We start from the raw sequence: 57,671 nt of genomic DNA on the forward strand, positions 1-57,671 counted from the left end.
CAATTTCGCGCAGAATGGCTAGTTGATTTGGATTGAGTGGATCGCTGCCATTGCCAAGCACCCCACCCAGCATCGCCAACGCCGCAGGCCGTAGATCGCTTGGTCCAGCACTAGCAGCGAGATAATTGGCAAACTGTTGCATGGCCTCGCGTAAACTATTGCGAGCTTTACCCCAATCGATCACTTCGGGAATGCCAGCGATGCCAAAGGCCAAAATATGCAAACGCCGATAGGCTGGATGCACCTCGGACCCAAGCTCAAGTGGGCTGGGTAGCGGTTGATTGGACGATTCAACCTGCGGCGGTTGGCTGATTGGCTCGATTGGTTGGCCTTGGCAATAGGCAATAATTTTGCTCAGCGCTAGTTTTAATTGATGCTCAAGCTCACGACCATAAATTAACCAGGCATCGAGAGTCATGCGAAATGGATCAAGCACTTCGCGCGGGGTTTCGGCCAAATCGGGCAGCACTTGCCAACGCCCGTTGGGGTATTGCAACTCCAAAGCGCGGCCAACCCCTCGATCAACCGCCAGCAACAAATCGGCTTGGTGGGCAAGATCAGCGCTTAGTGAACGCGCTGTATGAATTGGTGGCGTGGCATTCAAATGCTCCAAGGCCATGCGAGCCTCTGGTTGCCAGGTATCACCATCGTGGCCCAAAACTCCAGCAGATTCAATTTGCCACGTTGGGTACGATTCGAGTAACAAGCGGCGTAATAGCACCGCACCCATCGGAGCACGTCCGGTATCAGCTCCCCCAACGACCACAATCAACGCCATGCCCTGCTCCTGATTGCTAGAAATTTAGATTGTTTGAAGCATAAGCCCAATTCCAAGGATTGTCACCAGACCAGCGCTGGCGATTGGCAGCCAACGCAGCCAACGAGCATCAGGCTGGCTGGTTTTGATCAGTCGTGAGCCAAGTGTTACTAGCACAATCCCAATGCCGATTAAGACCGCCGCCAAGCCTGCACTAAACGCTACAATCATCGCCAAGCCGAGGCCAATTCGGCCAAGCGTTGCCGCAACAATCATAATCACCAAGGCTTCGGGGCAGGGCACAAGCCCACCCGAAATGCCCAAGCCCAGTAATTTGCGGTTGCTCACATGGCTATGGCCTGCCCCACCATCGCCATGGCTATGAAATAAACCACCATGGGCATGGCCTTGGTTGCCAGAACGTAGCGCTTGCAGCCGCTCCCAGAGCATGCGCAACCCCAAACCAGCCACCAAAACTCCCGAAACGAGCGTCAGAATTGGGATAAAGCGCTCAGGTGTAGCCCAAGCACTGAACAGCAACATCAACCCGCCCAAGGCAAAAACGCTGGCAGTATGGGTCAGCGTAACAATTGCCCCCAGCAAGGTCGCTTGTTGAATTGTGCCACGTGAGCCAACCAAATAGGCCGCGACCAAGGTTTTGCCATGGCCAGGTTGCAAGGCATGAACCGCGCCAAAACCAAAGGCCAGCCCCAGGGTCGCCGCGATCAAGCCAAACGAACTATCGCCAGTTTGCAAACGGGCCACGAGGCTTGAGCTAGGTTGTTGCGGGGCACTTGGCTCAGCGGTTGGCAAGGCAATCGCCCCATCGCTGCGAAAATTGCTAGGCCATTTGATTGGAAACTGAGCACTATGCAAATCCATGGTGCTGGCTTCTTGGGCCACAATCCCTGCTCGGCCACGGGTTTTGCTCCAATCGACAACACTAATATCGTGGTAATTATTCGATTTTAGGCTTAGTTGATGTTCGCCTGTGGCGATTGGTCCAAGCGCTGCCTGCACCGTCCAAGTCAAATTCGTCGCATTCGAGCCAATAAAATCGGCCTTGTTGGTCGGAAATTCACTGACTTCATACAAGGTTAATGGGAGTGCCTGTTGATCAAGCCCAACTTCCAAATTGCGATTAAATTCAGCACACCAACGCTCAATTTCAGCTTGATCGAGGGTTTGCGAACGATCAGTATCCAAATGCTCCCACAAACGCGGCGTAATCAGCGGACCAGCAATTAAGTGTACGGTCAGCACAATTTGGGTTGGCTGAATCTGCACCCGCATATCTTGAAAAAGCTGATCGAGGCTGTGAGCTTGAGCCGTTTGTGGTTGGCTGGCAAATAGTAGCAGCAGCCAGCATGCGCATAAACAACGTTTCATAGCCGCATGATAACAAATTAATCCTGAACGCTGGCATAGCGCTTGCCTACAATTGAGCTAGTTGTACAAGCGAAGGAGCACACTATGGCACGCTATCGCGTTATGGGAATTTTGACCGATCGGGCGGCGCTCGACGGATTACTCCAGCAATTGCATCAATCCGATGTCAAGCCTGATGATATTGGGGTTTTGTATGCCTCAGAAACGACAGTCGAAGCTAAGCAAAATCGAACTGAAGTTGCTGCTGGAGCGGCGGCAGGTGTTACGGCTGGTAGTGTCGTCGGCGTTGTGGCAGGCTTAATGTCATTTGCCATTCCTGGCATTGGCCCAGCCTTGGGCGCAGGCATTCTTGGCTCGACAGTAGCTGGCGCAGCGGCAGGCGGTGTTTTGGGTGCTTTTAGCCAAATTGGCCTTGGCAATGATTTAGCTGCCTCGTATGAGCAAGCACTCAAAGCTGGCGAAACCATTTTAGCGATCGATAACGATAATGCCGATCAAGCTGGCGTAGTCGAAAGCCTACTGCGCGAACGCAATATCGAACTCGTCAACACCTTCCAAATCTAAGCACGAAGGATACAAAGTATCAGGGGTCAGTGATCAGGGGCCAGTCACTACAAACCAATATAGACATCAAAAGATAATCAATGACGGATTTTCTCTATGCATTATATTAATCCTGATCCCTAACCCCTGACTACTGGCCCCTAACCCATAACTACATATCCCACGTTTTTGGAATAAACAGATCGTTGAATTTTTTCAGAGCATAGCGGTCGGTCATGCCAGCAATATAATCGATCACGGCGCGTTCGGTTGGCTCGCCGCGCTGCTCACAAATTGCCAAAAGATCGTTAGGTAAGGCTTCGGGATGTTGGCAATAATATTCGTAGAGTGTGTTGATCACATAATCGACTTTGCCATCCTCGGTTTTGGCGGGGCCGCGCAAATAAACATTGGCATACATATATTCGCGCACGCCGTTGGTTGCCTCTAAAATTTGCGGGCTCATGCTGATGCTCAAATCGTTGGGGGTTGGCTGTTCGCCGCGTGCCCACCAATTATGGTCAATCATATCGCAAACCATGGTATTAATGCGCTCGGCGTGGGTTGTGCCAAGCACTGCCACGTAGGCACTTGGCAAATCGCCCAGCTGTAAAATACCAGCCCGCATCGCATCATCAATATCATGATTAATGTAAGCAACGCTATCAGCCAATTTGATAATTTGGCCTTCGAGGGTTGAGGCTGTGCCCCAGGTTGCAGTCGTAATATCTTTGCGCGATTTGGAGTGTGAATAAATACCTTCGCGCACTTGTTGGGTTAAATTCAGCCCCTCGCCATGTTTCTCCAACAGCTCAACCACCCGCACACTTTGCTCGTTATGCCGAAACTTGCGGCCAATCGCTTTAGCTAGCGCGGCTTCACCAGCATGGCCAAATGGCGTGTGGCCCAAATCATGGCCCAAGCCAATCGCCTCGATTAAATCTTCGTTGAGCCGCAAAGCCCGGCCAATGGTACGGGCAATTTGGGTCACCTCAAGCGTGTGGGTCAAACGCGTTCGATAATGATCGCCAATTGGCGCAATAAAGACTTGAGTTTTATGTTTGAGTCGGCGAAAGGCCTTGGAATGTAAAATGCGGTCGCGATCGCGCTGAAATTCGGTGCGCACTGGCGAAGCTGGCTCAGGCCGATCGCGTTTGGCCTGCGCACTCAAAGCGGCCAATGGCGAGAGCGTATCACGTTCAGTTGCTTCGAAAAATTGCCGCACAGATTGATGCTGCATAGCCTGCTCCTTGACGTACAATTAACTGCAAACCGAGAAATAAACCGCCCAAGTAGCCAATTATTTGTTATGATGTATATCCTACAGCATTGTGACAAGCACTGGCACACTAGCTTAGTGGCGAACTATAATCCCTGATGTACAGCAACGAAAACTAAACCGACTGATCATCCGTAGCTTACGGCGATCATACAAATACCCAAACTGAGGCTGGTATGCCCTACATAATTGATGGTCATAATTTAATTGGTCAACTAGCGACAATTCGTCTGAACGACCCCGACGATGAAGCCAAATTGGTTCAACTGCTGCAACGCTTTGCGATTACTCGTAAAGTGAGTGTTTCAGTCGTCTTTGATCGTGGTCAATATACCCAAGGCTCGCTTGGCGGCGGCGGGGTCAGTGTGCGTTTTGCCCGCTCGCCTAGCGATGCCGATGAGATTATTAAATCACAACTTGTGCGCTTATCACGGCCCAGCGAGTGGGTTTTAGTCTCATCGGATCGGGCGATTACCTCGGTGGCTGATGCAGTTGGCGCTCGGGTGATTACGGCGCGTGATTTTGCTGCATTGCTTGAATCGATGGGCGCGGCTGACCCCAATGCCCCGACCCACCAAGAAATGCATGCCCACGTTCGCCAAGATCAACTGCCAGAATGGCTGGATTTTTTTGGCATTGATAAAGAAAGTGCTGAGAGCAAGGTTGACTTGACGCGCAAACCCAAGCCAAATCAACCAACGCAGCAGCGCAGTGCCACCCAAGCCAAACGGCGCTCGCCGCAGGCTGCTAAACCAATTGTTGTGCCACAGCCGCCAGAGCGTTGGCAATTGCCACCACGCCGCAAAGATCAGCCTGATCCGATTCCGCGTGATGCTGATGGCCGACCACGACTCTCGCGCGGTGGTAAAAACCCCCAAGCTAGCACTGGCGAACGGCTGCATAAACCACCGCCGCCAGTTCACCCAGATGAGATTGATGAGTGGCTCGAATTTTTTGGGGCTGATGAGCAATAACGAGGCTGGATCATGACAGAAACTGCAACCGAAGGCCGTAAAATCGATCATGTTAATATTGTGATTAAAGAAGATGTCAACGCCAAAGGCATAACAACTGGCTTTGGGCGTTATCATTTTGAGCATGATGCTCTGCCAGAATTGGATATGCGCAAGATTGATTTGAGCACGACATTTTTGGGCAAGCAACTCAAAGCACCATTTTTAATTAGCTCGATGACTGGTGGCGCTGCGCCAACTGAGAAAATTAATTTACAATTGGCCGAAGCAGCGCAGGCCTTGGGCGTGGCAATGGGTGTTGGTTCGCAACGGGCAGCAATTTTCGACCCAAGTGTTGCTGCTTCGTATCAAGTGCGCCGCGTTGCACCTGATATTGCCTTGTTTGCCAATTTGGGCGCGGTGCAACTCAATTACGGCTATGGCGTTGAACAATGCCAACGCGCAGTTGATATGATTCAAGCTGATGCGCTGATTTTGCATTTTAATGCCTTGCAAGAGGCAGTCCAGCCTGAAGGCGACACCAATTTTGCAGGCTTATTGCAAAAAGTTGAGGCGATTTGTCGTGCCTTGCCCGTGCCAGTTATTGCCAAGGAAGTTGGCAATGGCATTGGAGCTAAAGCCGCCAAGCGTTTAGTTGAAGCTGGCGTGCAGGCGATCGATGTGGCGGGTGCTGGTGGCACAAGTTGGAGCGAAGTCGAACGCTTTCGCCATCGCACTCAGGCAGGTCAACGGATTGCTGCCACCTTCGCAGGCTGGGGCATTCCAACCACCGAGGCAATTAAGCAGGTACGAGCAGCGTTGCCAAGCATTGGGATTATTGGCTCTGGTGGATTGCGCAGCGGGCTAGATTTGGCCAAAGCGATTGCGCTCGGCGCTGATTTAGGCGCATCTGCCGCACCAAATTTATTAGCCCAAAACGATGGCGGCAGCGAAGCCGTCTACGAAGCCATTTTGGCAGTAATTGACGAATTGCGGATCAGCATGTTTTGCACTGGAGCGGCCAATCTGGCAGAATTACGCCAAACACCCTTATACTCGGTTGGCTAAGTTTTTCGAGAAAGTAGTTTCATGAGTAAAACCTTGGATATTATCATTCGGGCTTTGGAGCCAGATGATTACCTTGACCTTGCAACCGTATTTAGCGGGCCAAATGTGCTTGATGGATCGTTGCATGTGCCGTTTCCTTCGCAGGATGTCTGGCGGCGACGGGTGGAAAACCCCGATACCGAAACGCCGCGCTTGGTTGCCACAATCGATGCCATGGTTGTTGGTATCATCAGTTTGGAGATTGGCGAGGGTCGGCGACGGCATGCTGGTGATTTGGAGCTAGCGGTACGCGACGATTATCAAGGTCGTGGGATTGGCGCAGCCTTGATGGCAGCCATGATCGATTTGGCCGAAAATTGGCTTGGCCTCAGTCGGCTTGAAATCGTCGTTTTTACCGATAACACGCCAGCGATTACGCTCTACAAGCGCTTTGATTTCGCGGTCGAAGGCACATTGCGCAACTATGCCTATCGTGGTGGTAAGCTCAGCGATGCCTACACCATGGCCCGTTTAGCGCCAACGTCTGCCTGATGTTCAACTGATGGTTAGCTGAAAAAGCCCCAAATTTTGCAACTTGGCAATCTGAGCATGGTAGAATACCCGAGGCGGCGCGAGCCGCCTTGTTGTATATATCTGGCGACCATCACACCGAAATCAAAGGGGTATGTGTCTACTATGCGTCAAACTCGAAATGTAATCTCACGGCGACAACGCCGAACTACACGATTTATTCCCTCACGGCTTGGCAATAAGCAAGCTCCACGCCCTATGGGTCGCCGCATTGTGCTGGCCTTTGTGGGCTTGTTGGTGGCTGGGCTAGTGCTGATGGGCGTGGCTGGGGTAGCCATGGCCGTTACCTACAACGGTATTGCCGCCAACCTCAAGCCACGGCTTGATCAAATTCATACCTATACGGCCTTTCAGCCATCGAAAATTTATGATCGCAATGGCACGTTGTTGTATGAATTTGTCGGTGAAGGTCGGCGTACCCCGGTTAATCTTGATGAAGTTTCTAAGCATTTGATTAACGCCACGGTTGCTGCCGAAGATGCCTCGTTCTTTGAAAACCCAGGCGTAAACTATTTCAGTATTGCACGGGCAACCTACGCCAATATTACCCAGCAAAGCGTCGGGGCGGGCGGTGCTTCAACCATTACTCAACAGGTTGTGCGCTTGATCGTGCTGACCCCCGAGGAACGCCAAGATCCCAATATCTATAGCCGTAAGGTCAAAGAAATTATCTTGGCCCAAGAGTTGAACACGGTTTATAGCAAAAACGAAATTCTCGAACTGTATCTGAACGAAATTCCTTACGGCAACTTATCGTATGGTATTCAGGCCGCCGCCCAGAATTATTTCGGGGTTGATGCCAAAGATTTGGATATTGCCCAAGCGTCGTTGCTCGGCGGGATTCCCCAATTGCCCACGACCTATAATCCAATGCCGTGGCTCGACGATAATTTGCTGCTCAAAGGAATCAAATTACCCAAAGATGTTTGGATTGATCCGCTTTACGATTTGAGCAATGACATCAAAGGTGAGATTGCCCCACCCAAAGGTCGGCAAATCGAAGTGCTGCGCCAAATGGTCAAGAATAATTATCTGACCGAACGCGAAGCGCGGGCAGCAGTGGCTAAAGATTTACAGTTTGCCAAGCCTGAAGTCAGTTTATTAGCGCCACACTTTGTCTTTTATGTCAAAGATTATTTGCAACAACGCTATGGCGCTGAGGTGGTTTCAAATGGTGGTCTCAGCATCACCACCACCCTCGATTTAGAAACCCAAAATCTAGCCCAAACCATCGCCTATACCCGTATTCAAGAACTTAACGCCGATCGGCGCAATATTCACAATGCGGCGGTGGTGGTGATGCAGCCCAACACTGGCCAAATTTTGGGTATGGTTGGCTCGATTGGCTATGATCTTTCCGAAACCACCACAACCCCAGGCGAAGAGGGCAACGTGCTTGATGGCAAAGTCAATGTCACGACTGCTTTGCGCCAACCAGGCTCGGCTTTGAAACCATTCACCTATCTTTCGGGGATGGAGCAATACGTGGCAACTGATGGCGCAAGCGGGATCACTCCTGCCAGTGTGCTGTGGGATGTGCCAACGATTTTCAACCCACGCGGGGTCAAATACGAGCCGCAAAACTTTGATAATCAATTTCATGGGCCATTACGGGCACGGACTGCGGTCGCCAACTCGCTGAATATTCCAGCAGTCAAGGGCTTGAAGGCCGCTGGCATTCCCGAAACCCTTGATCTATTGCATCGGTTGGGCATTTCGCCGAATGTTTTGGCCAATGACCCAGGCTATTATGGTTTGGCGCTGACCCTTGGTGGTGGCGAAGTTACCCCATTGGATTTGGCGACAGCCTACAATACGGTTGCCAGCGGTGGCCGCTATTTTGCGCCAACCCCAATTCTCAAAATTACTGATGCCCGTGGCAAAACCTTGGAAGAATTCAAGCCCACGCCATTGGCCAACCCCGAAAGCGATACGGTCAGCGATACCAGCAAGTGTGTGATTCCTGAAGGCGAAGATTATCAATTGGGTGCGCGAGTTCCCAATGGGACTCAATGTGTTGATGGTCGTTTGAACTACATCATCACTAACATGATCAGCGATAACGAAGCGCGTCGCCCAATCTTCGGTCTGAATAGCATTTTGAAGCTCTCGCAACCATCGGCGGTCAAAACTGGGACAACCAACGACTTCCGCGATGCCTGGGCTTCTGGCTTTACGCCATTCGTCACCGTTACAGTTTGGACGGGCAATAACAACAACGAGCAAACCGCCCAAGTTGAAAGTACTCAAGGCGGTGGCGTGATTTGGGCACGCACGATGGAAGCCATTTTTGCCAATGAAAAGATCATGAATCGCTTGGCAGGTTTCTATGGTGGCATCGAAAATATGCCCCAAAGCTTCGAGAAATCCTATCCTGGGGTCTATCGCGAGAGCATTTGTGAAATTCCCGGGCCATTCGGTGGCCGCACCGACGAGCTGTTTATTGATGGCTTGGATGCTGGCGGCAAATGCGATCTCTACGAAAAAGTCTCGGTTGTGCGGCTAACCGTCACCGATGCTGAGGGCAAAGAAACCACGACCTACTGCCGTCCAGTCGAAGGTGCTGAGTATCCCGAAGGCGCAATTTCATCAATTTACGTTTGGAAGTTGCCCGAAAGCAACGACGACGAACGGATCGATCTCAGCAAATGGAAGGGCTACACATCGGATCGGGGCAATAGCGGCAACGACGAAGATGAGCCAGTTGCGCTTGATCCAGATAAGTTGCCTGGCTGCGATACGATTGCGCCAACCCCAACTCCAGGCACACCAACGCCTGATCCATTGACCCCAACCGTACCAGTGCTGGGGCCAGGTCAAGTTTTGATGCCTAATTTGGTTGGCTATGGCGAAAATCAAGCTCGCCAACAGTTGATGAGCTTAGGCTTTGCGCCTGATAAGATTGTGGTCGATTATCAAGGCCGTGATCGACTTGGACCTGTGTTTGATCAATATCCAGCCTATGCTGTGGTCAGCAGCCTACCCGGGGTTGGCTCGGTGGTTGATCTGAATACTGTGATTATTTTGGGCATTCGCTCGCCTGATGGTAGCCAGCCAACCACGGCTCCACCAGCGACAGGCCAGCCAACGACGGCTCCGCCACCAGTTAACCCAACTCCGGCCTTGCCATTGCCAACGCCGATTATCATTCAACCGTCGCCAGTTGAGCCATCGCCTGTGCCTGAGCAACCCCAACCAACTCCAGTGGTAACACCCTAAATTTCGTAATCGAGCGCTTGTCGTTACCAACAAGCGCTCGGCGTTTGGCATGTCGTGGCATAATGCCCTATAATGCCCGCGAATGAGCAGGCTCTGGTGGCCTGAGGAGCGATCATGAACATTTTGCTTTCCAATGATGACGGTGTGCATAGCCCAGGCTTATTGGCACTGAAATGCCAACTTGAGCAGCTTGGCCGTGTGACCGTGGTTGCGCCAGAGCGCAATTGGAGCGCAGGTAGTCATAGTCGCACCTTATTTGCCCCACTGCGGGTCAACGAAGTTCAGCTTGCTGATGGTAGCCCAGCGCTTTCCTGCGATGGCTCGCCTGCCGATTGTGTTGGGCTGGCGCTGCTCGGCGTGATGGATCATCGGCCTGATTTGGTGGTTTCGGGGATCAATCTTGGAGCCAATCTCGGCCACGATGTCTTATATTCGGGCACGGTGGCGGCGGCCATGGAAGGCCTTGTGGTTGGCATTCGCTCGATTGCGGTTTCGCTGGTTGATGGCTACAAGCCTGGCAGCGATTTTAGCGTAGCCGCCGATTGGGCTCGTCGCATCGCCGCAACCGCCATGGAACTACAATTGCCCAGCGATATTTTGTTGAATGTAAATGTGCCACAAGGCTCGGCAGAAATTGTCAACGATGCCAAAGTTACCCGTTTAGGGCATCGGATTTATCGTGATGAATTGATTAAACGGCTTGATCCACGGGGCCGCCCTTATTATTGGGTTGGCGGGGCCGCGCCTGATGGCAAGCCCGATGATGGAACCGATTTTGGCGCAGTGGCCAACAACCATGTTTCAATTACGCCGCTGCATTTCGATATGACCAACCTTGATTGGGTGCAACGATTAAGTACTGCGATATGGAATAACGCTTAAATGTCACGTTATAAATTACAAACGTATCAATTTGGAATTGTCAACGGCTTGCGCCAAGATGTTAGCGATCGCATTAATAGTGCGATGCCCAATAATTTATTCGCACCTGAGGCTCGCAAAGGCCATTTGTTTGTATTAACCGATGCAGTTAATGAAGGTGCACGCGGCAAAGAAGCCTGCGATCTGGTAACCCAAACCATTATCAAAACATTTTATGCCGATACCTCATTTAGTATTACCTCAGGTTTGCGCAATGCCTTGAAAACTGCCAATACCGCGCTGTATGAATTTAATTTCAAGGCCGCGCATCACCAAAAAACTGCGGTTGGTTGTACATGTGCGGTGTTGCGCAACAACGATTTGTATATTGCTCAAGTTCAGCCAACTCAAGCCTATATTGCCCATCGTGGCCAATTACGGGCGTTGCCAACCAATCCATCGTGGCAAGGCAACGTCAGTAGCTCAACGATTATGCCGCCCAACGCACTTGGCACCAGCCTTTTCAGCGAACCAGAAATGTTTCGCAACGTGGTTGAAGCTGGTGATATGTTGGTGCTCTGTTCGAGCCGCTTGGCGCGGGTGTTGGGGCGAGCCGATGCCGAGCGCATGTTTTGTCTTTCTGAGGCAGCAGCCTCACTGGAAGAATTGTATGCGATTACGCGGCGCAATAATTTAAATGAAGCCCACGTTGCGCTGATTGATATGCTGCCGTTTGTTGACCCAAACAGTGAATTGCTCTCGGCTGAAGGTTTGGCCGAACGCGGCAAGGCTGCGGCCAGCGTGGTTGGCGAATGGATCAGCGATGTGACGGCCAATGCAGCTTTGATGGTGCGCCGCGATAAAGATGATGAAAACGGCGAGCCAAGCTCAGTTATCGATGAGCTACCGCCAATGCCTGCTGAGCTAGAGGAAGTTGACCCGCGCGATATGGGCTGGCTCAACGAGCGCCCGCGCTATCGCCCCCGCAGTTTGCGCGATGCCGAGCAATGGCTGCCTAGCTCGTATTTGGGCGAAACCAGCATGGTAGCGGCGATTCAGGCTGCTAGCAGCGCTCCTAGCATCGATTTAACCGATATGGAGCCATTGCCAATTGATTTTGCCGCCGTGCCCGTGCCACAACGTGATCCGGTTGTGCCGTTGACTGGCTGGCAAAAATTTACTGCGCCATTTCGCTATTTGCTCGCAGCAATTGTGACTTTTATTGCCAATTTCGGACGCAGTAGCCGCCCGATTGCTCCGCCACTACCGCGCTTTGCTCAAGCCCGTGGCGGCGATTTGTCGTATCGGCGTTCGCGACGGCGCAACATTCCATGGACGCTCATCGCACTTTTGATTGTATTAGTTGGCGGCGGTTGGTTCTATGTGCAAGATCGTCGCTTGCAAAACACCGAAGCCGCTTATCAAGATAGCTTGAATGTGGCCAATGCCAAATTTGAGGCCGCCGTTCGCGCGACCGATGATCGTGCCGCCTTGGAAGAATTAGGTGAACTCGATACCCATCTCGAAACCTTGGGGAGCGACCAGGGCTATATGAGCAACCCAACCCGCAAAGCCGATTATCTGGCCTTGCGCAAAAAATCCGATAATTTGCGGGCGAGCATTGATCGCACCTCGTTCTTGACCGATCTTAAACTGGTGACGACCATGCCAACCAGCGATACAATTGGCAAATTGATTGTCACACCCAATACTGGCAAGAACGACCTGTATTTTATTGGCACTGAAAATGGCACACTCTACAGCTACAGCGAAGGCAGTAGCAGCCCGCCGATCAGTTTATTAAAAGATGGCGATGAAATTGCCGGATTGCCAGCAGCGCCAATTCGCAGCGTCATGTTGCGCGAAGGCGAACTAGCAGCGATCGATGCGCCGCCGAACCTCAATGCGCAATCGAACATTTATTTCTACTTGAGTGATACCAAAACCTGGGTTTCGCGCACAATTCAAGGCAGCGAACTTTGGACACGCCAGCCATTCCCTGATATCGAGACCTACGGCGGTGGCTTGTATGTCTACGATTTGGGGCGAACTGATAGCGCCACCGCTGGCGAAATTTTGCGCTACCGCTCCGGCGAGTTTGCCAACCTACCCGAAAATTGGATTACCACATCAACTGGCGATTTCAACACCAAATCCGTCGTTGACGTTGCGATTGACGGGCGGATTTATATGCTCCAGCCTGATGGCACGGTTGGCATTTTCGAGGGCGGAGCACTGATCGATACCGTCACAGTGCCAGCGCTTGATCCACCATTACGCGCTCGACGATTGTTCGTTGAGCAAGAAGTGAGTGCTGAAACCTTCCGCGATAATCAAGGCAATTTCTTCATCGTCGATGCAGTCAATCAGCGCATCGTCGAGGTCAATCGCCAAGGCGAGATTGTGCAACAACTCAAAATGCCGAGCACGAGCACGATCAAGCTGGAATTGCTCAACGATGTTGCGGTGATTGGCAGCGGCTCCAGCAAAATGCTCTATCTAGCCAACAGCAATCGAATCTATTCGATGGTGTTGCCATCGCCGCCGCCACCACGCGAAAGCCTGGGCGGCACAACCACAACACCAACGGTTCAAATTACGCCAACACCATAAATAAAGGGGTTTCATGAAAATCGGGATTATTGGTTTACCCAACAGCGGCAAAACCACAGTTTTTAATGCATTAACCCGCAATACGGCAGAAACAAATGCCTATTCATCGGGTCAAATCGAGCCGAACATCGCCATGGTCAAAGTGCCCGACGAGCGGCTTGATGCCTTGGCCAAAATGTACAAGCCCAAGAAACTCACGCCAGCCGATGTTCAATATATCGACGTGGCCGGGATGAGTGGCAATGCCCACGAAAGCGGCGGCTTGAACCCACAGTTTCTGAATTACATCAGCCAAGTTGATGCCTTGTTGCATGTGGTGCGAGCATTTGAAGATGATGGCGTGCCACATCCCCAAGATAGCGTCAATGCTGCCCGCGACCTTGCCTCGGTCGATATGGAGTTGATGTTCTCGGATATGGCGATTATCGAGCGTCGTTTGAGCCGTTTGCGCGGCGAAGTGACCAAGATGGTCGGCAAAGACCGCGAAGTGCGCCTGATGGAACTCAACGCGCTTGAGCGCTTGTACACTGGCCTCGAACAAGATGTGCCGATTCGCGCCCAAGAATTGAGCGAAGAAGAAGCCAAAGTACTGCGCGGCTTCCAATTTCTGAGTGGCAAACCCATGTTGGTGGTGGTCAACATCGACGAAAAGCAACTCAAAACGCCGCCAGTCTTGGCTTACGACAAGCCTAAAACCGCAATCGTAACCTTGGCAGGCAAAGTTGAAGCCGAATTGGCTCAGCTCGAAGATGAAGATGCTCAAATGTTTATGGACGATTTAGGCATTACCGAGCCAGCCCGCGATCGGGTGATCAAAGCCTCGTATACCATGATGGGCCTGATCAGCTTCCTGACCGCTGGCGACGACGAAGTGCGGGCTTGGACAATTCGTCAAGGCATCGGGGCGGCTGAAGCGGCTGGCACGATTCACTCCGACTTGCAACGCGGCTTTATTCGCGCCGAAATCGTGGCCTTCGACGATTTGATGAAAGCTGGCGATATGGCTGCCGCCAAAAAAGCGGGCACGGTGCGGCTCGAAGGCAAAACCTACATCGTCAAAGATGGTGATATTGCCCACTTCTTGTTCAACGTGTAATAATCCCATCTAACAAATCAGATTCAAACCACCACTTCTTGAAACTAAGGAGTGGTGGTTGGTTTAAGGAGTAGCAGATGAGTGAGCAACTGTGTCGGGCGCGGATTGCCCAAAATGCCCAAACCCGTGAACCAACCCTCGATCTTTCATATCTCAACCTCACCAGCCTACCAGAAACGATTGGCCAATTAAGCCATCTTGAAGCATTGGATTTGTCGAGGAATTCTTTGCAACAACTGCCACCTGAACTCGCCAAACTAACCAAGTTACGCATATTAGATCTCAACTACAACTATGAAATTGGAGTATTGGAGCCATGGATCGGGCAGTTAGGAAACCTTGAAGCATTGCATATCCGTGAATTATCAGTAAGTGAACTCCCTGAAAGTATGGCGCTGCTTCATCAATTGCATACGCTTGACATCAGTGATACCAATCTGAGCGAACTCCCTCGCTGGTTGGATAGATTGCCAACATTACAAACGCTCAATATTAGTGGTTTAACTATAGCTGAGATACCTGAGTGGTTTGCGAGCCTTCAGCTCAAACGCTTAACCTATGCGCTCCAAAACATCCCCAATGAGCATTTAATTGGCAGGATGACTAAGCTTGAAGAGCTTGAGTTATGGACTAATTACGATGAATCAATAGTTTATCCCGAATGGTTCCGACAGTTAGCTGATTTGCGCAGGTTGAACTTTCATAGCAACATGCCTGTACCAACGTGGCTCATGGAATTACCACAACTCACGTATTTGGAAAGTCACGGCGATTTTTGTGAAATAAGCCAAGTTTGGCACACATGGGAATCGATTGAAAAACTCAAGTGTCGTGATGTTGATGCGACAACTTTGCCACCAAATCTCAAAACCCTTGAGCTAGTCATCACTGAATCCACGGTTCCGGAATCAATTCGCCAATTGCGCCAGCTTGAAGAACTACACTTATTTGGCGAAGGGTTTCGCGAGTTGCCTGGCTGGGTTTTAGAATTGCCCAGCTTGCACACCTTGAATCTTGTCAGCACTGGGATTGATCACATTCTGCCGCCTGCCCAACCTAACTATAGTTTGCGAAAACTGCATATGAATACCTTATATTGCAGCCGTCAGCATAGCTTAGAGGGGCTGCGTAGCCTGTCTAAGTTGGAAGAATTAAAGCTGAGCAATCATAAACTTGGTACGTTACCAGCATGGTTACACGAATTGCAGCAGCTGCGCGAGCTTTCGATTGATGATTGCAATTTGACCGATCTTGACCCAAGTTTGGGCAAATTCCAGCAGCTTGAAGCGCTTTATCTTGATGGTAATGATATTCCTGTTGCAAGCTTGGAACGCATTTTGCCGCACCTCACCCAGCTTCAACATCTATCCTTTGGCATTGCAAACGATGAGCTATTTCCCGCTAGCCTTCGCCAGTTGCATCGACTCCGTAGTTTATATCTAACAATTGGCTCAGACTATATCTTGCCAGAATGGATTAATCAATTAACCCAGTTAGAAATAATCTTTATTGGCTATAACATTCAGCCCGCTCAAATATCATGGATCGAAGGCTGGCTAGCACTACCGAAATTACGTAAAATCGATATTCATATCCAATCAGAATTGTTTGATCCTGAACTACGCCAACGTTTTGAGCAACGTGGCGTGGAAGTCGATCTTAGCTAAATTAACTATATGCCGAGGGTGAATCAACACAGCAACAACAATCCACAGCCCACATATTAGGGGTGCAGGGGATGAAAACCCCTGCGTCTCCCGCCTTGAGGCGGGATGGAAGGGTGGTGATCATGATAAGCCATGAAAGATGACTTAAAAATCCTACTATTCGCGATTTAACAATTTTGACGTATGATAGCCCGTGATCGCTCTGCACAGAAAGGATACGACGATGCAGGTCAATCCAGGGATTTTCAAAGCCTATGATATTCGCGGGATTTACCCCAGCGAACTCAACGAAGATGTAGCATTTTTGATTGGACGCGCTTTCGCCTCATTTTTGCAAGCTGAAACGGTGGTCGTTGGCCGCGATATGCGTACATCAGGCCCATCGATTTTCGATGCAGTGACGCGGGGTTTGATGCACCAAGGCGCTGATGTGATCAACATCGGCATGGTTAGCACCGATCAATATTATTTTGCTTGTACCAAATTGGGCCTACCAGGCATGATGGTGACGGCCTCGCACAACCCCAAACAATACAATGGCTTCAAAATGGTCAAAAAGATGCCGCAGTTGCTCTCAGGCGATGCTGGCATTCAAGATTTGCGCAAATTGGTCGAGAGCGAAGCCTTTGCTGAGCCAACTCGTCAAGGCAGCATGAGCGAGCTTGACCTGAGCGAAGAATTTATCGAATCGGTCTTGCAATTGATCGATGTAGCCAGCCTCAAGCCGCTCAAAGTGATTGCCGACACTGGTAATGGCATGGTCGGACCAATTCTCCAACGGGTCTACGAACGCTTGCCTGTCGAATTGATTGGGCTGTATCTTGATCCCGATGGCACCTTGCCCAACCACGGGCTTGACCCATTGCAACCAGAAAATCGCGCCGAACTCGAAGCTCGCGTGGTCAGCGAAAACGCCGATGTGGGCTTTGCCTTCGATGGCGATGGCGACCGCTTCTTTGCAATCGACAATCGCGGCCAATTTATCTCTGGCGATTTTATGACCGCGCTGATGGGTCAGTACTTCCTCGAAAAACACCCGGGAGCCAAAATTTTGTATGATGTACGGGCTTCGTGGGCCGTTCCCGAACTAATTGGGGCTGCTGGTGGTGTACCGCTGATGGAGCGGGTTGGTCATGCCTTTATCAAGGCTCGCATGTCCAACGAAGGGGCGATTTTCGCGGGCGAAGTAACTGGCCACTACTATTTTGGCGATTTCAATTATGCCGATTCGGGCGTAATTCCATCGTTGATTATTTTGGAAATGCTTTCGAAGAAGGGCAAAACCCTGAGCGAATTGCTAGCCCCGCTCGAAGCAACCTACTTCATCTCAGGCGAAATCAACACCAAAGTTGCCGATGTTAAAGCTGTATTGGCAACCTTGGCCGAGAAATATAGCGATGCAGAGCAACACACTATGGATGGTCTATCGGTCAATTATCCCGATTGGCACTTCAATGTACGTGGCTCTAACACCGAGCCATTGTTGCGGCTCAACCTCGAAGCCCGCAGCAAAGAGTTGATGGAAGCCAAGCGCGATGAAGTTTTGGCCATCATTCAAGGGTAAAGCTTAGGGATCGGTTGTTGGGGGCTGGGGATCGGTAAAAGCATCGCTTTTAACAACCGATCCCCTGATTCACAATAGCTGTCTCCGACCCAATGCTTGATCTTGTCTTAAATACCCATCAACCGCCCCCCGACCTCCAACGACCACCCCCCATTCCATAAATAGATCATTTGTTCGCATTTCATGCTATGATACCAAAGCAGTTTATTGTAGTGATGAAGGAGCATCTGATGAGTAATCGCACGAATGACCTGATTCCCCTAAGCGATATGCATGGCCCCAGCCTGCCCGCTGCCGTTGACCGCACCACATTTCAAGCCGAACTGAACAGCTTGCGAACCCGTGAGAAGGCTCATACCCACGAGGGCGATGCGATTGCCGCTGCGCGTCGGCGCTTGCCCATGGTTGAGGTTGCTGCCACAACTCCGGTGATCGGCCCAAACGGCTTGGTTCCGTTGATCGAGGTTTTTGAGGGCCGCAAGCAACTGTTTGCCGCTTATATGATGTGGCATCATGGCGCGAATGCCGCCCAACAGTGCGAGGGCTGCACCATGAATATTGGCCATGTGCTGGAATTGGGCTATTTGCATTCGCGTGATGTCACCTTTGCCGTCTTGAGCCAAGGCCCATTTGCCGAAAGCAACCGCTACCGCGAATTTATGGGCTGGGAGCTGCCTTGGTATTCCGTGCCCAAATCCTCGCTTGATGCGCTGATTGCTGATCGCCATTTCGGCATCTGGGTTTGTTATGTTCAGGATAATGGTCGGGTGTTTGAAACCTACTGGACAACTGGTCGTGGCTGTGAGCAAATGGGCAGTTCCTATGCCATGCTCGATATGACGATTTATGGGCGGCAAGAGGCTTGGGAAGATTCTCCAGTCGGCTGGCCTCAACGCTTTTTCAACACCCGCTCGGCCCAAATGCGCACTGACGAGCATGGCCAAGCCGTCAATCGCCCCGCTGGACGGCCAATTTCGCACTGGTCACGGCTGGCTGCTGGGCGCTCCGATGATATTATTGATATTTAAGGTTGATCAACTTTTGATTGCTGGGGATCGGTTATTGGGGGCTGGGGATCGGAGTCGGGATTGATATACAACTCCCAACCTCTAGGCTTCGATTCGGCCCGAAGAATATCCCGATCCCCGCCAACCGATCCCCAATCCCCAACAATCAATCATCTTTGACATAAGCAATTCTTGGTGCTAACATAGGCGCTGCGGGGAATTTTGGAAACGCATATCCCGACGTTGGAGGGTGCTCATGCAGCAGCAGCTAGAACAGTTTTTGGCGTATTTAACGGTTGAGCGCGGTTTGACCGGTAACACGATTGCCGCCTATCGAACCGACCTTGACCAATTTGTTAACTTCATTGTTGAACGTAATACAGGCAGCTGGAGCAACGTCTCCCGCGATGACCTGTTGGCGTTCTTGCTCTTTCTCAAAGAAAAGCGCTACGCAACCTCCACGATCGCACGTCGTACTGCTGCAATTAAATCGTTTTTTGAATACCTGCAAGGCCAGCATAGTATCGCCACGAATCCAACCGAAAACTTGGATTCACCCAAGGTTGATCGGTTCTTGCCCAAGGCAATTACGGTCGCCCAAGTTGATGAACTGCTTGAGTTACCTTTGACCACCAGCGGCCCCGAAGGTCTGCGCGATAAAGCCATGCTCGAAGTGTTGTATGCCACTGGCATGCGCGTCAGCGAGTTGGTTGCGCTCGATGTGGGCGATGTTGATCTGGCGATCCACCAGATTCGCTGCTTGGGCAAGGCCAATAAAGAGCGGAATCTGCCGATTGTTGGCAGCGCCAGCACTGCCTTGGAAGAATATCTCGATATTGCCCGTGGCCAAATTAGCCGTAACGGCGGCGATCCAGCTTTGTTTCTCAATCACCGTGGCAAGCGGCTTACCCGCCAAGGCTTTTGGTTGATTTTGAAGGGCTACGCCGAACGCTTGGGGCTGAGCGATCTGACACCGCATACCTTGCGCCACTCGTTTGCAACCCATATGCTCAACCGTGGCCGAGATTTGCGCGAGGTGCAAGAGTTGCTGGGCCATGCAAGTATTTCAACAACGCAAATTTATACCCAAGTAAGCAACGACCGAGCCGTTAAATACGAGCAAGCAGCCCAACGATCAACGATCGCCAATACTGCTGAAGTCGAATTTAGCGCCTAATCAAATCAGTCGTTGGGCTGAACGCAAGCATTGACAAGAATGCTACAGTAGCAGCCAACAACGTGATTCATATTGGCGATGAACCGTAGAAGTAGCTTGGAATGCAACATTCAGCGATGTGGGGATAGTGTAAGCCCGCAAGTTTGAACCAAGCGAATGGCGACGGGGAGCCAATTACAATAGATCTCAAAGGTGCCTTGGTTCAACCAAGGAACTGGGGTGGAACCGCGAAGCGTTTTGTTTTCTTCGTCCCCAGGCAATGCTAGCAATGGCGTTGTCTGGGGATGAACGTTTTTAGCAAGGATGAAGGATAAAGGATGAAGCAGCTTGAAATAGCCCAAGATGGTCGATAAAACGTTGATCTTTGGGAAATTTTCATCCCTCATCCCTCATATCTCATCCTTTACTGGAGGTTTATATGCCAGCAACATCGATGGATGAATTGGTTTCGTTATGCAAGCGGCGTGGGTTTATCTTTCCAGGCTCGGATATTTATGGCGGTTTGCAAGGTACGTATGATTACGGCCCGTTGGGGATTGAACTCAAAAACAATCTCAAAGCCGCATGGTGGCGTGCCATGGTCTATGAACGCGACGATGTGGAAGGCCTCGATGCCTCAATTTTGACCCATCGTTTGGTGCTGCGCCACTCAGGCCACGAAGCAACCTTTACCGATCCAATGGTTGATTGTCGCAATTGTAAAAGTCGCTGGCGAGCCGACCAACTCAAAGACAACAAATGCGAAAAATGTGGCTCAACCGATCTGACCGAGCCACGCCCATTCAATTTGATGTTCAAAACCGCTGTCGGCCCAATTGCCGAAGAAGGCTCGTTTGCCTACTTGCGGCCTGAAACCGCCCAAGGAATTTTTACCAACTTTAAAAATGTAGTTGATGCCACCTCACGCCGTTTGCCGTTTGGGATCGCCCAAATCGGCAAGGCCTTCCGCAACGAAATTACGCCCCGTAACTTTATTTTTCGAGTGCGTGAATTTGAGCAAATGGAGCTTGAATTCTTCGTTCAGCCTGGCACCGACGACGAGTGGCATAGCCAATGGGTTGAAGCTCGCTTACAATGGTGGCGTGATCAAGGCTTGCTCAGCGAAAATCTGCAAGCCTATCATCAAGCTGGCGATGAATTGGCGCATTATGCCAAAGCGACCGTTGATATTCTCTATCAGTTTCCGCATGGCTTGGAAGAGCTCGAGGGGATCGCCAATCGAACCGACTTCGATCTTGGTTCGCATACCCGTGGTCAAGCCGATTTAGGCTTATCGGCCAAGGTCGAGCCAAACGAGGATAGCACCGCCAAGCTGACGATTCCGCATCCAGAGACCCAAAAGCCTTTGGTGCCATTCGTGATCGAGCCATCGGCAGGGGTTGATCGTGGGGTATTGGCGATTTTGACCGAAGCCTTTACCAAAGAAACCTTGGAAAATGGCTCAGAACGGATTGTGCTCAAGCTCAAGCCCCACTTGGCTCCAATCAAAGTAGCGGTGTTGCCTTTGGCTCGCAACAAACCTGAGATCGTCGAAAAAGCCAAAGCGATCAAATCGTTGTTGATGGCAACCGGGATCGGTCGGATTTTCTACGAAGATACAGGCAACATCGGCAAAGGCTACCGCCGCCACGATGAAGTTGGTACGCCCTTCTGCGTCACCGTCGATTTCGATACTTTAGGCCGTGGCGATGATGCCAGCTTGCTGGACACCGTAACCGTGCGCGACCGCGACACCATGAGCCAAGCTCGCATCCATATCAATGAACTGGCTACATATATTCGCGAACGGTTGGTTTAATCGCTAACTGAAGCTGAATATCCCGCCAAGCTCAGTTAATGGGCTTGGCTTTTTTGTGGGATTGTAACTGTTAGCAAGGTGTAAGCTGAGGCTAACCAAGCCTACAAACGAAGGTGGTACAATAGCGCTAGACTATACCTACTATTCCCATCCCTTGAGGAGCCACCCGTGAAACGTTTTTTTCAACAATGGCTTCATTCGCTCAATTATTCCGACCCCGTTCAACAGCAGCAAGCCCAAATTATGCAGGGCATTCTTTTGGGTTCGTTTATGGCCAGCACTGGTGCTTTAATTGTGCCATTCGTTGCTCCAGTTACCTCAATTCAAGCAATCGGTATTGCGCTGGCAATTGGTGCCGCAATTATGATTTTTCTGGTAGCTTTATTACTGTTGCGGCGCAATTATTTTAAATTGGCACTCTTTGGTAGCGTTTTTGGTTTATCGTTCTTTTTACTGATTATGTTGCTTGGCACTGGCTTAGCTGATAGCGGCGCGATTATTTTTGGTTTGGCTGTGCCCATGGCTTTGGCTAGTTTGCTCAGTGGTCGCAAATTAACATTCGTGATGATTGGTGTTGGCCTGTTTGGATTGATTGCAACTGCCCTTGCCGAAGCTTTTGTGCCGCAAATCACGGGCTTTGCCAAGCCGATGGATAAAAACTATGGCGGCATTATTGGCGGCTATACCGCAGTTGCCTTGGTGCTTGGTATGGTCTTATCGCGCTACAGCAGCGCCTTATCAACCGCGCTCAACACCGCACGTATCCGCCAAACCGAGCTTGAGCAGCTCCAAGCTAGCCTTGAACAAACGGTGGCTGAACGCACTGCTACCTTACAAAATACTCTAGCCGAGCTTAAACAACGGGCAGCCGAGCAAGCCCAATTGCTTGAGGCCAACCAGCAACAGGCCGTGGTTATTCGCGAGTTAGGTGTGCCCGTGATTCCGCTTGGTGGTCGGCGTTTGGTTGTGCCACTGGTCGGCCAGCTTGATCAAGCGCGTTTGAATACAATTCGTGAGCGAGTTATCAGCGCCGTGGTGCAGCAACGTGCCCGCCAAGTCCTGCTCGATGTAACCGGCGTGCCCTTAGTTGATGTCCATATGGCTGGCGAATTGGCCGCCGTAATTGCCGCAACCAGCCTCGTTGGGGCTGAAACCGCGCTGGTGGGCATCAACCCCGATGTGGCCCAAGGCTTGGTTGGCTCAGGCATCGATGTTTCGCGCTTGCCAGCCTTTGCATCTTTAGAACAAGCATTGAATTCGTAGCCTGCATCGTTGTAGTTGGGGGAATGGTCGATGGCGCTTAAGCAATCCACACGGGCGTTGGTGATTGGTGGTTGTGGCTTTGTCGGCAAACATTTGGTGCAGCAATTATTGGCATCAGGCCGCCCTGTGCGTGTTTTTGATCTTCAGCCCTATCCTGACCCTCAAGTCGAATCGGTTGTAGGCGATTTACGTCAAGCCGAGCAGGTATTGCAAGCCTGTCCCGATGTTGGCACAGTCTTTTTGTGTGCGGCAGCAGTCGATTGGGGTTGGGGCAATGCCCAACTCCTGCACGATGTCAATGTGTTGGGGCCGCAGCATGTGGTTGCTGCTTGCCAAGCAACAGGCGTTGCCCAACTGATTTATACCAGCAGCGTTGATGTGGTTTTCGAGGGCAAACCAATTCGCGCTGGCGATGAGCAATTGCCCTATCCCAAGCAACACTTAGATATTTATGGCGCGACCAAAACCGCTGGCGAACGTTTGGTTTTGGCCGCCAATGGTCAAGCGGGCTTAGCAACCTGTGCCTTGCGATTGGGTGGCGTGTATGGCCCAGGCGATTCGCATCGCTTGCCATCGTTGGTGAATTTAGGCAAGCGTGGCCCAATTCCAAGGTTGGGCAATGGCTCGGCGCGATTTTCGCATATTTATGTTGAAAACGCCGCGCATGGCCATATTTTAGCCGCTCAACATTTGACTAAAAATGGCGCGATGAGTGGCCAAGCCTATTTCTTAGTTGATCCTAATCCTGATAACTTTTTTCTGTTTCTCAAGCCGATTGTTGAAGCCTTGGGTTTGTGCATGGCCAAGCGCCATGTGCCATTTGGCTTAATGAATTTCCTGGCATGGCCCAGCGAGTTCTGGTATCGCACAACGCGCAGCAAAAAACGCCCAAGCCTCACCCGCTACACAGTTACCTCAACCTGCGTTGATTTTTGGTTTACTGGAGTCAAGGCCGCCAACGATTTTGGCTATCAGCCGTTGGTTGATTTGGCCGAAGCTCGCAAACGCACAATCGCTTGGGCAAAGCAGGAGTTTAATCTAGGGATGTAGCCAAAATCAGCGGCCAGCGCTCAGTGTAATTGCTCTAAAAAATCTTCTGTTGCCTAGCGTTGGGTTTGTTTCAGCAGCTCATCAACATAATTGCAGGCCGCCAACGATGAATCACCAAACATACCAACCGACAATTTTGCATCTTCGGTTTGCAACGTGCCACACCAGTGGGTTAGGGCATACTCGAGTTGCTGTGGGTCGCCCGTTACCAGCACATCACGCGAAAAGTGATACGCAAAGCGATCGATGTCAAATTGAATTGCCTTAAACTGTTTAATTTGAGCAGCATTCAGTTTGCCTTGCTCAATTAATGCAATCCGAATCAACGCCAGATCATTCGACCAACCTACGGTAATATGCAGGGAAAGCAGGCGTGGTGCGTAAAGCCCACGTTGACTTTGAAGGTGACGATGGCTAATTGCTTGGTTATAGATGTCAACCAGGCTATCGAGCATATTGAGTCTTGGAATAGTTTGGTTTAAATTGGCAATTGTTTGTTCAAGATCGCCTGCTTCAAAATCTTGCCAAGCATCACGAACATAAATATTGAGTGTATCAAACTCACGCCATAGATGATGTCCACTCAAGGCAATATTTGCATCACGCTTGGCTTCGAGGCGCAAAATCGCCTTTTGATCGCGACTAATCTGATTAAAACTAGCTAGCAAGGCCACAATTAAGGCCATAATAACCCACGATGATCGTTTGATTTGTTTGATACGACTAAGCATATACCCTTCCTTCGGCTATAACTCCACCTCCAATACGCATCAAAGAGTTAAGTTAGAGCTGCAAAAATCAGGTATTTGGCTAGCACTTTTAGGTTAACTATCGCTAGTACTTAGGTATTTTTTGGGAATGTTTGAGGCTCATCAAAAGAGGTTTGGTGGAGACGTTGGGACTTGCACCCAAAGGACATCATGGCACGTTGGCTTTAACTGATGGACTGCCTATGCCGCCCCCATTGCCCAATTATTCTAGCAAATCTGCCGCGCTTATGGCTCAGCCCTTGAGCGGGTTAGGCTTCCAACCAAGGGCTGAGTTGCGCCGCTGAAATCAGGCCTTGACGCAAAATTGTCGGTTGCTCACCACTGAGATCGACAATCGTTGAGGGTTGTTCGCCCGTTGCAAACCCACCATCAAGCACTAGCGGCACGCGCCCAGCCAATTGTTCAGCCACAGCTTGCGCGGTATTCGGCGTTGGCTGGCCATGCAAATTGGCGCTGGTTCCAGCAATTGGCGTGCCAAATTGGCGAATCAAGTTGCGCAATTGCCCATGGTTTGGCACTCGCACGGCAATTGTCGCTTTGCCAGCAGTTAATAATTGCGGTAGCTGCGCGACCGCTGGCAAGACTAAGGTCAAGCCGCCTGGCCACCAAGCCTCAGCCAAACGCCACGCCAAATCGGGAATATCGCGGGCAACCTTGGGCAAATCATCCAAATCAGCCAACAACACAGGTAGCGCAACCGTAGCTGGCCGTGCTTTGGCCTGAAAAACTTGGGCAATCGCTGCTTCATCCAAAGCCGAGCCACCAATGCCATAGACGGTATCGGTTGGAAAGCAGAGAATTTGGCCTTGCTGTAATTGCGCTAAGGCTAAGGCCAAACCGGCATCATCAAAATCGATAACATTGGTGTTCATAAGGTCGTTGCGGTCAAAATCACAAAGACGGCTGCGCCGACAATTCCCAATTCCCAGCCGATGCGCCGATCAAGCGTGCCAGCTTGGGCATGATGCAGCAAGTTCATCATCACATAAAACAGCGCCGTGAGCAGCGTTCCAACAATCAAAAATGGTGCAGGCCAGAAGCTAAGCATTGCCGCAGCCTCAGCAATCACCACACCAACCACGGTTAATGCCAACGATAATGGGCGTTGGTGATCGTTGACATTGCGGGCTAGCAGACGATAAGCCAAGGGCACACTGGCACTAAATGCCAAAATGCCAGTGAAAATCATGCGATAGTGGGCGTTGGCAATGGCGCTGAACATACCAAAAGCTACCAAATAGGCCACTGCTTGCAAGCCAACCCGTGCCTTATCACGCACCTCAGTATCGCGATCGAGCACATAGTGTTGGGCAACCAAGGTTCCAGTTAATAAGCTGCCACAAACCACCAACACCAAAATAAAAGCCGTGCCTTGCAAGGTTTCTTGAAACAGCCGAAAGAAGGCAAACGAGCCAACCACAACTGCTGAGGGCAAAACCCAAAACAAGGGCACAATCTCGATTTTGCTGAGTGGGCCAGGCAAACGCAACAGTTCGCGATGCTCCAAGGCAGGGTGCGCTTTGGCCAATAAATCGGCTCCGGTGCTGATAATAATTACCAGCAAGGCGATAATAAACCACGCCACCGAAATCACTGGTAGGTCGTTGCTAATGCGAGCTACCAAGGGATAATCAGGGTTGGATTCGAGCAGAAAGACCACCATCAAGCCTAAAACCACCAAACTGATTAATGGCAAAATGCGGTCGAAACGCGGTGTTAGTTTCATATGCTATCAAGATAGCCTAGCTGGGCTAGCCTATCGCTAGGATTATGCTTGGCATAATCTACTTGAATAATTCGGCAATTCGCGCTTGAATTGCTGGTAAATCTGGTTGAATGATGTAAGCACCATCGCTCGTGCTAGTTTCATAGCCATAGTTTAAATCAATCGATTCGCGCTGAATCGCTGTTGGCTCGAAATTCTGGATTGCCAGCACCAAACGCAAGGTCGTCGGCAAATCGATGCTGGTATATTCGAGGGTATTGTACAACGAGCTAACCAATTCGATGTTGTCAACGCTATTATTGGCTTGCATGAGGTTTTGTAAGCGGGCAAAAATCGCTAAAAGCACCTGCTGTTGACGCTTACCACGCTCAAAATCGTTGTCGGCATGACGAGTGCGGCTATAAATTAGCGCCGTTGCTCCATCCATATGTTGGATGCCTGGCAAAAAATGTGCTTCCATATAGCCATAATCAAAGGTTGGGTAACGCGAATCGTAAATTTCTTTGGGCACATCAACCTCAATGCCCCCAATTAAATCGACCATGGTGATCATTTCTTCAAAGGTTGTAACCACTACTGCATCAATTGGCTGGCCGATGGTAGTGCTCAAGGTTTGGCGTGCCAATTCGGCTCCAGCTTCAGCATCGCCATTATCGCCCTCACCATACATATAAGTAGCATTTAATTTGACCGAAAAGCCATATTCTGGCGGCAAAGCGACCCATAAATCGCGGGGCAAGGAAACCAAGGCCGCGCTTTGATTGCGTGGATTGAGATGCAAAACCAACAACGCATCAGCCCGCGCTGGCTCAGTCTCGCCAGGCCGTCGATCCAAACCCAAAATTGCCACCGTCATGGCGGCTAATGGTCGCGGGGTTGCGCTCGGTCGTGGGGTGTTGGTTGGTCGCGGGGTTGCACTTGGCTCAGTTGTGGCAATGACTTGGGCGGTAGCCGTTGGCTGAATCACTGGAATCAAACTTGGTTCAGCTACGCCGCCTGCAATAACTGGCACTGGCGTGGTACTTGGCTCAATTTGCACTCCAACCACTTGCTCAGGCGTGCTCCACCACCACCAACCACCGCCAAGCACCAATACTGCCAGCATAGCAAAAACGGCCAGCGGCCAGCGGCGGCGAGTTGGGTTAGTGGGTACTGGCGTGGGCGTAACTGCTGCAAGCACTGGCTCTTCAAGCAGAGTCGTTAATAATTGGCGCTGCTCTTCAACCTGCAATACTTCTAATAAGGCATAGCAATCGGCACAATTGGCAATGTGGAAACCCATTTGAGCACGTTCGGGCGGGCGCACCGCCGGACGAATTCCTGCCGCAAGTTGGCGGCGCACGTCTTGACATTCCATGCAACGTCCTTGAGGATGGTAGTTTGTCGCTTGATTATAGGCGGCTCGTCGCGAAGATGCAAAAAACGTAGCCTACGTATCAGCTACGTTTTTATTCAGAACCCATCTAGAACATGTTAATCAGCAGCGACTGGCATAATAAACGTAAAGGTTGTGCCTTGGTTGACCGCACTTTCAAGCCAAATCCGGCCACCCATCAGTTGAATTAGCGGGCGAACCAGCGAAAGCCCTAAGCCCGTCCCGCCAGCCTCAATTTTTAGCGGGTTTTCGGTACGATAGAAGCGATCAAAGACTTTTTCATGTTCGCTGGGGTCGATGCCCACGCCGCTATCTTGCACCGCCAAGGCGATATAGCGCCGCCCGACTTGCAGCCCTTCACGTTGCTTGTTTGGAATATCATTGAAATTGATTTCGAAGGCTTTCACGCTGATTTTGCCGCCATTGGGCGTGTATTTGATCGCGTTTGAGAGCACGTTCGAGGCCACTTGGCGAATACGCTCCATATCGCTCCAAATGTACGGCAAATTGGGCGCGAGGCTCAGCGAGAATTCTTGTTGGCGCTGGGTGATTTCGGCTCGTGCATTGCCAACCACGCTACTCATGACATCGGCGACCATCAGCCGGGCCATTTGCAATTCAACGCTGCCAGTTTCAATCTTGGTGATATCCAGCAAATCGTTGATAATCGCGATCATGCGCTCAGAGTTATGGGCAATGGTATTGAGAAATTCCTTCTGAGTGGAATTTACTTCGCCCAACGAACCCATCGCCAGCAATTGGGTATAGCCTTTGATCGAGGTCATCGGCGTGCGTAACTCGTGCGAAACCGTACCAATAAACTCAGTTTTCAACCGATCCGATTCGACTTCGCGAGTAATATCACGGCCAATCAAACACGCGCCCAGCAATTCGCCACGCTCAGTCATCACCGGAACCAAAGTGACGCTGATCGATTGGGTTGCCCGTTTGATGATAATGCCTTGGGTTTGGGCCGCATCGGGGTTATTCAAAACCGCTCCCAGCGGATCGCCTGGCAATTTGATATGCAATGATTCAAGCAACTCATCGAAGCTTTGGGTTACCAACTCATCAAGTGGCCGATCCAGAATTGATTCGGCGGCAGCGTTGGCCAAAATAATATTGCGATCAAGATTGAACACAATCACTGCATCGTTGAGCGATTGTAAAATAGCGTTGTTTTGGCTCGAAACTTCTTCTTGATGGCGCAACATAGTTGAAAGCTTGATGGTGCGTTCGGCCAAATATTCGTAAAGCTGGGCGTTATAAATGGCAATTGCGATTTCGCCAGCAATTGCTTTGAGCAAACGCATATGGCTTTGATTGAAAAAGTGCGATTTGGGATGCGAGAGCATCAACACGCCCACAATATCATCGCCAGCGATCAGCGGCATGCCCACCAACGAACCAGTATTTTTGCCAACCTCTTGGCCAAAGGCATCAACTTGCACCCAACGATCATCGTTGGTCACATCGTTAACCAAGGCAGGCTGACGGTGTTGGGCGATCCAGCCGACCAAGCCTTCACCAATTTGGAAGCGCCGCGAACCAAGGGTATGCGAAATTCCGGCCAAAGTTGCCCGATCAACCAGCAAACCAGTGGCTGCGTCGATCAGCATCACCGAGCCATGTTGCACGCCAGTCAGGTTGGCTAGTGCTTGCAAAATCCGGTTGAGCAGCACATCAATTTCGAGAGTAGAAATATCGCGAGCAATATCAGCAATCGCTTCGAGCCGATCGCGTTCTTCGCTCAGTTCGGCGGTACGCTCGGCAACTTTGCGTTCGAGGTCGGCGTTTAATTGCTGCACTGTGCTATACAAACGAATATTTTGCAGCGTGACCACAATTTGGTTGGCAACCGTGCGCCAGAGGTTCATCATCACATCATCGATGCGCTCGATCAAAGTTGAGCCTTGGGCCACCAAACAACCAAGCATATTGTTTTCTTGGCGCAGCGGCACAAACAACGCTCCTTGGTTATCGACCATCCACGAGGTGCTATGCGGTTCGATCACAGGTTGGAGTTGCACCATACCCTGAGCGGTAGCGACTTTGAGCGCTGCAGGCAAATTTTCAGGATCAAGCGGCTGACCGGTTAATTTGGCCCAATCATCGCCCCAAGCATGTTCGATCATCCAAGTGTCGTCGTCGATCCGCAACACAATTGCACAGCGCTCGACAGTAAACGCTGAGAGAATTCGTGGGCCAATATCTTCAAGAATTTCGCGATCCAGTGAGGCGCTCATGGCTTGCGAAAGCTCGTAGAGCGTAGACATCTGCAAAGCAAAATAATCGGATTCTGAAGCCATTTGGGCTTGATGATCAAGCAGATATTCGGCTTGGGCCACCTGTTCACGCAATTCGGCTTGCACTGTGGTGTTGTGATGGTTGGTGAGCAAAATCGTACAGCGCTCGACCAATTGATCAAGCTCGTTCGACGATTGCCAGCGCGTCAGCTTGTGGGTTTGCAATACATCGACGATTGCTGGGCGTAACTGAAAACTCAGCTGAATCAGCGTGGTTAATTCAAAGGCATGCCAATCGATGCCCAACTCAACCAAAGCTAGTTCAAGATCGGTTTGCTCAGCAGGTAACGTCAGCAGCAACTCATATAAACGCCGCACATGCACTGAGGGAAAATGCACCCCATTTTTGGGCACAGCAGTGCCGAGGCGATGCACCCAGCGGGCGATCACTTGCTCAGCATTATCAATCAGAAATTGACGCAATTGAGGCGTAGACGTTTTCTGCATAGCGCACCTTCTGGACAAAACGCAAGGCTGACCTACTGGGTTTGAGCAATCAGAATTGTGACATCATCGGTGGTTTTGCCATAGCGTTCCATCAAGCTGATCGCCAAGGCTTCGGGGTTTTCGATCGCATGATGCAAAGCCGAATCGGTAATCATGCGGGTTGAAATGCCGTCGCTATACAATACAAAAATATCACCGAGATTAAAGGTATAGGTCATTTCCAGCAGGCTTGGTAATTGATTATGCCCAAGAATACCATTTTTGGAAATAGGCTTAATCACCCGATCGCTGATGACATGAATACCTATATTACCTACGCCAATATAGCTTGCGCGAAGATGATCGAACTCCAAGCGTAATAAGCCGATCACTGCGCCGCGGGTGCCGTGGAGCGCCTTATGACAACGCTCGATCAATTCTTTGAGCGGTCGGGTCGCATGTTGATGCAATTCTTCTAAGGCTAATTTGGTTGGCTTGGCTGCTTCCGCGCCCCCGCCAAGGCCATCGATCACGGCGATTAAGATACTATTTTGACTTTCGATCACAGCATAGCCATCGCCAGAGACCGATTGACCATATTTGCTGCGCGTTTGGGCGCTCCAATTTAATCTCATTATAGTCCTCCGCGTTCGCGCCGACGTGGGAGCCACCGCCGTGCTCGAACGACCGTGCCAACACCAACTTGGGATTCAATCTCGAATTCGTCCATCAAACGTTTAACCCCAGGCAAGCCCGTGCCAAGGGTCTGCTTGGTACTATAGCCATCACGTAAGGCAAGGGTTGTATCTGCGATGCCTGGTCCATTGTCGCTTGCCTCGATTTCGATACCACGTTGCTCGTTGCGTTCAATTTCGCGCACGGTTATGCTACCGCGTTCGGCGTGAGCCAAAATATTGCGCGTTAACTCCAAAATCGCAATTTCAATCCGTGTACGATCAACATCATCAAAGCCTAGGCCACGCGATATTTCACGTCCATGGCTGACCGCGATGTAGACATCAACCTCACGAGCAATCGTTTGGGTCAGAGGTTCACGACTCATTATAACGTTTCCGTTTTGGCTGCGATAGTGATGAAGATGACAACTAGCTTTCGTTTGCCAACCTTAATTAACACCAAGGTTGGCAAACTATCGTTGGCAGTATAGCACAGTTGCTAGCGATCTACTAGCACCACTCGCGGTTGATTAATCTGCTCGATCACCCGCCCAACCAGTTGGGCATCGTTGATGGTTGCGAGTGCTTGCTCAGCCTGTTCAGCCGCAATAAATAGAATCATGCCTAAGCCCATATTAAGCACATGATGGGCCTCGTGTTCATCCATCGCCGCTTGTTCAACAATCAATTTAAAAATTGCTGGAACTTGCCACGAACCACGAACTAATTCGACTGTCACATTGGCTGGCAACACCCGCGGAATGTTATCCCAAATGCCGCCGCCAGTAATATGAGCTAAACCATGAATCGCCACACCAGTCTGACGCAAGGCCTGAACTTCGTGCAAATAGGCCCGATGCGGAGCCAACAAGGCCTCACCAATGCTCAAGCCAGCTAAAATTGCTGGTTGACTGGCGTAGCCTAAGGGTGCGCAAACTTTGCGCGCCAAGGAATAACCATTGGTGTGCAAGCCAGTCGAAGGCAAGGCAATTGCCACATCACCTGGCTTAATTGCGCTCCCATCAAGCATATTCGCCCGATCAACCACGCCGACGATTGTTCCTGCTACATCAAAGGCCCCATCGTGGTAAACTCCTGGCATTTCGGCAGTTTCGCCGCCAAGCAAGGCAATTCCTGCATCACGACAAGCTGCTGCTAGCCCTTCGACGGCGGCCACAACCATGGCTGGCTCAAGTTTTGAGGCGGCAATATAATCGAGAAAAAAGAGCGGCGTTGCACCTTGGCACAAAATATCATTAATACAATGGTTAACTAAATCTGCGCCAATCGTGCGTACATCGCCAACGGCTGCGGCGACCGCTGTTTTGGTGCCAACCCCATCAGTCGAGGCCACCAAAACTGGCTGCGCATGGCTTGCATTAACCTGAGCCAAATCAAAACAGCCGCCAAACGCGCCTAAACCTGCCAACACTGCTGGCGTATGGGTGGCCTTGACTGCGGCCCCCATCTGTTGGATCGCATCCATTTTGGTTGCAATATCAACGCCAGCATCCTTATAGGTGGTCATGGTTGTCTACTCCAGTTCCGAATTGATTGGTTGATGGCTCATTATAGAACAAAGAACATCGAACATAGGCAGTTTGGGGTCAGAAATCAGGATTCAGGGGCCAGATTTTTAACCCACAAAGGACACGAAGCACACGAAGTTATTCATTTGACCTTCGTGTGCTTCGTGTGCTTCGTGGTTTCAACTCGTTACCCCTCTTTGGACAAACGTTGTAATTCGTAAAGTTTGGTTAGGGCTTCGATCGGGGTTAGTTGGGTTACATCCATTTCGCGCAATAGCTCAACCGCTGGATTTGGCTCGTTGCTCGTAAACAGTGACATTTGCGGCACAGCCGAACTACCTGCTGCATTCATACGGCGCATCGCTTCGCGGCGCTGCTCCCGATCGCCCTTGCCTTCAAGCTCGCTGAGCACTTCGGTTGCCCGTTTGATCACGGCTGGGGGCAAGCCCGCCATTTGGGCCACATGAATTCCATATGAGCGATCAGCCGCACCCTCGATAACCTTGCGTAAAAACACCACATGGTCGCCTTCTTCGGCCACCGCCAACGTCCAATTATGCACCCGTGGCAAGATGTTAGCGAGTTCGGTCAGTTCGTGGTAGTGGGTTGCAAACAGGGTTTTGGCGCGTAAGCGCGGCTGATTATGGATATATTCGACCACCGCCCGTGCAATCGAAAGCCCGTCGTAGGTGCTCGTACCACGGCCAATTTCATCAAGAATAATCAGCGATCGTGGTGACCCATTATGTAAAATATTGGCGGTCTCGATCATTTCAACCATAAAGGTCGATTGGCCTGTGGCAATATCGTCCTGTGCCCCAATCCGCGTGAAAATTCGGTCGAGTAGGCCAATTTCGGCATAATCGGCGGGCACAAACGAGCCAATTTGGGCCATTAAGCCAATCAAGGCCACTTGGCGCAAAAAGGTGCTTTTGCCCGACATGTTCGGCCCAGTCAACACAATAATCTGATGGTCAGCATCGAAATGAGCATCATTCGGGGTAAATGGCTCGTTTAAATTGTGTTCAACCACGGGATGTCGCCCGCCTTGAATCACAAATACATCGTCGAGGCGCAGGGTTGGTCGCACAAAGCGCTGCCGCACAGCCACTTCAGCCAAGGTGCTATAGACATCAAACTCGGCGATTGCTCGCGCTAAATCGAGCAATCGATGGCCTGCGTTGGCCAAATGACGCAAAATTAGGCGAAATGCTTGGCGCTCTTTTTCGTTCAAGGCTTCTGAGGCATTCAAAATCAGCGATTCATATTCTTTGAGTTCTGGCGTGATATAGCGTTCGGCATTGACCAAGGTTTGTTTGCGAATGTAATCATCGGGAATGCGGGTTTCGCCGCTGGCCTTGGTTACCTCAATGTAATAGCCAAAGACTTTGTTATAGCTGACTTTGAGCGTTTTGATGCCAGTGCGTTGCTGTTCCTTGGCCTCAAGTTCGTTGATCCAACGGGCGGCATCGCGAGTAGCCTCAACAATTGCATCAATTTCGGCAGCATGACCCTTACGAATCACATTTTCGTCACTGCGAGCATTATCCCATGTGCCAAGCAAGGCTGGCGGATCATCGGCAATCGCCTGTTCGAGTAATTCACAAATATCGGCGCAAGCATCGATTTGATTGGTTGCTGGCTCGGCATCAAACAGATCATCATCACTTGGCACAGCCTCGGTTGGGCTGGTTGTGCGCAAGCCTGTACGTTCGATTTGACTCAAAATATCGGGTGTTAGGCGCAGAGCTTCGCGCAATCGCACTAAATCGCGTGGCGTGGCAATGCCTTGCACCACCCGATTGATTGTGCGTTCGATATCGCCAACACCTTTGAATAAGGCCCGTAACTCGCCGCGCACCAAGGTTTCTTCAACAAAACAACTCACGGCTTGTTGGCGCTCGGTCAATGGGCCAAGCTCAATCAGCGGTTGTGAGATCCATTGACGCAAGAGCCGCGCACCCATCGGCGTGCGAGTTTGGTCGAGCACCGCAATCAACGAGCCTTTGCGTTGGCCAGCAGCCCCTTCGGTCAGCTCCAAATTACGGCGGGTTTGCGGGTCGAGAAACATAAAGCGAGTTGTATCATAGACCCGCAAGCTGCGAACTTGGGCCACACTATCGCGTTGCGTTTCATGCAAATATTGAATTAATGCGCCAGCGGCGCGGGTTGCAAGCGCTTTATTGCCCAAACCAAAACCATCAAGCGATTGACTTTTAAACTGACTAAGCAAGGCATCGCGGGCAGTGCGAGCATCCCAATGCCAATTGGGCCATTGCGTGACATTACCTTGAACCCACGTGCTTTCGTTATTGCCTTCAACTTTTTTGGCGGTACGTTCGTGGGGCAGCAAACGTTCGCGTTCAGCCTTGCGCATTGGTGCAAGATCTTGGGCTAGCTGCTTTTTGGCAATTTCCATGCCTGCTGGACGCAACTCTGGCGCATCGGACACCAAGAGTTCAGCCGCGCCCAAACGTGCTAATTCGCCCTCAAGTTGCTTCAAAGCCTCGTTGCCGCGCAGTTCGGTAGCGCAAAACTCGCCTGTGGTTAGGTCGGCATACGCCAAACCAACATTGCCACGATCAACCAAAATTGCTGCAAGGTAGCTATTGCGTTCAGCTTGGAGCATGGTTGGCTCGGTTAGTGTGCCTGGAGTCACAATCCGCACAACCTCGCGTTTTTGCAAGGTTTTGTGCACCATCTCTTCCATTTGTTCGCAGATTGCTACGCGATAGCCACGGCTGACTAGTTGCTCAATATAATTATCGGCAGCGTGATAGGGCACGCCCGCCATCGGGGTATTTTCATCACTGCTGAGGCCGCGCACCGTCAGGGTAATATCAAGCACTTCGGCGATCAGTTTAGCGTCATCGCCGAAGGTTTCGTAAAAATCGCCCAGCCGGAAAAACAGAATCACATCGGCATATTTTTGCTTAATCGACAGATATTGCTGCCACATGGTCATTTTTGACACAGTAGACCCCTCAAACATGCTGCAAAAACTCGGTTCAACCAGCAAAGTATAGCATGTCAACCAGAATTTGAACATCTGTGCTATAGGCCATTTAGGTGATTTGGGGCTAGCTATCTGGCAACAAAAAACGCTCCGTGATGGAGCGTTTGGCAGGGGCGCAGGGATTCGAACCCTGAAATCCGGTTTTGGAGACCAGCGGTTTACCATTGAGCCTACACCCCTTCGCTGGTTGTCTTTATCAGACTTGGCGGAGTATAGCATAGTTTGGTGAATTGAGCAAGTTTTTGATCTACGGCTTATGGCCTATTTTTTCTTGCCGCCCCGTAGTAAGGCACTGGGGTTACCAAATAAGCGTTGGCTCATGCTCGTACCCAAATCAGCATCGGCTAGTTGCTCGCCTTCGCCTGGCCGTTGATTTTGCGGCAAGCTCAGCCATTGGTCGCGCATGGTTTTGGCATGTTCAAACATGTGTTGTAATTCGTCGATCTGATCATCTTCAAGCGCTGTACGCATCTCGACCAAAACCCGAATTGACTCGTTAACCCAATGTTTGAGTGCTGTACGGTTGGTGCTACAAATATCGCGATGCATCACTGGATCGCCCGATGCCAAGCGGGTAATATCGCGAAAGCCACTGGCTGCGACCATCTGCATCTCACGCCACGAGGGCGAACGGGTTACTACCTCGGTTTGGGCGGTTGCCAACAAAAATGGCAAATGGCTAATCCCAGCCACATAAATATCATGTTCTTCAGGGTCGATATAGTAAGGCTTGGCTCCAATTGTTTCGACAAAGGCTGTTGCTAAATCAGTGGCTTCAGCAGTGGCATTCAAGGCTGGGCATAAACAATAAACTGCGCCTTTGAACAAATCTAATTCAGCCGCTTCGGCTCCGTTTTTCTCGCGGCCAGCCATGGGGTGACCACCAACAAAACTTACGGTCGTTGGCAATAATTCTCTGGCCCACTGCAAAACGCTGGCTTTGGTGCTACACACATCAGTTACTAAAGCTTTATAGCGCAGATGCGGGGCAATTTCGCGCATTAAGGCTGGTAGAGTTTGCACTGGAGTTGCCAAGACCACAATATCGGCCTCTTTGACTGCTTCAGCGGCAGTTTTGGCTTCAGCATCGATCGCTAAACGACCACGGGCAACACGCAATTGTTGACTGCTACCATCGTAGCCAATCACCTTACACCGCCCCAAGGGAGCGCTCTCAGGATCAGCCGTACCCAACGCCAAGCCCAGCGACGCGCCAATCAGCCCAGTTCCAAGAATTGCAACGGTATATGCCATAGAACAACTCCCATCCGTCCATGCAAGCCGACTATTTGGCCTGTAACGATAAAATCACCATCTCGCTCAACACCAAAATGGCGATTAACAATAACACTGTAACTGGCTCGAAAATGTTCATTGCCGCCAAAAGCACACACAAACTGCAAAAAATTCCAGCTTCGGCTGCTTGGCGATGCGAACGCCGCACATCAAAGCGTTGCGCCCGATTATGATAGCGCCGAATGCCCCAAACATAGACCAGCGGTAAAACCATGGCATTGCTGGCCAAAAATACTCCACTCAGAAAGATCAAGTAGATTGGCAAATCGGGCAGGCCAGCGGCAATCGTGGTCGTTGGCGCGGGCACGAAGGCCAAGATCCAGAAAATGATGGCCCAACCAACCGTGCCACGCCACGTTAATGCTGGCAAACGCAAGGCCCATTGCATTGGCAGCCACGTGGTTAAACCCAAGGCTAGGGTTGCAATACCAAACAAACTACGCACTCCAAAGCCCGATTGCGGCGAAAGCCCGCCAAAAAAGACCCATAGCAACATCGCTGTCCAGCCTAAGCCTGCCACGAAAGCCACCCACAATGGCGGGCGCTGAATTTCTGGCGCGGGCAAGCTATCGGGCTGCAAGGCTGCGACAACCGCGGCTGGCAATTCGCGCCGCACAGGCGGATCAGCAGGTTGTTCAGTTGGCAGTTTAGGCAAGGGTTGGTTGGGCAAGGTTGGTGGGCGCAAACGAGTACGCGTGCGATCACGACCTCGATTGCTGGTTGGATTAGCAACCTGTGGAGTTTCACTGCTTGGCCGCAAACGACTTAATGCGCGACTTGCCGCCACCCGATACCGCTCTTGACGTAGCGGCATTGGCGGCTCTGGTTCGGCAATCATAGTTGGCGCAATTTCAACAGCAACCGTTTCGTCAACAACGCCTTGGCTTTGCAATTCAGCTTTGCGTCGTGATAATGCCCGACTGATCGCCGCACGTAATTGAGGTGGAGCCGAGCTACTCCGACGTGGCTCGGCCTCTGGTAATTCTAGTTGGTTTGAGGTTGACGGATCGTCTGTCATTCAGGCCTACAATCGGGCGGCACGTTGTTGCAAAACACAATCGACGAGCACCAAGGCCAACATCGCCTCGGCAACTGGCACTAAACGCGGCAAGACGGTTGGGTCGTGGCGGCCTTTGACCACAATCGTGGCGGGTTCGCCCGCTTGATCGACCGTGGTTTGTGCTTGGGCGATTGAAGCTGGTGGTTTGGCCGTCAGGCGCACCACAATCTCCTCGCTGCTGCTGATACCACCCAAAATTCCGCCAGCATGATTACTACTCGTGCCAATGCTACCATCTGCTCGTTGGATAAATGGATCGTTATTTTGCGAACCACGGGCATTGCCAGCCTGGATACCTGAGCCAATTTCGACCGCTTTGACTGCGGGAATGCTAAACATGGCATGGCCAATCAAAGCATCAAGTTTATCAAAAACTGGCTCACCTAGCCCAGCCGGAACTCCCCGTGCCCGCACCTCAACCACCCCACCCAGCGAATCCAAATCGCGGCGGGCTTGATCGACATAGGCGATCATCTGCTCGGCCACAGCGGGGTCTGGGCAGCGCATAATGTTATTTTCTATTTCGTTTTCGTCGATGATTTGGGCTTTGAGATGGCCTAAACTCAGGGTATAGGCGACTAAGCTAATGCCCATTGTGGCCAAAATCTGGCGTGCAACCGCGCCAGCCGCAACTCGCGCGGCGGTTTCGCGGGCACTGGAACGGCCACCACCACGATAATCGCGGAAGCCATATTTGGCATCGTAGCTATGGTCGGCATGGCCAGGCCGATACAAATGTTTAATTGCATCGTAATCGCTAGAGCGGGCGTTGGTATTGCGAATCAGCATTGCCAAGGCTGTGCCAGTGGTGCGGCCCTCAAACATGCCCGATAAAATCTCAACTTCATCAGGCTCGCGGCGGGCCGAAGTCATGCGGCTTTGGCCAACCCGACGACGATCCAATTGAGCCTGAACGGCGGCTAGATCAAGCTCCAAGCCTGCTGGGCAACCATCGATCACCACGCCCAAGCCAACCCCATGGGACTCGCCCCATGTTGAAATGCGGAACAACCGACCAAAACTATTTCCAGGCATGTATGCCTCGCTTATAAAAAGCCATGGCTCAACCTAGGCCCGCAATGTTTGCACCAAGCGATCCCGATCTTGGCCAATCCGCAGATTATTGGGATCTTCGCTGAGGGCTTGCTCAAATTGCTGTAAGGCATCAGCAGGCCGCTTCATCTGCTCATAAATCAAGCCTAGGGCATGGCGATAGGTCGAATCACGTGGGTTGAGCTTGACCGCTCGTTCCCACTCTAGCATAGAAAGATACCACATCCCACGCTTTTGATAGACAACCCCACGATTGAAATGCCCAGTGGGATCGGCCAATTCTTCGAATTGCGGCACAAAGCGTACAGCCTTTTGCGAGATTGCTCGCCAAGCAAATATGATCATAATAACGGTAAGCAAGTAGTAGCCAGCCGTAAAATAGATTGCCCTAATCAGGGTTTGGACAAAACTAACAATTGAATCGGGATCAATAATTTGCGGTTGCTCACTTTGTTTAGCCGTTGTAGCAAATTCATTCAGCATTGCATCAATGAACGGCCCTTGGATTATAAAAGCGAACGCTAAGAAACCCCAAACTGCTAAAAACAGCAAGTTATAAAGCAATGAGCCAACGAGGCCAAATTTAGAGCGCTTGAAGAGAGCGACTGAGACAACTATCCCAATAAAGCCCGCCAAGAATGAAGCGGCTCCCATATTGAAGAATGGCATATAGTCTTGATCAAAGTCTTGATCAATCTTGGCTTCATTGGCTTCGAGAAAGGCAGCGCGACGATCTTCAGGCATTCCAGCAACCAGATCTTTTTTATAGTCGCTCCAGCCTAAGCCCGCAATAATAAAAATGGCAATTGCTGACACTAGTGCGAGCAAAGCCGGAATAAATGTCATCAGGCCAGCAATTGTAATTGGAGCCTTCGATTGACCTTGGCGATCGGTTTTAATCGTTAGGGTCATGCTACATTGACGGCAACGCTGATCGACATAGCGAGTAGGTGCGCCACAACGCGGGCATGGCAAAACATCGGGTACTTCGCCTAAGGCTGGGGGAGCCAATTGCTGGGTCGCGGGCAACGGTCCATTCCCCAGCGGCTGGGTCGCGGGCAACGGGGCTTGGCCCAGCGGTTGGGTGGCCGGAAAAGGCGTTTGCTGGATTGGCTGGCCTGGCAGTGGTTTGTCGGCCAACGGCAAATCTGCCAAGGCAAGAGTTGCCCCAGTATAAGCAGGGGGAGTTACCTCAGGCAAGGCTGGAGTTGGCTCGGCAAAAATCGCTGGATGCTGCTTGCGCAGCCATTCCAAGCCCTGTTTGGCGCGATTGCTTTGTGGATTAATGTGTAGCGCATTTTCTAAACTAATGCGAATCTCATCGGGATCTTCCAATGCCCCCGCCAGATAGAGCCAGGCTTGTTCATTGGTTTCGTCTTGCTCAACAACCTTCATCAGATGTTCGCGGGCCAAGGCTTTATTGCCACTTTTCAACGCCGCAACCCCAGCCTGAAACGCCTCGGTACTCATACAATTCATCCCCACATACTAGTTGCACGCTCGTCGCAAACCCGTTGATAGACGGCTTGGGTTTGGCAGGCAATTAATGGCCAATTATAAATCTCAACCACCGTTTTGAAGGCATTTTCCACACGTTGCTGGGTCCATTCGGGGTGAGCTAATGTGTGCAAAATGCCCCACGCCAACGATTCAGGATTATCGGGATAAACCGTTAAGCCTGTTTCGTGAATTTGCACTACCTCACGCAAACCACCAGTATCCGAAACAATGACCGGGCAATGCGCCGCCATCGCTTCCAAGGCTACAATCCCAAATGGCTCGTAGATACTGGGAAATACCGCCACATCAGCAACATTGTAGAGATAATTACGATCTTGATCGGTCACGAAGCCCGTCCAATACAAATGAGAATCGATACCTAACTCACGGCTGCGATTGCGTAATTGTTCGGCTAACGGCCCCATCCCAGCAATTACGAATTTAATGTCGCGACGTTGCGCCAAGACATGCGGAATTGCCTCAACCAGCACTTGAATGCCTTTTTCGTAGACCATACGGGCAATGCTAAACACGACTTTTTCGTCATCGGCGGCATATTTCTGGCGAAATTGCTGGCGCTCTTGGCTCGGCCATTCAATCGTTGGTACATTCACGCCGTTGGCAATCACATCGAGTTTATCAAAGGGCGTGCCAAAAAATTGATGCAACTGGTCGGCCATAAAATCGCTGCATACAATTACTCGCCAACTTTCGTGAGCCAACCACCATTCCAAGCCATTGATCGTTTTGGCATGATCGCCGCCTAGCGAGCCACGCCCACGCCCACGCTCAGTTGCATGAATCGTCGTAATCAAGGGAGTATGCCAAGCATATTTCAAAGCGACGCTACAATAGCTGGTCAGCCAATCATGGCCATGAATCAGATCAAATGGGCCATGGGTTTTGCCCAAATCGTGGGCGAAGCGCTCAAGATAGCGATTGGTTTCTTGGGTAAACGAAACAAAGCCATAATCGGGCATGGCTGGTGGCTGAACCCGCCAAATATGGCTGTGCATGCCAAAACGCTCATGTTGTGGGCCGCCACGCAACCATGGCGTAAGCACATGCACTTCGATTCCAGCCGCATCAAGCACTGGAACCAACTCGGCAATATGCTTGCCCATCCCGCCAACAATATGCGGTGGATATTCCCAAGCCAACATCAAGACGCGCATGGATGCTCTACTCCTATGATTGAGTCAGGTCTCAAACAACGTTGTTGGGCCATTATACCAAGTTTAAATGGCGATAAACCTAGCAATTTCGCTAGGCCTACAGCCATTTTGAGGGTCAGCATTAAGCAGGTTAGTAGAAACGTTGGGCAAGCGGCAGCATAACGAGGTACGTGGCCTGCAAAGGGTGAGTTTGGCGTTGCAATTCAACTAAATTATTCATGCCATCGCTATCGGGGTCGCCATTGGCTCCGTTTCCCCCAAATCGATCAAGTGGATCAAGCGTATACTGCACTTCCCAACCATCAATTAAACCATCGTCATCGCTATCGGCCAGCAACGGTCGGGTGCTATTGTGATATTCCGCTAGGTTGGTTAATCGATCAGCATCAGGATCGCCATTTGTGCCAACTTCGCCACTTGCCAGCAACGGATCAAGTTGCTGTTGCAATTCCCAAGCATCGGGCAATTGATCATGATCACTATCGGCGCTGTGTGGGTTGGTGGTAAAACCTTGTTCAGCGAGATTACTCAGCGAATCGCCATCAGGATCGGCGTTGGCTCCATCAGTGGCCAAACTACTGAGCGGGTTCAAATGATGCTGCACTTCCCAACCATCAATTAAACCATCGCCATCGCTATCGGCCTGATGGGGGTTGGTTTGATGCAGATATTCTTGCAATTGGCCCAAACCATCAGCATCGCCATCGCCATTGGCTCCATGAATGCCAGCAACACTCAAGGGATTGAGCTGCTGTGCCACTTCCCAGCCATCGGGCAAGCCATCGCCATCGCTATCAGAATTAAAAGGATTAGTTGCCAATGCCAATTCTGGTTGATTTTCCAAACCATCTGCGTCAGCATCTAATTCACAATCTAAGGGATTCGCACCATGCTCAATTTCCAAGCCATCGGGCAGGCCATCGCCATCACTATCGGGGTGGCGCGGGTTGGTAGCAGCAGTTTGCTCTTGAAGATTATTCAGATTATCAGTATCAACATCGCCTGCGCTGCCGTGATAACCAGTAGCATTAATCGGCGAAAATTGCTGATCAACTTCCCAGCCATCGCGTAAACCATCGCCATCTGTATCAGGATTGTTCGGGTAAGTATTACTAAATAATTCCTCTTGATTGGTCAAGCCATCGCGATCAGCATCGCCAGTGGCTCCATGATCGCCGATTGCGCTGGTTGGATTCAGCCCGTAGCGCACTTCCCAGCCATCATTCAGCCCATCAGCATCGCTATCAGGGTTACGTGGATTGATCGCATGAATTTGCTCATTGGCATTGCTTAAGCCATCGTGATCGGGGTCGCCCGCCGCGCCATCGTCGCCAAGTGCACTATAGGGATTGAGTTGATGGCTGGTTTCCCAGCTATTGGTCAAACTATCGCTATCACTATCAAGTTGCTCATTTGTGGTATGTCGTGGAATTTCAGCTATTTTTTGGGCATTGACCTCATTGATTGAATGAATTGGCAGAAAAATAATTGCAAGTAATAAAATCTTTACTCGAAGCATGGGCATAATCCTTCAAAAAAGTGCGGAGACAAATAATGTGAAGGAATTATGCGCTGATTGAACAGCATAAACAATTAATTTGCTAGTACTTTATGCTCTCAATCAAATATCTAATCTGGTGGTACTGTAATAATGCTATGACCATTGGGAGTTATTTTAGGTCAATTTTTTAATTAATTGATAAACGCTATAGCTGATTTAGCATCAATTTAAAATGCCAACTAGGCTAGGCTTACACAGCCAAAGTACTAACGAGCAATTAATCTAAGGCAGCGTTTGAAGCAACCATAGGTCAGGGTGTATAATAGCACAAATGTTTGTAATTCAACGGAGGACGCTCATGTTTGATATGATTGGGATTGTGGTTGCCGATATGGCCAAGGCCTTGGATTTTTATCGGTTGTTCGATTTGGATTTGCCCAGCGATCCTGGCGGCGAAGATCATGTTGAAACAACCTTGCCCAATGGCATGCGCCTCGCTTGGGATAGCCAAGCCTTGATGAAGCAATTGCAGAGCGATTGGCAGGAACCACGCGGCCATCGCATGGGACTTGCCTTCAAATGTGCTAGCCCTGCGGCAGTTGACCAACTCTATGCTAAGATTTTAGCAGCAGGCTATCGTGGTTCAAAAGAGCCATGGGATGCCTTTTGGGGTCAGCGTTATGCCGTGGTGCTTGATCCCGATGGAAATTTGATTGATTTGTTTGCGCCGCTCGATTGAGGAGGCTCGTTGAGTACTGTCATTGAAGAACCGCCGATTGTCGGTTTGTGTCGTTGGTTGAAATTGCTTGATGAATGGGCCACGTTCTACGAAACTGACCCCAAATCCGAACGCACGCCTAGCCGTGAAGACCTCAGCGCCTTTGATCGGGCGCAATCCCTCTATTTGCTCAAAGAACGGGCGATTCAAACGCTGTATCTCAGCGAATCGCCCTCGGTTAGCTTGGGCATTCTCGAAGGCCCAACACCCAAAACGCGAATTTGGCTCTGTGAGAATTGTCGTAATCAAGCTCGCCGAGCCAATCTATCGCCCGCTGAATACGCTGAAATTTCCGGTGGTTGCGCTAAATGCCAACGCGAAGGCCTCGAAAACGATTATTATAGCTTGTACATATTGAATGTTGATTATGGTGCGCTGGGCAACTGGCAATTTCATACACCAGTGCCGATTGGCCAAAGCTATTTTCCTGCACCACGCTCGGAAGCAGCGCCCGTAGTTGGCCGTCGTCCAGTTGATCGCCAAGGTAAAATGACTCGCCTCGGCCAGCCGATAAGCGCCGCCAACCGCCGCCAATACCCTGAGCATAGCGTTGTTTGGCATGTCTGGGATGCGATTAAAACGCTCAAAGCGGAGATTGTCTAAATGCAAAAATCAATTTGGTTGGTGTTAATCTTGATTTTAGTCAGTTGTGGCGCGGAGCTTATTACGCCGCAAGCGCCATATCAGGTGATCGAGGTGTTGCAAACGGTTGATAGCCAGAATGCCCAAGTCGAGCTTCGCCTGGAACGCGACAGCACCAACCAAATGATTTTGGCCGCAACCTACCAACCCAAAGAACCACATTTACACTTATATTCCAAAGATTTGCCGCGTAACGGTGTGGATGGTTTGGGTCGGCCAACGCTGCTTGAGCTAAGTCAGGCTGGTCAAATACGCTCAATTGGGCCAATTGTGGCCGATGCGATTGCCGCCCCCGATCCAACAATTGAAACTGCCAAATTGTTAATTTACCCAGCGGGGCCAGTAACCTTGCGCATGCCAGTTGAGCTTGATTTGCAACAGCCGAATCAGCAAATTTTGCTGACCTTTATGCTCTGTAGCAGCAAAGGTTACTGTACCTCGTCGGTTGAACAATTGCCAGTTACAATTCAGCTAAGCAACTCCTAGCAGTGTGGGCAATAGCTCTTCAGCTCGCCCGATCTGCTGTTCTTCAAAGGCTGAATCGTCGGCAGCATGTGGCTCCAAATTGACCAACATTGTGCGTGCACCCAGCATCTGAGCAGTACGCGCAAAGGCTGCCGCAGGAAACACCGTGCCCGACGTGCCTACCGCCAAAAAGAAATCGCATTCGCGCAGGCTGCGTTTGGCTTGGGTTTCGGCCCAAGCTGGAATCGCCTCTTCAAACAGCACAATATCTGGGCGTAAAGGCTTGCCACAGGTTGGGCAGATCGGCAGGGTTTGGGTATGCGTCCGCTGATCAACAAAACTTGGTTGGTCACATTGCTCGTCACTACAGCGGCTTTGGCGCAGGCTACCATGAAACTCGACCAAATTGCGGCTGCCAGCGAGTTGGTGCAAGCCATCAATATTTTGGGTGATGAGGGTAAAACGTTGATGCTTGCCCAACGATTGTTCAAAGCGAGCCAAAGCTCGATGGGCGGCGTTGGGCTGAGTCGTTTGTAGCTGGCTGCGTAGTGGCCCAAAAGCTTGCCAAACCGACTGGGGAGATTGCTCCAGCGCTGTGCGGGTGGCGCAGCGTTCAATATCCCACTCGTTCCAGACTCCATTCGGGCCGCGAAACGGTCGCACCCCTGAAGCGACCGAAATTCCCGCCCCCGTCAATACGACGATATTGCGATAGCGCCGTAGATCAAGTGATAACACCATGATTCATCTTCCGCAGTGAAGTTAGCACCAGCATGGTGCGGGTTAAAATCCAGATATCATCACGACACCTTCAACTCTATTGTACCGCGTTCTGCTCCGATCAACTAGTCATTTGGCTAGGTTGAAACCTCGCTAGCTGACTGATCTCAAGCAGATTGTGCTTGGCTATACTGCTCAACAGTTAATCATTTAGGAGGCTGTTATGAGCTTACAGGAATTTTCGAGCGAACTAGCCGATGCCGTGGAACAGAGTGGGGCGGGCATTGTAACAATCTACGCTCGCCGTCGCCAAAGTGCTAGCGGGATCGTCTGGCAAGCCGATTTGGTGTTAACCGCTGATCATGTCATCCAACGTGATGAGCATATCAAGGTGGTTGGGCCAGATGGCACCGAATATCAAGCCCATGTAGTTGGTCGCGACCCCAGCAGCGATGTGGCCTTGTTGCGCGTGCCCAACGCCAATTTTACCCCCGCAACCTTGGCCAAAACCGAGACACGGGTTGGTCAATTGGCTTTAGCAGTCGGTCGTCCAAGCACGGTGCAAGCCAGTTTTGGTATTATTAATGCGATTGGCGGCCCAGTTCCAACCCGCCGTGGCACATTGGCTCAATATTTGCGCACCGATGCTACCCCATACCCAGGCTTCTCAGGTGGCGGATTGGTCAATGTCAAAGGTGAAGTTGTTGGCTTATTTACCTCAGGCTTTGCTGGCGGCGAACCAATTGCAATTCCAGTAGCTGTGCTTACCAGCGTCGCCGATACCTTGCTCAATCATGGTCGGGTGCGCCGTGGCTTTATCGGAATTGCCAGCCAAACTGTCAATTTGCCCGATAACCAACGTGCTGGCCGCAATCAAGCCACTGGTCTGTTGGTAATCAGCGTCGAAGCCGATAGCCCAGCCCAACACGCTGGCTTGTTGGTTGGCGATATTTTGGTGGGCTTAGATGGCCATGAATTGGGCGAACCCCGCGATTTGCAAATGCTCTTGGCAAGTGATCGGGCTGGCAAGACGGTAACGCTTGATGTGCTACGAGCTGGCCAATTGCAAAACCTGAGCATCACCATTGGAGCAAAATAGCCCTTGAGCGAAGCAGGATTAAAACTCATGTTGATTGGCGGAACGACGCTGACTCGTGCGGGTATGCGCAGCGTGTTAGCCGAGTACGAGGCTGAAATTGTGGCAGCAACCTCAACCATCGAGCCATTAATCGAACAATTGGGAGTTGTCGATGTAGTGATTTTGCTCGATGATCAAGCGCTACCCTGGCTTTTGCAGCAAACCAACGATCAACCTGCGATCTTACTGATTAGCCAAGAATTACCACACCCCATGCCACAGCAACGAGCATGGGGTGTGGTTTCAACCGATGCTTACCCTCAAGAAATTTGGGCCAGTTTGCAAGCGCTACAGCTTGGTTTATGTGTGCTATCGCCAAGTATTTTGGCTCAAATTCACAGCCCACCCCAGCCAGAACCCTTGGATAATCAACTGAGCGAGCGTGAACATGAAGTGCTGCAATTGCTAGCCGAGGGCTTGACCAATCGCCAAATCGCTCAGCGCTTAATCATCAGCGAGCATACCGTGAAATTTCATGTTTCAGCGTTACTCGGCAAGTTGGATGTTAGCTCGCGGACTGAAGCGATTCGGGTTGGCGCTCAACGCGGCTTAATTATTTGGTAGCAATGCCCAGCGTTTCAGTTAATCTGGCCCATTGCTCCAAGGTCAGCACCTCGGCTCGCAAATTAGGGTCAATTTCGGCCTGAACAATTGCCGCCAGCACTTGCTCCTTGCCAAATCCTTGACCAGCCAAACCACCAGCCAACGAATTGATCAGCTTTTTACGGGCTTGGCTAAACCCTGCGCGAATCACCTTAAACAAAGCTTTGGGAGCAGTCGGCACAGCGTTGGTAGCACGGCGGCGCATCAGCACTAAAGCCGAATCGACAGCCGGCGCTGGCAAGAACGAAGCGGCTGGCACCCGCGCAATAATTTCAGCAGTAGCATACAATTGCACACTATGCGCCAAAATGCTCAGATCACCTGGTTTAGCCGTAATCCGATCGGCAACTTCCCACTGCATCAACACCATCATCAGGCTAGGCGGGCTATCGCCTTCAAGAAAATGGCGCAACAAGGGCGAAGTAATCGCATAGGGAATATTTGCCACCAATTTATAAGATGTATCGGCGGGCAAGCCAGCCGCCGCCAACATTGCGCTGGGAGCAATTTCTAGCACATCGCTTTCAACAATTGTCAAAGGGCGCTCGGCAAACTCAGTGCGCAAGCGTCCAGCCAAACGTGGATCAAGCTCAATGCTAATCACTTGACCAGCGGCATTCAACAATTCCCAGGTCAGCACACCCAAACCAGGCCCAACCTCAACCACCACATCGTTGGCATTAACTTCGGCATGTTCTAAGGCCAACTTGAGCGGCGTGGGATCGATCAAAAAATTCTGGCCCATGCTTTTGCTCGGGCGTACCCCGATGCTATTTAAAGCTCCGCGCACCCGCGACGGATCGGTATATGGATTCATTATTACTCCTTAAGTAGAGTAGTAGTATACCTGTTTCTAGCCTTTCTACGATTGAAAGGCGGGGGATTGGTGTTGGAGATCGGGGATTAGGAGCCACGAAGAACGCGAAAGATTGCAAACCACAAGCCAAATAGGCTGCCCTTACAATTCTAAAAAACAAAAACACCAGCCTGCAACACGCGAGGCTGCTATGCGCACGATTGAAGAAATGCCTTACAATTCTAAAAAACAAAAACACCAGCCTGCAACGCAGAGCCAGTGTTTAATTGTTACCAACTGAGCGAATTACTTGCGTTTCTTGGAGCGGCGTGCCTCACGACGGCCAGTGGTTGCAATTGGCTTGGGTTCGCGGGGTGCAGCAGGTTCGCTTGCGACACCATCAGCACTAGCCTTGGCATTGCTACCGGCAGCAGCAGCGCGGCTCTTAGCATAATTGGATTTAACTTTGCCGGTTTGCGAAACCAAGGCAGGCAAGGTTGAACGAGCATATTGCCATGAATACAGCCCGAAACCAATCAATGCGACAAATAAAACATAGCCCCACAAGCGCCACTCAACTACGTCGATCTTCAGCCAACGCGCCAGAAACTGCACGATCCCAATCCCGGCGATGATCAACAGGCCGTTGCTGGTGCGCTTGCGAAACGCCAAACGCGCCGGATTTTTGGGTGGCAGCGAGCGCAGCCAAAAAATTGCACCCACTAAAACCGCAATCCAAATAACCAACAAACCTGCTACCCACGAAGGGAAAAGAATCTGAGGATCGTTTTGTGTAAAGTACACCGAGCAGCCTCCTGCGAAGAAGTGAAGTTGCATTAAGCGCTAAGCATTATAAAGCCCGCTGAAAAAAGCGTCAATGTGCCATTAACAAGCCCAAAAACGCAAATTAATGATTATCCTCTGGGCTTGGCTAGCGCTTCAGTGTATAATACCGCTTGTTTCCTGCTGTCTTTTGAACGACAACTATAGGGAGATTTCGTATGGCTGAACTGATCCAAGAAACCAATGGTAAGGTCTTGATCGTGCGTTTGCCTGCTCGCATGGACGCTGCGGCGGTTCGTGAGCTCGAAGAACCATTTGCTCAATCGATTGCTGATCACAATGGGCCTGTGTTGGTCGATGTAAGCAAAGTCGATTTTGCGGCAAGCTTGGCCTTGCGCATGCTCATGATGAATTTGAAAGATCAGCAAAATCGTGGGCAAAATTTGATGCTGTTTGGCTTGCAAACCCAAATTGCTGAGGTTTTCCGCAAAACCCGTTTCGATACGCTGTTTACAATTGCCGACGACGAAGCCAGCGGCATCGAGCAACTGAGCGCCTAAGTCGCTTGTTCATCGCCCTCAATTAAGCACTGAGCTAGCTGGCTTGGTGCTTTTTGCTGTTCAGGCCATTCATTTTTGTTAACGATTATCGAGCATCATATGCCTAAACATCCCACTCGCAGCATCAGTCTTGGCCTTTTGATCGTCGCGCTGGGCTTACGCTTTTTCCGCCTGAGCAGCCAAAGTTTATGGCTCGATGAAGGCGGTACCTGGAGCGAGGCTACTGGTCGTTCGTGGCTCAGTTTATTCGGCGATCTGTTTAGCCCACGCCAAAGTTACCCACTTTATCATTTGCTGATGAAGGCTTGGACGAGCGTGTTTGGCGATAGCGAGCTGGCCTTGCGTGCGCCTTCGGCGCTTGCTGGAGCGCTGGCAGTGGTGTTGCTGTATCATTTGGCATGGCGTTTGAGCACCCCCACAGTGGCTTGGGTTGCGGCTGGCTTGTTGGCGATCAATCCGTTTGGTTTGTGGCAAAGCCAAGATGCCAAGGTCTATAGCATATTAATGGCGGCGGTGCTTTGGTCGAATCTGGTATTGCTTGACCTGCTTGATCAAACCAAACCGAAGCAGGTTTGGCTGTGGTTTGCTAGTGTGGTGCTCTGTCTAAGCTTGCATCGCTTGACCTTGTTGCACGTGCTCGGTCAAGTGTTGGTATTGGCGTTGCATTTCAGGCAATCGGCGTGGCACAAATGGCTTTGGGCTGGGTTTAGTTTGCTCAGCCTTGGCTTTGTGGCAGGAATTATGTTTGGCTTGCGCCAAGACCCGAATGCACCACCGATTGGCCGCACCATTGGGGCATTTCAAGCAGCTTGGCTTTTGCTTGGCCGCCTCAGTTTTGATCGTTCGAGTAGCGATTTAACGTGGCGTTTGTTGCCTGTGGGTTTAGCACTCGCCAGCGGTTTATGGCTGACATGGAGTCATCCACGGCGAAACATTATTTTAAGCTTGTGGCTCTTGCCTACGCTGCTCTTTTTGGCGGTATTGGCAGCAGGCTCGCCGCTCTACGAGCCACGTTACCTTAGTTTTAGTTTGCCGCTATTTTGTTTGATTTTGGCCTTGGGATTGGCAGGCATGGCCCAACAACGCTGGCTCAGTGCTGGCAGTATCGTGGCAATCGGTGGGCTAAGCGCTTGGTTGGTGTTTCAGCAGCCTTATGGCATTTGGAGCGGCAACGCTGTCAAAGAAGATTATCGGGGGGCCGTCCAAAGTTTGGCTGAGCATGTCGCCCCTGATGATGTCGTGATCGTGCAACCGCCCTATATTGCAACCTTGTATCAATATTATGCCAGCCGTGTTACACCCGATGCCTTGCCGATTGCGCATGGGTTTGGGCGCATCGGGGCAATTGGCTACGATCAAGGCGAGTTTGATAATGATTATGCTGCGTTATTGGCGGGCCAACGCCGTGGCTGGCTGTTGATTGCACCAGAAAATGCCAAAGCGATCGATCCGCCCAACCCGCAATATCCCCAAGACGATATGGGCAAAGTTGGGATTAATTTTCTGACTGCTGATTTAAATGATAAATGGCGGTGCACCGATTTGCCCTATTGGGAATTTAATGCGCTGCGGATTTTGTGTCAGAGCTTTCCACGGCCAATGCAAGTTGAAAATTTGGCGCTGGTAGGCACATGGCCCATTCCCAATTCAGCAACTGCAACCTGGGATAATAACTTACAACTTGAGGGCTACCAACTTCAAACCTGGGCTGATGGATATCAAGCTGGTGGCACATTGCCTGTGCAATTGGCTTGGCGCACCAACAACGTTTTAGCCAAAGATTACCGTTTATTTATTCATTTAGTGCCTGCCTTGGGTGCGCCAGTTGCCGCCCAAGTTGATACCATGCCGCTCAATGGTGGGCTACCAACCAGCCGCTGGCAAGCCAACCAAGCGATTCATGATCAAGTTTCCGTGCCCTTGCCCAAAAATCTCGCCAAAGGCCGTTATTTGGTCGTGCTCGGCTGGTATGATCCCACAATTACTGCGATTGAGGCTCAGCGCTTGCCTGTGACAACCAGCACCGCCCAGCATGGAGCAAACTACATCGAATTGGGCACAGTTGAGATTGAGTAATCTCCAATTTGCAATTTTGCAACAGCTATGCTATACTCTTCCTCGCTACGGGGACGTGGCGGAATTGGCAGACGCGCTTGCCTTAGGAGCAAGTGTCCTAGACGTGAGAGTTCGAGTCTCTCCGTCCCCACCACTCCTCACAATTAAATCGCGGGAATAGCTCAGTTGGTAGAGCGTCTCCTTGCCAAGGAGAAGGTCGCGAGTTCGAGTCTCGTTTCCCGCTCCACACGATCAGCGCCTTCGGGCGCTGCATTGTTTTAAGCCTCATTCCACCGTATAATATCCCCAGAATTGCTCTGCTAGTTTGAGGAAAACGCCCATGAAATTTGTGTTTGGCTTAGTTCTCGGCATTGGTGCTGGCTTGGCAGTTGCCTATGTGCTCAACAACCGCGATGAAGAAGAAGGTGCGCTCGGTTCGCTGCAAGTTAGCGTCAAAGGCGCAATCGATTCGGCCAAAGCGGCGATTGCTCAACGTGAAAAAGAATTATGGACTGAATTCCACGAACGTGTGCCCGCCCCTGATCAAACAACGATTGCCTAGCGAGTAGCACAATGCAAGCTGAATTAATTGCCATCGGTACTGAACTGACCCTTGGCACAACCGTTGATACAAATAGCGCTTGGCTGGCTCGTACCTTGGCCACGGTTGGGGTTGAGGTGCAACGCGTCACTTTGGTTGCCGACGATATTGGTGCCATCACTGAGGTGATCGCGGCGGCTTGGCAACGCAGCCCATTGGTGTTATGCACAGGCGGGCTTGGCCCAACAGCCGACGATCTAACCCGCGAAGCCGTAGCCCAAGCAACCCAGCGCCCCTTGGAATTCCACCAAGATCTGTTTGATGGCATCGCCGCTCGCTTTCGTTCGTTTGGCCGCACGATGAGCGAGAGCAACCGCCAGCAAGCCTTTGTGCCGATGGGCGCTCGACCAGTACCCAATGCGCGTGGCACAGCACCCTCATTCATCATCGACGAAGGCTCACGGGCACTGATGGTGTTTCCAGGTGTACCCAGCGAGATGAAATTTTTGGTCGAAACTGAGTTACTGCCATTTTTGCGCAACGAGCGCGGGCTAAAATCAGTCTTGTTGGTGCGTTCGATTTGGCTCAGTGGTACAAGTGAGGCCGAGGCTGGCGAAATTATTGCCGATCTGATGCAAGCTTCCTATCCAACGGTGGGAATTTCGGCCAAAGCCGCCCAATACGAAGTGCGAATCTCGGCCCAAGGCGAAGATCCAGCCCAAGTTGAGGCTGACATTGAGGCTTGCGCGGCGGAAGTTGAGCGGCGGCTTGAGCGCTTTTTGATGGATCGTGATGGCTTGGCGGCACATGTACTGCGGCGTTTGACCAATCGCTCCGCCAGTGTGGCAATTTATGAAGGCTTACGTGGCGCACCAATCTACAATGCCTTACGTTCAGCCAAACCAGATTTAGTGCAAGCCTTACGTGGCGTGACGATTCATCCACTCGATCAAGCGGTTGATCGCGAGGCTGCTGAATCGTTGGCAATTGCTGGGGCCAACACTGTGCGCAACAATTGGCAGGCCAGCTATGGAATTGCCGCCGTACCAGCCCAAGTTGGAGCCGATGGCTTTACCGATGTCTGCATTGTGCTAGTTGGCAAAGATTTGCAACGCAGCTTCACCCGTCGCGTCGAGTTGAAAAGTGACGACGCATTGGGCTTTATTGCCACAGCCGCGCTTGATCTGATTCGACGCAGCTTGGAAGCATAGAGGAAAAAACGTGGCAGCCGAACGATTTCAGCCATTGCGAGCATTAATAACCGCCCTGCGAATTGTTTGGAGCGACCGAATGTGGTTGCCCAAAGTTGCGCTTGGTGGCTTGCTTGGTTCAAGCATGTTTGGGGTAATTTGGCCTCAAGGCTTGGTGATTGAGCATCTTGATAATAGCTCGCGCGGCTATCGGCTGCCTTTGCCTGCGTGGCGACAATTTGGCGATAAAGCGGTAATGGGCTTGTTGGCAACCGTGATGGATTTTGTTTATTTTATTTTCCCGCAGTTGGTTGCCGCGACGTTCCTGTTTTGTGCCATTCTGCCATTTATCGTGGGCGACAACAACAGCATTGCCACCAGCGTAACATTAATCATTTTTGGCACACTGTTTGGGGTTAGTTTCTTGGGCAGTTTCTCGCCAGTTAGCAAGCTTTTTTTCGCCCGCGATGGAGCTGTCGAAAAAGCCTTGGGTCGTGCCAGTTTTCGGCGAGCGCTTGGCAGCAATGGTCGTTGGGTCTATTTCAGTGCGCGTTTAGTGACCTTGCCAGTGTATCTACCAGCACTGGGAGCTGGTTGGTGGCTCTGGCAATTGACTCATATTCCAGCAGTGGCGGTGTGGTGGCTGCTGGCGGCATTATGGCTCTTGATGAGTTGTCTGTTTTGGGCTTGGTTGATTGTGGCTCAAGTCTATTTTGAGGCCGACCAAATTGTCGCAGATCGAGAGATCGAGCAGCGTTTAGCTGACCGTAAACGAGCTATCAGCTAGCAAACTTCCATCAACTAGGTGGTTGCTATGGAACGAGCACGGATTTTACGCTGGCGTTTAGAGCAGCAGATCGAGCGCATTCGCCAAACTGAGAGCGATCTGCATAGTCGGGCCACTGCGCGGATTGTGCGCCCATTAATCGAACTGCAATTACCCCAATTTATGCAAGCCTTGGGAGCCGATCACCTTGAGCATTGCACTGAAATTCCCCATGCCAGAATTCAGGCTGATCGCTATTCGATCATTGTGCCAATCATTGTGCGAGATCATCTCACTACCAAAGTTTTTGCGCTAAGGCCATTAATTGGCACATTTATGCTGGTGATTAACGCCAATACGATTGAATTTCGTTTGTTTTGTAGGGCTGTGCGCTATCGCAACCGCTTCATTGGCGATGCCAAAACTGGCGAGTGGTTGGCTCCAGGCGAATATGTTGAAGAACATCGCTTAGGCTCAGTCGAAGTCGATGTATCTCAGCCTGAGCTAGCAGTTAAACAACTTTTTGATCAAGCACTGCTGCTGATTCCCCAGATTTTACAATGGACTCAACGTGCTGCCAAAGCCCAAAAACAGTATCGCTGGTATCAAGTTGGCCGTGGTTTGGCCTTCAATCTGGCCGTGCTGGGCTATATTGTGGCATTATTGCTGATTCTATTGGGCAGTTTGGTGACTATGGCGAGTACATTTCCTTGATTGATTGGTAAAGAACAAAGAGCATAGAACATAGAACATAGGAAGTTTGGGGTCAGGATTCAGATATCAAGGAATTGAGAGGATGATGCGATTGGCGATTGGCTATCGGAATATAGTTCGTTCGTGCAATTCGTGGCTAAAAATTCAGCCTTTGTGAATTCAACCAGCCTCTGAACCCAATGATTCTATGCTCTTTGTTCTATGTTCTAATCGATGAGCATGCTATAATTGAGACTGATGTTTCAAAAGGGTTGAGTATAGATGTCGTCGCAAGCGTTATATCGAAAATGGCGGTCGCAGACCTTTGATGATTTGGTGGGCCAAAGCCATATTGTGCAAGCCTTGCGCAATGCCATTGCCGCCAATCGCATTGGCCATGCCTATTTATTTACTGGGCCACGCGGGGTTGGCAAAACCAGTGCCGCACGGATTCTTTCCAAGGCGGTTAATTGCGAGCAAAGCGATCCGCGTTTGCGGCCTTGTGGCGAGTGCAGCACCTGCCGCGCAATCGCCGAAGGCCGGGCCGTCGATGTGATTGAGATGGATGCTGCCTCGCATACGAGCGTTGATGATGCTCGCGAGATTATTGAAAAAGTGCAATTTCGCCCAACCCAATTTCGCAAAAAAGTCTATGTAATCGACGAAGTGCATATGTTGAGCACCGCTGCTTTCAATGCGTTGCTCAAAACCCTCGAAGAACCACCCGACCATGCCATGTTTATTTTGGCGACAACCGAATTTCACAAAGTGCCAGCGACAATTCTTTCGCGCTGTCAGCGTTTTGTGTTCAATCGCCATACCATCGCCAACACAATTGCCCATCTCGAATGGGTTGCTGGCGAAGAAGGCGTTTTCCTCGAGCCTGGCGTAGCTGAAGCAGTGGCACGGGCGGCAACCGGCTCAATGCGCGATGCCATGAGCATTCTTGACCAGTTAATGGGCTATGGCGAACCACAAATTCCCTTGACTCGCGTGCAAAGTTTGCTGGGGGCAACTGCCTCGCGCGAGGTCGAAACCTTAGTCGCAGCTTTCGCCGCCGAGGATGTGTCCGCAGCATTAAGCGTAATCAACACGATTGCTGACCAAGGCGCTGATTTACGCCAATTCACCCGCGATGTGGTGAGCTATTTACGTGGCCTGATGTTGCTTAAATCTGGCGGAGCTGCCGATTTGCTCGATGTTGGCCATGATGTGTTGGCCACTATGCAAAGCCATAGCCAACAACTGGCTTTGGCAGCAATTTTAGCTTGGCTCAAAATTTTCAGCGGCCTCGATCATCAATTGCGGACTACGCCCTATGGCCAATTGCCCTTAGAAATGGCGGTCGTTGAAGCCTTGGTTGTGCCAGTGCCAACTGCGGTGGCTGCACCTAGCCCAGTTCGTGGCACTGTGGCTCCGATAACGCGCCCAACTCCAACTGCGGTGCCACGCCCAGCTGAGCCAGCGCCTGTTCAACGCCAAACCCCAGCGCCAAACGTCGCTACTCCACGCCCAGCCGAGCAACCAGCAGTTGGGCAAGCACCACAGGTTGTTGAACCAACGCCCGTGCCAGTTGCTGCCGTGGCAGCCCAACCAATGCCCGAAGCCGAACAACACATCGTTTTAGCTGAATCGGAAATTTTGTTGGCTGAGGTTGAGGCGGTTTGGTTGCAAGTAATCGAAGATCTCAAGCCCTACAATCCACGCTTGCAAGCCGTGCTCAAAAGCTGCGAACCATTGGCGCTCGAAGACAATACCTTGGTGATCGGCACACCCTCGCCATTTCATACCAAACAACTCGACGACCAAACCCAACGTCGGTTGATCGAAGATTTACTGGCCAAAGCGGTGAATCGGCAGATGTTTGTGCGTGGCGAAGAAGCCAACCGCGATCAGCAAAATCGTGCCCGTGATGCTCGTCGCCAGCGCGAGGAGATCATGAAAGATCATGTGGTCAAAGCTGCCCGTAATATTTTCGATGCCCGCATTGTTGGCGTGCAAGAGGATGGCAGCTAAACCGAGCCTACTTTGACATTTAGATTGAATTTCTTATACTTGCACTGCTTTAGGCTAGCACTATTCAACAAAGGAGTTTCATAATGGATCGCAAAATGCTCAATCAATTGCAACAAATGCAAAAGAAGTTGATGCAAGCTCAAGAAGATTTGGGCAAAACCTTGGTCGAAGGCAGCGCTGGCGGCGGCGTAATCGAAGTTAAGATGAACGGCCACCGCGAAATTCTCAGCATCACAATCGCCCCAGAAGCAGTTGACCCCAACGAAATTGAAATGCTGCAAGACTTGCTGATGCTGGCAATCAATGATGCCTCAAAGAAGGCCGAAGAGCTTTCAAACGCCAAAATGGGGCCACTCACTGGCGGCTTGAATATTCCTGGCTTATTCTAAACGGCGGCTTATCCCGACTCAGGGTGGTCGTGCGACCACCCTGTTTTAACTTAATTGTGGAGCGTGTATTGTGGCATTTGGGTACGATACGATTACACCAGAACCAGTCTCAAAATTAATTGATGAATTTAATCGTTTGCCTGGAATTGGGCCAAAATCGGCCTCGCGCCTGGTTTTTTACCTGCTGCGTGCCAAACGTGAGCAATCTGAGCGCTTGGCCAACGCGATTATGGCCATGAAAGATAGCACGAT

Annotated in this window: 50 protein-coding genes and 3 tRNA genes (2 of these 53 cut by a window edge); 31 read left to right on the top strand and 22 right to left on the bottom strand. The window is 50.9% G+C overall.

The genetic code is table 11. From position 1 onward, the window contains the following. Positions 1 to 778: the 5' portion of a hypothetical protein gene (locus LCH85_19675; GenBank protein MCA0354220.1), read on the bottom strand. Its footprint begins 77 nt before the window's first position; the window shows 778 of its 855 coding nt (coding positions 1-778); its start codon is at positions 776 to 778; its stop codon lies beyond the left edge, outside the window. A gap of 24 nt (positions 779 to 802) precedes the next feature. Further along, the gene (locus tag LCH85_19680) at positions 803 to 2,146 is read right to left on the bottom strand and encodes a sulfite exporter TauE/SafE family protein (protein ID MCA0354221.1); all 1,344 of its coding nucleotides are present in this window, start codon (positions 2,144 to 2,146) and stop codon (positions 803 to 805) included. 84 nt (positions 2,147 to 2,230) lie between these two features. Between LCH85_19680 and LCH85_19685 the strand changes: the two genes are divergently transcribed. Continuing rightward, complete coding sequence (locus tag LCH85_19685) at positions 2,231 to 2,710, top strand: hypothetical protein (GenBank protein ID MCA0354222.1); 480 nt, start codon at positions 2,231 to 2,233, stop codon at positions 2,708 to 2,710. Positions 2,711 to 2,861: 151 nt separating this feature from the next. On the opposite strand, the gene LCH85_19690 is transcribed toward LCH85_19685, so the two are convergent. Then, positions 2,862 to 3,929: a deoxyguanosinetriphosphate triphosphohydrolase gene (locus tag LCH85_19690; GenBank protein MCA0354223.1), complete on the bottom strand. Its 1,068-nt coding sequence runs from the start codon at positions 3,927 to 3,929 to the stop codon at positions 2,862 to 2,864. 215 nt (positions 3,930 to 4,144) lie between these two features. On the opposite strand from LCH85_19690, the gene LCH85_19695 reads away from it, so the two are divergent. The 14 genes from LCH85_19695 (at position 4,145) to LCH85_19760 (ending at position 23,874) form a co-directional block, all read left to right on the top strand. Further along, on the top strand, positions 4,145 to 4,942 hold the full coding sequence (locus LCH85_19695) for an NYN domain-containing protein (protein MCA0354224.1): 798 nt from the start codon (positions 4,145 to 4,147) through the stop codon (positions 4,940 to 4,942). 12 nt (positions 4,943 to 4,954) lie between these two features. Beyond that, positions 4,955 to 5,989, top strand: coding sequence for a type 2 isopentenyl-diphosphate Delta-isomerase (gene fni / locus LCH85_19700; protein MCA0354225.1), 1,035 nt, complete (start codon positions 4,955 to 4,957; stop codon positions 5,987 to 5,989). A 21-nt stretch (positions 5,990 to 6,010) separates the two neighbouring features. After that, the gene (locus tag LCH85_19705) at positions 6,011 to 6,520 is read left to right on the top strand and encodes a GNAT family N-acetyltransferase (protein MCA0354226.1); all 510 of its coding nucleotides are present in this window, start codon (positions 6,011 to 6,013) and stop codon (positions 6,518 to 6,520) included. A 144-nt stretch (positions 6,521 to 6,664) separates the two neighbouring features. After that, positions 6,665 to 9,778 (top strand): transglycosylase domain-containing protein, encoded by a 3,114-nt coding sequence (locus LCH85_19710; protein MCA0354227.1) that lies wholly within the window; start codon positions 6,665 to 6,667, stop codon positions 9,776 to 9,778. A gap of 114 nt (positions 9,779 to 9,892) precedes the next feature. Then, positions 9,893 to 10,660 carry a 5'/3'-nucleotidase SurE gene (surE, locus tag LCH85_19715; GenBank protein MCA0354228.1) on the top strand — a complete coding sequence of 256 codons (768 nt, stop codon included), beginning with the start codon at positions 9,893 to 9,895 and terminating at the stop codon, positions 10,658 to 10,660. Next, positions 10,661 to 13,252: a hypothetical protein gene (locus LCH85_19720; protein MCA0354229.1), complete on the top strand. Its 2,592-nt coding sequence runs from the start codon at positions 10,661 to 10,663 to the stop codon at positions 13,250 to 13,252. 13 nt (positions 13,253 to 13,265) lie between these two features. Next, the gene (ychF, locus tag LCH85_19725; protein ID MCA0354230.1) at positions 13,266 to 14,348 is read left to right on the top strand and encodes a redox-regulated ATPase YchF; all 1,083 of its coding nucleotides are present in this window, start codon (positions 13,266 to 13,268) and stop codon (positions 14,346 to 14,348) included. Between the two features lie 77 nt (positions 14,349 to 14,425). Then, positions 14,426 to 16,015, top strand: a complete 1,590-nt coding sequence (locus LCH85_19730; protein MCA0354231.1) for a hypothetical protein — start codon at positions 14,426 to 14,428, stop codon at positions 16,013 to 16,015. A 223-nt stretch (positions 16,016 to 16,238) separates the two neighbouring features. Beyond that, positions 16,239 to 17,579 (top strand): phosphomannomutase/phosphoglucomutase, encoded by a 1,341-nt coding sequence (locus LCH85_19735; protein MCA0354232.1) that lies wholly within the window; start codon positions 16,239 to 16,241, stop codon positions 17,577 to 17,579. A gap of 230 nt (positions 17,580 to 17,809) precedes the next feature. Beyond that, positions 17,810 to 18,607, top strand: coding sequence for a DUF899 domain-containing protein (locus LCH85_19740; GenBank protein MCA0354233.1), 798 nt, complete (start codon positions 17,810 to 17,812; stop codon positions 18,605 to 18,607). Positions 18,608 to 18,842: 235 nt separating this feature from the next. Next, positions 18,843 to 19,763: a tyrosine recombinase XerD gene (locus tag LCH85_19745; protein ID MCA0354234.1), complete on the top strand. Its 921-nt coding sequence runs from the start codon at positions 18,843 to 18,845 to the stop codon at positions 19,761 to 19,763. Between the two features lie 418 nt (positions 19,764 to 20,181). Continuing rightward, positions 20,182 to 21,561, top strand: coding sequence for a glycine--tRNA ligase (locus tag LCH85_19750; GenBank protein ID MCA0354235.1), 1,380 nt, complete (start codon positions 20,182 to 20,184; stop codon positions 21,559 to 21,561). Positions 21,562 to 21,729: 168 nt separating this feature from the next. Further along, positions 21,730 to 22,824: an STAS domain-containing protein gene (locus LCH85_19755; protein ID MCA0354236.1), complete on the top strand. Its 1,095-nt coding sequence runs from the start codon at positions 21,730 to 21,732 to the stop codon at positions 22,822 to 22,824. Between the two features lie 30 nt (positions 22,825 to 22,854). Then, complete coding sequence (locus LCH85_19760; protein MCA0354237.1) at positions 22,855 to 23,874, top strand: NAD-dependent epimerase/dehydratase family protein; 1,020 nt, start codon at positions 22,855 to 22,857, stop codon at positions 23,872 to 23,874. 53 nt (positions 23,875 to 23,927) lie between these two features. Here LCH85_19760 and LCH85_19765 read toward each other — a convergent pair whose 3' ends face one another. The 16 genes from LCH85_19765 to LCH85_19840 form a co-directional block, all read right to left on the bottom strand. Then, a complete protein-coding gene (locus tag LCH85_19765; GenBank protein ID MCA0354238.1) occupies positions 23,928 to 24,605 on the bottom strand; it encodes a hypothetical protein in 678 nt (225 codons plus the stop codon). Between the two features lie 287 nt (positions 24,606 to 24,892). Continuing rightward, positions 24,893 to 25,516 carry a threonylcarbamoyl-AMP synthase gene (locus tag LCH85_19770; protein MCA0354239.1) on the bottom strand — a complete coding sequence of 208 codons (624 nt, stop codon included), beginning with the start codon at positions 25,514 to 25,516 and terminating at the stop codon, positions 24,893 to 24,895. Further along, positions 25,513 to 26,370, bottom strand: coding sequence for a hypothetical protein (locus LCH85_19775; protein ID MCA0354240.1), 858 nt, complete (start codon positions 26,368 to 26,370; stop codon positions 25,513 to 25,515). The genes LCH85_19770 and LCH85_19775 overlap by 4 nt, the downstream gene beginning before the upstream one ends. 58 nt (positions 26,371 to 26,428) lie before the next feature. Beyond that, complete coding sequence (locus LCH85_19780; protein MCA0354241.1) at positions 26,429 to 27,727, bottom strand: LCP family protein; 1,299 nt, start codon at positions 27,725 to 27,727, stop codon at positions 26,429 to 26,431. 116 nt (positions 27,728 to 27,843) lie between these two features. Next, complete coding sequence (locus LCH85_19785; protein ID MCA0354242.1) at positions 27,844 to 30,498, bottom strand: GAF domain-containing protein; 2,655 nt, start codon at positions 30,496 to 30,498, stop codon at positions 27,844 to 27,846. 32 nt (positions 30,499 to 30,530) lie between these two features. Then, positions 30,531 to 31,112 carry a SpoIIE family protein phosphatase gene (locus LCH85_19790; GenBank protein ID MCA0354243.1) on the bottom strand — a complete coding sequence of 194 codons (582 nt, stop codon included), beginning with the start codon at positions 31,110 to 31,112 and terminating at the stop codon, positions 30,531 to 30,533. Continuing rightward, on the bottom strand, positions 31,112 to 31,540 hold the full coding sequence (locus LCH85_19795) for an anti-sigma regulatory factor (GenBank protein ID MCA0354244.1): 429 nt from the start codon (positions 31,538 to 31,540) through the stop codon (positions 31,112 to 31,114). Before LCH85_19795 ends, LCH85_19790 begins: the two co-directional genes overlap by 1 nt. 113 nt (positions 31,541 to 31,653) lie before the next feature. After that, a complete protein-coding gene (gene purM, locus LCH85_19800) occupies positions 31,654 to 32,682 on the bottom strand; it encodes a phosphoribosylformylglycinamidine cyclo-ligase (GenBank protein ID MCA0354245.1) in 1,029 nt (342 codons plus the stop codon). A gap of 188 nt (positions 32,683 to 32,870) precedes the next feature. After that, a complete protein-coding gene (mutS, locus tag LCH85_19805; GenBank protein ID MCA0354246.1) occupies positions 32,871 to 35,648 on the bottom strand; it encodes a DNA mismatch repair protein MutS in 2,778 nt (925 codons plus the stop codon). A gap of 156 nt (positions 35,649 to 35,804) precedes the next feature. Next, positions 35,805 to 35,879, bottom strand: a tRNA-Trp gene (locus tag LCH85_19810). An 81-nt stretch (positions 35,880 to 35,960) separates the two neighbouring features. Next, on the bottom strand, positions 35,961 to 36,953 hold the full coding sequence (locus LCH85_19815) for a prephenate dehydrogenase/arogenate dehydrogenase family protein (protein MCA0354247.1): 993 nt from the start codon (positions 36,951 to 36,953) through the stop codon (positions 35,961 to 35,963). A gap of 31 nt (positions 36,954 to 36,984) precedes the next feature. After that, entirely contained in the window at positions 36,985 to 38,013 is a 1,029-nt protein-coding gene (locus LCH85_19820; protein MCA0354248.1) for a hypothetical protein, read from the bottom strand. Between the two features lie 6 nt (positions 38,014 to 38,019). Then, positions 38,020 to 39,090 carry a chorismate synthase gene (gene aroC, locus LCH85_19825; protein ID MCA0354249.1) on the bottom strand — a complete coding sequence of 357 codons (1,071 nt, stop codon included), beginning with the start codon at positions 39,088 to 39,090 and terminating at the stop codon, positions 38,020 to 38,022. Between the two features lie 33 nt (positions 39,091 to 39,123). Beyond that, entirely contained in the window at positions 39,124 to 40,578 is a 1,455-nt protein-coding gene (locus tag LCH85_19830; protein ID MCA0354250.1) for a tetratricopeptide repeat protein, read from the bottom strand. 5 nt (positions 40,579 to 40,583) lie between these two features. Continuing rightward, a complete protein-coding gene (locus LCH85_19835; GenBank protein ID MCA0354251.1) occupies positions 40,584 to 41,783 on the bottom strand; it encodes a glycosyltransferase family 4 protein in 1,200 nt (399 codons plus the stop codon). Between the two features lie 130 nt (positions 41,784 to 41,913). Next, positions 41,914 to 43,302 (bottom strand): hypothetical protein, encoded by a 1,389-nt coding sequence (locus tag LCH85_19840; GenBank protein ID MCA0354252.1) that lies wholly within the window; start codon positions 43,300 to 43,302, stop codon positions 41,914 to 41,916. 340 nt (positions 43,303 to 43,642) lie between these two features. Between LCH85_19840 and LCH85_19845 the strand changes: the two genes are divergently transcribed. Genes LCH85_19845 through LCH85_19855 form a run of 3 tightly spaced genes read left to right on the top strand, consistent with a single transcriptional unit; the run spans position 43,643 to position 45,190 of the window. Beyond that, positions 43,643 to 44,023: a VOC family protein gene (locus tag LCH85_19845; GenBank protein MCA0354253.1), complete on the top strand. Its 381-nt coding sequence runs from the start codon at positions 43,643 to 43,645 to the stop codon at positions 44,021 to 44,023. Positions 44,024 to 44,032: 9 nt separating this feature from the next. Continuing rightward, on the top strand, positions 44,033 to 44,665 hold the full coding sequence (locus LCH85_19850; protein MCA0354254.1) for a hypothetical protein: 633 nt from the start codon (positions 44,033 to 44,035) through the stop codon (positions 44,663 to 44,665). Then, positions 44,666 to 45,190 (top strand): hypothetical protein, encoded by a 525-nt coding sequence (locus LCH85_19855; GenBank protein ID MCA0354255.1) that lies wholly within the window; start codon positions 44,666 to 44,668, stop codon positions 45,188 to 45,190. It abuts the gene before it with no gap. Here LCH85_19855 and LCH85_19860 read toward each other — a convergent pair. After that, on the bottom strand, positions 45,176 to 45,910 hold the full coding sequence (locus LCH85_19860) for an NAD-dependent deacylase (protein MCA0354256.1): 735 nt from the start codon (positions 45,908 to 45,910) through the stop codon (positions 45,176 to 45,178). The two genes, LCH85_19855 and LCH85_19860, sit on opposite strands and share 15 nt — an antisense overlap. 202 nt (positions 45,911 to 46,112) lie before the next feature. Here LCH85_19860 and LCH85_19865 point away from each other — a divergent pair, with 202 nt between their 5' ends. After that, positions 46,113 to 46,988, top strand: a complete 876-nt coding sequence (locus LCH85_19865) for a S1C family serine protease (protein MCA0354257.1) — start codon at positions 46,113 to 46,115, stop codon at positions 46,986 to 46,988. A 27-nt stretch (positions 46,989 to 47,015) separates the two neighbouring features. Further along, positions 47,016 to 47,591 carry a response regulator transcription factor gene (locus LCH85_19870; GenBank protein ID MCA0354258.1) on the top strand — a complete coding sequence of 192 codons (576 nt, stop codon included), beginning with the start codon at positions 47,016 to 47,018 and terminating at the stop codon, positions 47,589 to 47,591. On the opposite strand, the gene rsmA is transcribed toward LCH85_19870, so the two are convergent. Further along, positions 47,581 to 48,447: a 16S rRNA (adenine(1518)-N(6)/adenine(1519)-N(6))-dimethyltransferase RsmA gene (gene rsmA, locus LCH85_19875; protein ID MCA0354259.1), complete on the bottom strand. Its 867-nt coding sequence runs from the start codon at positions 48,445 to 48,447 to the stop codon at positions 47,581 to 47,583. The genes LCH85_19870 and rsmA overlap by 11 nt on opposite strands. Before the next feature lie 285 nt (positions 48,448 to 48,732). Then, positions 48,733 to 49,230, bottom strand: a complete 498-nt coding sequence (locus LCH85_19880) for a hypothetical protein (GenBank protein MCA0354260.1) — start codon at positions 49,228 to 49,230, stop codon at positions 48,733 to 48,735. Between the two features lie 197 nt (positions 49,231 to 49,427). Here LCH85_19880 and LCH85_19885 point away from each other — a divergent pair, with 197 nt between their 5' ends. The 11 genes from LCH85_19885 to recR all read left to right on the top strand — a co-directional run. Then, the gene (locus LCH85_19885; GenBank protein MCA0354261.1) at positions 49,428 to 49,769 is read left to right on the top strand and encodes an STAS domain-containing protein; all 342 of its coding nucleotides are present in this window, start codon (positions 49,428 to 49,430) and stop codon (positions 49,767 to 49,769) included. A gap of 99 nt (positions 49,770 to 49,868) precedes the next feature. Continuing rightward, positions 49,869 to 51,845: a glycosyltransferase family 39 protein gene (locus tag LCH85_19890; protein MCA0354262.1), complete on the top strand. Its 1,977-nt coding sequence runs from the start codon at positions 49,869 to 49,871 to the stop codon at positions 51,843 to 51,845. A gap of 49 nt (positions 51,846 to 51,894) precedes the next feature. Next, positions 51,895 to 51,978 (top strand) — tRNA-Leu (locus LCH85_19895). A gap of 17 nt (positions 51,979 to 51,995) precedes the next feature. Next, positions 51,996 to 52,071 (top strand) — tRNA-Gly (locus LCH85_19900). Positions 52,072 to 52,164: 93 nt separating this feature from the next. Further along, entirely contained in the window at positions 52,165 to 52,386 is a 222-nt protein-coding gene (locus LCH85_19905) for a hypothetical protein (GenBank protein MCA0354263.1), read from the top strand. A gap of 11 nt (positions 52,387 to 52,397) precedes the next feature. Next, positions 52,398 to 53,576 carry a competence/damage-inducible protein A gene (locus LCH85_19910; protein MCA0354264.1) on the top strand — a complete coding sequence of 393 codons (1,179 nt, stop codon included), beginning with the start codon at positions 52,398 to 52,400 and terminating at the stop codon, positions 53,574 to 53,576. Positions 53,577 to 53,586: 10 nt separating this feature from the next. Then, positions 53,587 to 54,342 (top strand): DUF4013 domain-containing protein, encoded by a 756-nt coding sequence (locus LCH85_19915; protein MCA0354265.1) that lies wholly within the window; start codon positions 53,587 to 53,589, stop codon positions 54,340 to 54,342. A gap of 27 nt (positions 54,343 to 54,369) precedes the next feature. Further along, complete coding sequence (locus LCH85_19920; GenBank protein MCA0354266.1) at positions 54,370 to 55,035, top strand: hypothetical protein; 666 nt, start codon at positions 54,370 to 54,372, stop codon at positions 55,033 to 55,035. A gap of 261 nt (positions 55,036 to 55,296) precedes the next feature. Beyond that, positions 55,297 to 57,030 (top strand): DNA polymerase III subunit gamma/tau, encoded by a 1,734-nt coding sequence (gene dnaX, locus LCH85_19925; GenBank protein ID MCA0354267.1) that lies wholly within the window; start codon positions 55,297 to 55,299, stop codon positions 57,028 to 57,030. An 80-nt stretch (positions 57,031 to 57,110) separates the two neighbouring features. Continuing rightward, the gene (locus LCH85_19930) at positions 57,111 to 57,419 is read left to right on the top strand and encodes a YbaB/EbfC family nucleoid-associated protein (GenBank protein ID MCA0354268.1); all 309 of its coding nucleotides are present in this window, start codon (positions 57,111 to 57,113) and stop codon (positions 57,417 to 57,419) included. Positions 57,420 to 57,489: 70 nt separating this feature from the next. After that, positions 57,490 to 57,671 carry the beginning of a recombination mediator RecR gene (recR, locus tag LCH85_19935; protein ID MCA0354269.1) on the top strand. Its footprint extends 433 nt past the window's final position, so 182 of the gene's 615 nt are visible here — the first part of the coding sequence; its start codon is at positions 57,490 to 57,492; the stop codon falls past the right edge of the window.

This window comes from Chloroflexota bacterium (assembly GCA_020161265.1).
Taxonomy (GTDB): Bacteria; Chloroflexota; Chloroflexia; order Chloroflexales; family Herpetosiphonaceae; genus Herpetosiphon.

Excerpts from the sequence above, each read along its gene's own strand:
- LCH85_19750 (MCA0354235.1), top strand. The coding sequence starts at position 20,182 with ATGCCAGCAACATCGATGGATGAATTGGTTTCGTTATGCAAGCGGCGT.
- LCH85_19885 (MCA0354261.1), top strand. The coding sequence starts at position 49,428 with ATGGCTGAACTGATCCAAGAAACCAATGGTAAGGTCTTGATCGTGCGT.
- LCH85_19860 (MCA0354256.1), bottom strand. The coding sequence starts at position 45,910 with ATGGTGTTATCACTTGATCTACGGCGCTATCGCAATATCGTCGTATTG.
- rsmA (MCA0354259.1), bottom strand. The coding sequence starts at position 48,447 with ATGAATCCATATACCGATCCGTCGCGGGTGCGCGGAGCTTTAAATAGC.
- aroC (MCA0354249.1), bottom strand. The coding sequence starts at position 39,090 with ATGCCTGGAAATAGTTTTGGTCGGTTGTTCCGCATTTCAACATGGGGC.
- LCH85_19815 (MCA0354247.1), bottom strand. The coding sequence starts at position 36,953 with ATGGCATATACCGTTGCAATTCTTGGAACTGGGCTGATTGGCGCGTCG.
- LCH85_19770 (MCA0354239.1), bottom strand. The coding sequence starts at position 25,516 with ATGAACACCAATGTTATCGATTTTGATGATGCCGGTTTGGCCTTAGCC.
- LCH85_19920 (MCA0354266.1), top strand. The coding sequence starts at position 54,370 with ATGGAACGAGCACGGATTTTACGCTGGCGTTTAGAGCAGCAGATCGAG.
- LCH85_19820 (MCA0354248.1), bottom strand. The coding sequence starts at position 38,013 with ATGACAGACGATCCGTCAACCTCAAACCAACTAGAATTACCAGAGGCC.
- LCH85_19745 (MCA0354234.1), top strand. The coding sequence starts at position 18,843 with ATGCAGCAGCAGCTAGAACAGTTTTTGGCGTATTTAACGGTTGAGCGC.
- LCH85_19705 (MCA0354226.1), top strand. The coding sequence starts at position 6,011 with ATGAGTAAAACCTTGGATATTATCATTCGGGCTTTGGAGCCAGATGAT.
- LCH85_19890 (MCA0354262.1), top strand. The coding sequence starts at position 49,869 with ATGCCTAAACATCCCACTCGCAGCATCAGTCTTGGCCTTTTGATCGTC.
- LCH85_19795 (MCA0354244.1), bottom strand. The coding sequence starts at position 31,540 with ATGAGTCGTGAACCTCTGACCCAAACGATTGCTCGTGAGGTTGATGTC.
- LCH85_19845 (MCA0354253.1), top strand. The coding sequence starts at position 43,643 with ATGTTTGATATGATTGGGATTGTGGTTGCCGATATGGCCAAGGCCTTG.
- dnaX (MCA0354267.1), top strand. The coding sequence starts at position 55,297 with ATGTCGTCGCAAGCGTTATATCGAAAATGGCGGTCGCAGACCTTTGAT.
- LCH85_19760 (MCA0354237.1), top strand. The coding sequence starts at position 22,855 with ATGGCGCTTAAGCAATCCACACGGGCGTTGGTGATTGGTGGTTGTGGC.
- LCH85_19910 (MCA0354264.1), top strand. The coding sequence starts at position 52,398 with ATGCAAGCTGAATTAATTGCCATCGGTACTGAACTGACCCTTGGCACA.
- LCH85_19780 (MCA0354241.1), bottom strand. The coding sequence starts at position 27,727 with ATGGAATGTCAAGACGTGCGCCGCCAACTTGCGGCAGGAATTCGTCCG.
- LCH85_19835 (MCA0354251.1), bottom strand. The coding sequence starts at position 41,783 with ATGCGCGTCTTGATGTTGGCTTGGGAATATCCACCGCATATTGTTGGC.
- LCH85_19695 (MCA0354224.1), top strand. The coding sequence starts at position 4,145 with ATGCCCTACATAATTGATGGTCATAATTTAATTGGTCAACTAGCGACA.
- LCH85_19775 (MCA0354240.1), bottom strand. The coding sequence starts at position 26,370 with ATGAAACTAACACCGCGTTTCGACCGCATTTTGCCATTAATCAGTTTG.
- LCH85_19720 (MCA0354229.1), top strand. The coding sequence starts at position 10,661 with ATGTCACGTTATAAATTACAAACGTATCAATTTGGAATTGTCAACGGC.
- LCH85_19840 (MCA0354252.1), bottom strand. The coding sequence starts at position 43,302 with ATGCTTCGAGTAAAGATTTTATTACTTGCAATTATTTTTCTGCCAATT.
- LCH85_19740 (MCA0354233.1), top strand. The coding sequence starts at position 17,810 with ATGAGTAATCGCACGAATGACCTGATTCCCCTAAGCGATATGCATGGC.
- LCH85_19765 (MCA0354238.1), bottom strand. The coding sequence starts at position 24,605 with ATGCTTAGTCGTATCAAACAAATCAAACGATCATCGTGGGTTATTATG.
- LCH85_19865 (MCA0354257.1), top strand. The coding sequence starts at position 46,113 with ATGAGCTTACAGGAATTTTCGAGCGAACTAGCCGATGCCGTGGAACAG.
- LCH85_19685 (MCA0354222.1), top strand. The coding sequence starts at position 2,231 with ATGGCACGCTATCGCGTTATGGGAATTTTGACCGATCGGGCGGCGCTC.
- LCH85_19830 (MCA0354250.1), bottom strand. The coding sequence starts at position 40,578 with ATGAGTACCGAGGCGTTTCAGGCTGGGGTTGCGGCGTTGAAAAGTGGC.
- LCH85_19870 (MCA0354258.1), top strand. The coding sequence starts at position 47,016 with ATGTTGATTGGCGGAACGACGCTGACTCGTGCGGGTATGCGCAGCGTG.
- ychF (MCA0354230.1), top strand. The coding sequence starts at position 13,266 with ATGAAAATCGGGATTATTGGTTTACCCAACAGCGGCAAAACCACAGTT.
- LCH85_19735 (MCA0354232.1), top strand. The coding sequence starts at position 16,239 with ATGCAGGTCAATCCAGGGATTTTCAAAGCCTATGATATTCGCGGGATT.
- fni (MCA0354225.1), top strand. The coding sequence starts at position 4,955 with ATGACAGAAACTGCAACCGAAGGCCGTAAAATCGATCATGTTAATATT.
- LCH85_19855 (MCA0354255.1), top strand. The coding sequence starts at position 44,666 with ATGCAAAAATCAATTTGGTTGGTGTTAATCTTGATTTTAGTCAGTTGT.
- surE (MCA0354228.1), top strand. The coding sequence starts at position 9,893 with ATGAACATTTTGCTTTCCAATGATGACGGTGTGCATAGCCCAGGCTTA.
- LCH85_19730 (MCA0354231.1), top strand. The coding sequence starts at position 14,426 with ATGAGTGAGCAACTGTGTCGGGCGCGGATTGCCCAAAATGCCCAAACC.
- purM (MCA0354245.1), bottom strand. The coding sequence starts at position 32,682 with ATGACCACCTATAAGGATGCTGGCGTTGATATTGCAACCAAAATGGAT.
- mutS (MCA0354246.1), bottom strand. The coding sequence starts at position 35,648 with ATGACCATGTGGCAGCAATATCTGTCGATTAAGCAAAAATATGCCGAT.
- LCH85_19785 (MCA0354242.1), bottom strand. The coding sequence starts at position 30,498 with ATGCAGAAAACGTCTACGCCTCAATTGCGTCAATTTCTGATTGATAAT.
- LCH85_19905 (MCA0354263.1), top strand. The coding sequence starts at position 52,165 with ATGAAATTTGTGTTTGGCTTAGTTCTCGGCATTGGTGCTGGCTTGGCA.
- LCH85_19710 (MCA0354227.1), top strand. The coding sequence starts at position 6,665 with ATGCGTCAAACTCGAAATGTAATCTCACGGCGACAACGCCGAACTACA.
- LCH85_19690 (MCA0354223.1), bottom strand. The coding sequence starts at position 3,929 with ATGCAGCATCAATCTGTGCGGCAATTTTTCGAAGCAACTGAACGTGAT.
- LCH85_19790 (MCA0354243.1), bottom strand. The coding sequence starts at position 31,112 with ATGAGATTAAATTGGAGCGCCCAAACGCGCAGCAAATATGGTCAATCG.
- LCH85_19680 (MCA0354221.1), bottom strand. The coding sequence starts at position 2,146 with ATGAAACGTTGTTTATGCGCATGCTGGCTGCTGCTACTATTTGCCAGC.